We start from the raw sequence: 57,671 nt of genomic DNA on the forward strand, positions 1-57,671 counted from the left end.
CCGCCAACCCACATTTCCTAAACGGGATTGCAGCGATACCCTTTTTTGTTTTTCGCTTTTACAAAAAAATAGCACTGAAGCAAGAAATTTGTCAAAGCTTTAAAAACAAAAAAGATTTAGCGCAAAGCCCGACTGGAACAACCAAAAGAACTAAAGGTTTTGCTTTACAAAAAATCGCCAATTAGATTGCCACATCGCTGCGCTCTTCGCAATGGCGACAATTTTACATCAAAAATTTTCTCTTCAACTATTTGATAATAAAAGTATTCTACCTATCTTTGCAGTCCCAAATTTAATGGGAATAATAAATTGTTTAATAAATTAAATACAAGCAAGTGAATACGTTAAGTTACAAAACTGTCTCGGCCAATGCGAAAACTGTTAACAAACAGTGGATTGTTGTTGATGCGCAAGGCGAGATTTTGGGGCGCTTGTCATCGAAGATCGCTATGATCATCCGTGGTAAAAACAAGCCTGAGTACACCCCACACGTAGATTGCGGCGATAACGTAATTGTTATCAATGCAGACAAGGTTAAATTGACAGGAAACAAATTCAGCGAAAAGCAATATGTTTCTTATACTGGTTATCCAGGTGGTCAACGTTTTATTTCTCCTAAGGAGTTAATGGCGAAACACCCTCAACGTGTAATCGAGAAAGCGGTACGTGGTATGTTACCGAAAACTAAATTGGGTAAAAAACTTTACACCAATCTTTTTGTGTATGCAGGTGAGACTCACCCTCATGCAGCTCAATCTCCAAAAACCATTAAACTTTAAGAAATGTCAGTTACTAACACTTCAGGAAGAAGAAAAACAGCTGTTGCACGTATCTACTTAAAAGATGGTGCTGGCGCAATTACCGTTAACGGTAAAGATCACAAAGTATATTTCCCAACTTTACCTTTGCAATATATCGTAAACCAAAGTTTAGAAGTTTCTGAACTTACAGGCCGTTATGATATCACTGTAAACGTACAAGGCGGTGGAGTAAAAGGACAAGCAGAAGCTGTTCGTTTAGCTATTGCTAAGGCGATTGTTGAACTAGATGCGGAGAAAAAACCTGCTTTACGCGCTAAAGGTTTAATGACACGTGATAACCGTATGGTTGAGCGTAAAAAACCAGGACGTGCTAAAGCCCGTAAGAAATTCCAATTCAGTAAACGTTAATCACAGGAGGCAAACACAATGGCAAGAACAACTTATCAAGACTTATTGGATGCAGGTGTACACTTTGGTCACCTTACCCGTAAATGGAATCCAAAAATGGCTCCTTACATTTTCATGGAGCGTAATGGAATTCATATTATAGATTTAAATAAAACTTTAACTAAAACTGAAGAAGCTGCGGCTGCGATTAAACAAATCGTAAAATCAGGACGTAAAGTATTATTCGTTTCTACAAAGAAACAAGCAAAAGGAATCGTAGCTGAACAAGCTAAAAAAGTAAACATGCCTTTCGTAACTGAACGTTGGTTAGGTGGTATGTTAACTAACTTTGCAACTGTTCGCAAGTCAATTAAAAAGATGTCTAACATCGATAAAATGACTAAAGACGGTACTTATGCGATCTTATCTAAAAAAGAGCGTTTAATGATTCAGCGTGAGCGTATTAAATTAGAATCACTTTTAGGTGGTATTGCTGATTTAAACCGTTTACCTGCAGCTTTATTCTTAATTGATGTTAAAAAAGAGCATATCGCAGTAACTGAAGCATTAAAATTAAACATCCCAACTTTTGCGATGGTTGATACAAACTCTGATCCTTCTAACATCGATTTCCCTATCCCGGCGAATGATGATGCTACAAAATCTATCTCTTTAATTACTGATGTAATTATCAAAGCGATTGAAGAAGGTTTAGATGAGCGTAAACGCGAAAAAGATGATGAGGCTGAAAAAGAAGCAGTAGCTGCTAAAGCTGCGGCTGATGCTCCGGAAGCAAAAGAGCCAAGACGTAAAAAAGCTGCTGAGGCAGAAGTTGAAGCGTCAGCATCAGAAGAAACTAAAACAGAAGAATAGTAATATTTTTTAATTGCAGGTTACTGGTTTCAGGTTTTAAGTTGGCTTAACATGAGTTTAACTTGGCGCTTGTAACTTGTAACCTGTAATTGTTATAACAAGATTGTAAACTTTAAAAAAGGAAATAAAATGTCTACAGTACAAATTACTGCCGCAGATGTAAATAAACTACGCCAACAAACTGGTGCTGGTATGATGGATTGCAAAAAAGCTTTAGTTGAAGCTAACGGCGATTTCGAAGCTGCTGTTGATTTATTGCGCAAAAAAGGTCAAAAAGTATCTGCCGCTCGTTCTGGTAATGCTACTTCTGAAGGTCTGGTATCAATCGCTGTTTCAGCTGATGGAACAAACGGTAAATTAGTTGCTTTAGCTTGCGAAACTGAGCCAGTTTCTAAAGTTGAAGATTTCCGTAACCTGGCTCAAGCCGTTTTGGCTGCAGCAGTTGCCAACAATCCTGCTTCTGCAGAAGAATTATCAGCAATTACTTTGGAAGATGGACGTACAGTTGCTGAAACCATAACTGAACTAACTGGTAAAATCGGAGAGAAGATCGTTATTCAAGAGTATGCAAATATATCTGGTGAAAAAATCGTTTCTTATATCCATTCTAATGGAAAAATGGGCGTTTTAGTAGTATTTGAAGGTGCTAATGGCGTAGATATTACTGAAGCTGGTAAAGATGTTGCAATGCAAATTGCTGCAATGAGTCCAATTGCTGTTGATAAAGACGGTGTTGATCCTGCTACTATCGAACGTGAAATCGAGATTGCTAAAGACGTTATCCGTCAAGAAGGCAAACCAGAAGAAATGGTTGAAAAAATTGCTGCTGGTAAATTGAATAAATTCTACAAAGACAGTACTTTATTAAACCAGGAGTTTGTTAAAGATAGCTCAGTAGATGTTCGTAAATTTTTAGATAACACTTCTAAAGGTTTAACAGTATCTGCTTTCAAACGTGTACAATTAGGTGCATAAGCACTAGAAAAACATATTTGAAAAGCTCCAAGAAATTGGGGCTTTTTTTATGCGTTATGTCTCCAGTCGTCACCCTGAATTCATTTCAGGGTCTATATGTATATGCGAGAAAGATGCTGAAATAAATTCAGCATGACGATAGTATTCCCTACTTTCTAAGCGCGGTATACGCCCCTACTTCCTTACCCGAATCATCGAGCATACTCACCACTACTTTATTTTTATCTGCTTTTATTTTTGTAATCGTTCTTGTACCGGTTTTAGGTCCGCCACCAATGATTAAAGGATAATGATTTAAGTTTTTATCTGGCTGGTGCACCATATATTTGTGCGTATGGCCGCTTAATACCAGGTCTACCTTTCCCTGATTCAATAGCGGTTCGAACAATTCGGTACAATGCTTTGGTCCGTGCGCATCGCCTGAGAAACGTGGCGGAATATGCATTAGTACAACCCTGAACGGTGCTTTTTTAAATTCCTTCGAATTCATTTCTGATTTAAACCATTCTGCCTGCTGCAGCCGATAATCATCAAAATTTACAATGCCAGCATACACCGGATGTGCATCTTCCTTATCCTCTCCGGTATCTAAAATCACAAAGCGCACAGGCCCTAAAGTAAAAGCGGCATGACCAACATGCATATAATACTGCGGAAATTCGCGGGAGAATTTACCACGGGTTTCGTGATTGCCCCTTACGTAAATAAATGGCGTGTTCTTTGCAAAATTATCTACACAGGGCTGAAGCATGTGATCGATAATTTGTTTTTCATCAGTCTGGTAATCGAATATATCGCCATTAAAGAAGATAAAATCCTGTTTTTTTTCAGGAACAAGCCCCAACAAATGCGGAATGGATTCAGGACGATCGTGCGTATCATTCAACATTAAAAATGAAACTTCTGCTTTATTCAGATCAGTATTAACAAATTCCTCAACCGAACTACTCACTGTTTCACCATAGGTTAACTTATAAGGCTGAAAATCTTTAATCTCTTTCGAAACAATTTTATAATAATATTTAGTACCAGGTTTTAAGTTAAAAAGCGTTACAGCATTGAGCTTACTATTGGCCTGCATTAAACCTAATTCTGCTTTGCCATAAGCTTTTTGATTCAATTGATCGGCCTGTTCGCCATATTCTACCCAGCCCGCAGCATTTTTATTGGTTAACCAAAGAATAGTCATTTTGTTATTAAAATTGGTTTGGAGGTAAGGGCCTACTGCAATTTTAAACCCTTCTTCATTAGCGGGTAAATCTGCAATTGCCATTGATGGCGCCACCAATGTAGCCGCACTTAAAGTGAGGCCGGCCTTTAAAAAACTTCTTCTATTGGGCTGATTTTCATTCATTTGGTTATTTTATCTTATTAACCAAATATATAGCGACAATATTTAACTTTGACCGTGTAAGATTAAATTTACTCAAACGTTTGATATGCCTAAAGTAATTACCAATACCTCCTATTTTCAGGGCAACGATTTAAAAAGCAATCAAGATATTATTATTGACGGCGCTTTAATTTCAAATATTAAGGAAGGTGACAATAAAGAAAATAATCATTCTTTTGTTGTTCCGGGTTTTATAGACCTGCAGATTTATGGCGCGGGCGACAGGTTATTTTCTGCCGACCCAAGTATTGAATCGTTAACGATAATGGAAGATGACCTGCTAAAAAAGGGAACTACAGGCTTTTTGGCCTGTATGGCAACAAATTCTCCAGAGGTTTTTAATGAGTGTATCAAAGTAGCTAAAGTGCATCGCTCATCGGCCAGGAACTGCCTGGGATTACATTTAGAAGGGCCATTTTTAAACCCCAAACGTTTAGGTGCACATGTACCTGCATTTGTACGCAAAGCCTCATTAGATGAAATTAAAAAACTAATCGATTTTGGGGATGGTGTAATTAAAATGATGACCATTGCACCGGAGCTTCAGGATGAAGAGGTAATTGAATACCTGCTGGATAGTGGTGTGGTTGTTTCACTAGGCCATAGTAATGCCACTTTTGAGGAAGCTACTACTGCTTACAACAAAGGCATCCAAACCACTACACACCTATTTAATGCCATGAGTCCGATCCATCACCGCGAACCCGGAATACCCACAGCCGTTTTCAGCCATGATAAGGCAATGGCCAGTATTATTGCCGATGGTCAGCATGTAGATTTCGAAGTGGTTAAATTTGCGCAGAAACTATTAAAAGATCGTTTATTCCTGATTACCGATGCCGTTACAGCCTGTTCAACTGGTCCTTATCAGCATATCCAAAAAGGAAACAAATTTGTAATGCCCGATGGCACACTTTCGGGTTCGTCGCTAACAATGTTAGAAGCTGTTAAAAACTGTGTATCTCATTGTGGCATCAGTTTAAATGATGCAGTTAAAATGGCAACGAGTTATCCGGCCAAATTAATCGGAATTGAAAACTTAACGGCAAATATCGCAGCTGGTGAGCAGGCTAATTTAGTAGTGCTTGATGATGCACTAAATTTAAAAGAGGTCATTTTTAAAGGCGAAACGGCATAATCAAACCAATATGTTCAAAAGAATTCTTCCGGTTATTATCTTTCTTTCTATTTATGCCAATCATTCCTGGTCGCAGGAAATGAATACTGCTTTTACCGTTATACCGCTTGGTGTTAAGGGCGGTGATGATGAGAGTAATTTATCATCTTATCTGATCGCCCCAAAAGGAAGCGAAAATTACGTTTGCCTTGATGCAGGCACCATAAATGCGGGTATCCAAAAAGCAATAGACTTTAAGTCACTAAAAGGAATCAGTGAAGAAATTCAACGCAAACAGATTAAGGGGTATCTGATTTCGCATGCCCATTTAGATCATGTAGCTGGCTTAATTATCAATTCCCCTGCAGATACAGTTAAAAACATTTATGGTTTACCTTCGGTCCTCAATATTTTAAGGGATAAATATTTTACCTGGGATGCATGGGCCAATTTTGCTAACGAAGGCGAAAAACCGCAATTGAAAAAATACACTTATTTTCCATTGGTTCAAGGTAATACTTATCCGCTTGAAGGTACCGAAATGAAAGTAAAGGCTTTTGAACTCAGCCATGGCAATCCTTATAAAAGTACCGCCTTTTTGATCAGCCATCAGGATAGTTATGCATTATATCTGGGCGATACCGGAGCAGATGAAATTGAAAAATCGGATAAACTGGCCAACCTATGGCAAAGTATAGCGCCTCTGATTAATGCAGGCCAGTTAAAGGCTATTTTTCTAGAGGTTTCTTTCCCTAATGAACAACCCGATAAACAATTGTTCGGGCACCTTACACCAAAACTTTTCTTCAGCGAACTGTCGAAACTGGAGGCTTTAACGAACGAAAAAGCATTTAAAAAAGTTTCGTTCATTATAACTCACACTAAGCCTCCACAAAAAACCGCCGAAAGGGTAAAAAAGCAATTGATTTCAGGAAAACCGAAAGATTTAAAGCTAATTTTCCCTGAACAAGGCAAGTACTTAACAATTAATTAATTTAAATAGAACATTAGCAGCATTAAGTCAGCGTATTTTTGTTGAAAATTGAGTGAAATATCATAATTTTATTACGATAAGGGTAACAACAAATTATAATTGCTTCATCACCAATAAAAAACATGAACTAATGAAAAAATTGTTACTATTATTCTCATTTATGCTTGTGATAACCGTTTATGGTTTCGCACAAGGGGTTACCACTGCATCATTTATTGGTACAGTTAAAGATCAGAAAGGGGTTATCCCTGGCGCAACGGTTACCGCCATACACATTCCCTCAGGTACAAAATACTCCACCCTAACCAGGGCCGATGGTAGGTACAACCTGCCCAACGTACGTGTTGGCGGACCATATACCATTAAAATTAGTTATGTTGGTTACAACGAACTGGTTAAAGAAAACCTGAATACCACTATTGGAGAAGACTTAAGGGTTGATGCCTCGCTTACCGAAACCTCGCAAAACCTTGCCGATGTGGTGGTAAAAGGAACGCAGGACAAGGTGATCAACTCCTCACGTACCGGCGCAAGAGAAACCATTACCAGGCAGCAGATCGATAATTTACCAACCATCAGCCGTTCGTTATCCGATTTTACCAAATTAACGCCATCAGCAAACTCAACAACCGTTGGGGGTTTGAGTTTCGGTGGCAGAAGTGGTTCTTACAACAACTTAACAGTTGATGGTGCTCTGTTTAACAACTCCTTTGGATTATCGGGCAGTTTGGGTGGACAGGCGAATTCTCAACCGATCTCATTAGATGCGATTGAGCAGATCCAGGTAGATATTGCCCCTTACGATGTCCGTCAGGGATCTTTCACCGGAGCAGGTATCAATACCATTGTAAAATCAGGAACAAACGATTTTAAGGGATCGGCTTATTATTATACCAGGGGAACTGATTTGACCGGATACTCTGCCGGGGTAACCAAAATACCTGTTGTTGATTTTAGCTATAATCAGCGTGGTTTAAATATCGGCGGACCGATTATTAAAGACAAATTATTTTTCTTTGTTTCGGGTGAACAGGAAAGAATCAGTACACCTGCAACATCTTTCGTAGCATCAAGGCCAGGCTTATCAGGAGCAAACGTTTCGACAGCAGATGCTGCAACATTGGATAAGTTATCGAACTATTTAATGAGCAAGTACAACTATGCAACCGGTCCTTACGAAAATTATCCTTACAAAACACAGAGTGATAAAATCACGGCTAAAATAGATTGGAACATCAATGCCAATAATACCTTAAGTGCAAAATATTTCTATCTGAAATCGAACAGACAGGTTGTTGCCAGTGGCTCGGGCATTCCGGCAGGCCTAAACGGTAGCCGCTCACCTTCATCAACCTCTATGCCTTATTTCGGCTCGAGTTATACCATCAATAATAACTTTAACATCGGTATTGTGGAGTTAAACACCAGGATCGGCAACAACATGTCGAACAAATTAACAATGGGTTATTCAGCATTGAGAGATTTCCGTGATTCAAACGGTTCCGAATTACCAATGGTTGATATCGGTAATGGAAACGGCGGCATCTTAACCAGTTTTGGTTACGAGGTTTTTACTGCTAACAACCTGTTAAACTCCGACATTTATCAATTCTCGGATGATTTCTCGATTTATGCCGGTAAACATGAAATTACTATCGGTACGAGCAATCAGTTGAACAAATTCCTGAATGGTTTTGCTCCAAACTATAACGGCCTGTATTATTTTAAAACAGCTGATGATTTTATTAATAACCAGCCCGCGGTAAGTTATTCATATCGTAACTCGGCATTGGCCGATGGATCATTTCCATTCGCAAAAATGTCGTCGTATAACCTAAGTCTATATGCACAGGATAAATACCAGGTGAGTGATAATTTCAAATTAACCTATGGTATCCGTGCCGATTATACTTATTTCCCTACCAAACTAGATCCAAATCCAAATTTGGCAGCATTAACCTTCCAAAATGGTTTGCAGGTAGACATTTCTAAATTCCCGAACAAAAAATTATTGTTCTCGCCCCGCGTAGGCTTCAATTATGATATTTTTGGCGATAAAACTACGCAGTTACGAGGTGGAACCGGAATTTTTACCGGTCAGGTGCCTTATGTTTGGATCTCTAACCAGGCCTCTAACACCGGAACATTATTCAGCTCCAGCACTGTTTCAACTGTTGGTGATCCACGTTTGATTTTTAATCCAAATGTAAATGCCAACCGCCCTGCTCCTGGTACCGCTGCTGCCAATACTTCTTATGAGGTAGATGCGGCTTCAAAAGATTTTAAATACCCTCAGATCTGGAGAACGAATGTTGCGGTTGACCAAAAATTACCAATGGGCATCATTGCCACTTTAGAAGCATCGTATACTAAAGATATCAATGCGGTAAACTTCTCTAACGCGGCATTACCGAACAATTCAACAGGCTTAATTACCCTTCCTGGAATTGAAGGACAACAGCGTTATACCGTAAAATCTACACAGACAGGTACTACGGCAGCAAATCCATCGATTTCGCCATTCATTTATATGCAGAATACCAAAAAAGGCTATTCATACTTCATTACCGGTCAGTTGCAAAAATCTTTTTTCAATGGTTTTAATGCCAGTGTAGCCTATACCTACAGTCAATCTAAATCTGTAAACGACGGCGGTTCTACTGCAAGTTCAATCTGGTCGCAAAGGGCAATTGCAGGCGATGCAAATTCGGACGTTTTGGCCAATACCAATTTTATTCAGCCAAACAGGGTTATTGCTTCATTAAGCTATAAAAAAGAGTATTTTAAACATGCCGCTACCACAATTGGTTTAATCTTCGAATCGGCCAATAATGGTGCATTCAGTTATGTTTCATCTGGGGATATCAATAACGATGGCGGCGCGAACGATTTAGTTTATATCCCACAAAGCAAAGGCGATATTATTTTGGTTCCTGATTTTGTTGGCGATACCCGCACCCAGGATCAGATCTGGAACCAGTTGAATGCCTATATTACACAAGATAGCTACCTAAGCAAACACAGGGGTGAATTTGCAAAAAGAAACGGTGCCATCATGTCGTACTTTAAAAGAGCAGATTTACACATTGCACAGGATTTCTTTGTTGGTCCGAAAGGAAAAAGAAATACGCTTCAGTTTACACTGGATATCATCAACCTTGGTAACCTTTTAAACAGCGATTGGGGCTTATATCAAACACCAAATATCCCATTATCAACTTACAATACCGCTGTATTGCTGGCCTACAAAGGTTTAGATGCTACTACAGGGAAGCCTACTTATTCATTCCCATATCAGGATAAGGCCAATTTAACGCCATATACCACAACGTATAAAAATATTACCGATCAGATTTCGCGTTGGCAGGCACAATTTGGTGTGCGTTACATTTTTAATTAATTCACAATCCATATCTTTCCATTATAAAAGCTCCGTAACAGGGGCTTTTATTGTTTGGGGATAAAATCCAATAAACAATTTACATCAATTATTAAAAAGCATAGCTCGGTATTAAAAAATTGTTGATATTTTTGAGGTCATGAAATACAAGCGCATCCTACTAAAGCTTAGCGGAGAATCGCTAATGGGCGACAAACAATACGGTATTGATAATGATCGTGTTAAGCAATATGCAGAAGATATCAAAGCAGTACACGATAAAGGTTTAGAAATTGCTATCGTAATTGGAGGAGGAAATATTTTTAGAGGCCTAAGCGCCGAAAAAAGTGGGATGGATAGGGCTCAGGCTGATTACATGGGCATGCTGGCAACAGTAATTAACTCTATGGCCTTACAGGATGCCTTAGAGAAAGTTGGCATCAAAACACGTTTGCTTACCGCCATTAAAATGGAGCAGATCTGCGAACCATTTATTCGCAGAAGGGCCGTTCGCCACTTAGAAAAAGGCCGTGTGGTTATTTTTGGTGCAGGTACCGGAAACCCATATTTCACTACCGATTCTGCAGCAGCTTTACGTGCAATCGAAATTAAAGCCGATGTGGTTTTAAAAGGAACACGTGTTGATGGAATTTATACCGCAGATCCTGAAAAAGATCCTTTAGCTACAAAATACGGAGAAATTTCGTTCAGAGAAGTGTACGATAAAGGCCTTAATGTAATGGATATGACAGCTTTTACCCTTTGTGAAGAAAACCAAGTGCCAATTATTGTGTTTGATATGAACAAACATGGTAATTTTATGAAAATTGCCAATGGCGAACCAATTGGAACCCTGGTAAAGTAAGCATTTAAAAAAAATATTATTTTTGTAGAAATACACACGATTATGAACGACCTCATACAATTACAATTAATGGATGCTCAATCTGCAATGGATAAAGCAATCGATCATTGTGAAGCTGAATTAACTAAAATAAGGGCTGGCAAAGCATCAGCTGGAATGTTGGATGGTATCTTTGTTGATTATTATGGTGCCTCTACTGCATTAGCGCAAGTGGCCAGTATCAATACACCTGATGCAAGGACAATTGTAATCCAACCTTGGGAAAAATCACTTTTAACAGTGATCGAAAAGGCCATACAGGTAGCCAATATTGGTATCAATCCTCAAAATGATGGTATTGTGATCCGTTTGGTGGTACCTCCTTTAACCGAAGAACGTAGAAAAGACCTGGTTAAAAAAGTAAAAGAAGAAGCCGAAAGAGGCCGTGTTACGGTTCGTAATATCCGTAAAGATGCCAATACCAAAATTCAAAAATTAAAAGGCGAAGGCGTATCTGATGATGAAATTAAAACTGGTGAAGGCGAAGTACAGAAATTAACTGATGCCTACATCATTAAGGTTGATAAACACGCAGAAGCGAAAGAAAAAGATGTAATGACAGTTTAATCTGCGTCAAAAATCATGATAAAGGGAATAGGATCTAAATCTATTCCCTTTTTTAATACTATTTTTTTGAGCTCGAGGCCCTCACATTTAATACAGTGGGAAGCGATACCTGGGCATTTTCAATATTTCTACCTGCCTTTTTAAGCTTATTCAATAAAATTTTCATAATATTCTCTGCAATGGCTTCAAGCGGTTGTGCAATCGCCGTAACGGGCGGCTCGCAGAACTCCAGGATCTCGAAATCATCAAAAGATACCACTGCAAGGTCTTTATGAATCTGGATACCTTCTTTTCTAAAAGTCCTTAAACCATCTAAACAGATATAGTTGGCCGCAAAAATTACCGCATCCAGCTGTTTTTCTTTTTTGAAGAATTTCACCATTTCCTTAATCGACTCAGCAGAATTAACATAGCTGATCTTTTTTACAATGGCTGGCAGTTTATGTTTTTCTACCGCAGTTTCATAACCCGATAAACGATCGACCATTTGCTGCTGAACAGTATCTATCGTAACAAAACCTATATTTTTATATCCATTATTAATCAGGTGCTCGGTGGCTTCGAAAGTACTGTTTTTGTTATCGATAATTACATAATCGGTTTTTACATCCTGTACGTAGCGGTCGAATAAAACTACGGGCGCATCTGTTTGGATCAGTTTTTTAACCTCCTCTTCCAAACCTTCGGGCAGTGCCATAATATAGCCATCTACATGCCTGTCTTTAAAAATCTGCAACAGTTCTATGGCTTTTTCAGTATCGTTACGGGTACTGCTAAAAAGAATTTTATATCCAAGGCTCGAAGCAATTTCATCAATACGGCGTGCTATGCCCGCAAAAAAAGGTTCAGAGATGTCATCAACCAAAAAACCTATAATTTTTGTTTTCCCAGTCCGTAAACTCGTGGCAAGGGCATTAGGCTGATAGTTTAATTCGGCAACCAGATCCAAAACCTTTTTGGTAAGCGACTCGCTGATGTTCTTCTCTCTCGCTTTTCCATTAATTACGAACGATACGGTTGTAATGGAAATATTTAATTGTTTGGCGATATCTTTTATGGATACTCGTTTTTTCATTACAGGCATTACACAGTTAGAATAAATTGAACTGGTAATATAGGAATATATCTACAAAAATATAATCGATATTGAAAAACTAAAGGTTAATCATTAAGGTATTATGAATCTAAAAACTTTTTAAACCCCATTTTTTGGCTCATTTTGTTTTTTTAGCTCTTCTAAAATTGCCTTAGAATATTTTGCATTTTTTCCAGATGATCATATATTGCCTGTATTCCTTTGGTTTGTTCTTGTTCATTCTGAATTATGATTTCAACTTTCCAATACCATACTACTAACTGTCTCAATGCAATAAACACCAAAATTGCTATTCAGATCTCAAAAACTATAATTTTAATTTATATGTCAACTACTTTGGAATTTAACAAGAGTATATTGAACAAGGATGCAACAATATGTTAACGAAAAAATAACAACTTGAGTCTGCATTTACACATATCTTAGTGCAATCAATTCATACAAATCTTATATTAAAAAATGAAAAAAATTATCGCTTTAATGCTCAAAACATCAATGCTTATGTGTTTGATTCTCTCCCTATACTCTTGCAAAAAGGGCGCAGACGGTAGTAACAATGCCCTAAACGAAAAGGAAGTGCTTCAACTGGTCGGGTCAGCAAAAAAGTTATACGAAATGAAAGTAACAGATGCTCCAACAAGCCGCTTTACCGTGGACTGGAGTAATTATGTATTTGAAGGAGATAGTATCTTGGTTGTCAAAACAAAAGGTGTAAGTATTGCCAGCGCTGGTCGCAATAAGGACAGTGATGTGGCTATGGTGTCCGGCGTAATTTTTAAATTAAGGGATAAACAGATAATACGTGTACAAAAAGTAGATTTTTTTGGTAAACAATCTGTAGTTAAAGATAAGGGGCTAAAGATCTTGGCATCATTTAACAAATTGAAGTCCGGAAAATCCGACATCGCTGATGGAATTTTTCTTCAATATAGCGCCAAGCACAATATGAATGTTGCGGGCTTTTCTATTAAAAACGGAAAAATTGAAAGCAATAGATATATAGCAGTGCGAAGAATATTAAGCCTAAACAATTCAATTGGATCTAAAACAAATGCCCGTGTTTCAAATTTTTCCAATAAATTAATGAACGGATATGGTACTTCTAACTGCGAACCAGTATATCTTTATATCTATGACAAACAAACAGGGAGGATTATTTCTCAGACGTGGCTATATGATGCCTGTGAAGATCAAACTGATCCAGAGGCTACGAACCCAAACCCTCCATCTGAGCCGGATGTAGATCCCTGTGAGAATGATAAGGCTGTAGATGCTTTAAGTTATGAACTTGCTGGTGATAATAACCTGATCGTGCTTGATAATGAAGCAGCTGGAGGTACAACAAGAAGCATGATATACCGATGGGTATTTTTAAGAAATTCATTGCATCTTTGGTCATATGAGAGCACTGAACGTGGCTTTCATAAAAAGGTAGGAGAAGAATGGCAATGGGATAGATTGGAACATTTAGGAGAAGGCTTAAGCGGGATTACCCCTGCAACAGAAATAACAGTCTCTAATTTTGTTCTTCAGCCTACAATCGGAAAATATTATGCAACAGCGAAAGCTTATTTTAACTTTAAGGCTAAATTGCTCTGCGAGTCAAAATTGAACCCAATTCCTGGTACAAACCAGAATCTTAGTGCAACGTGTGAAGTTTGGTACGTAAACGATATTTTTGAATGAGATTTTTGCTTACCATAATATTTGCAGCAGCATTGCTGACTTCATCATGCAGTATCAATACCAGTCCTGAAATACTAGCTATGACTAGCTACGCAGAAATTGTTGACCGCCATACTGGGGCTATTACACCTACAAATAATGATACTAGTTTAGTTTCCAGACTGGAGAACATGATCTTATACCGTAAAACTATCCGCGGAACTGTGTACAACGAGAAGGCTATTAAGAACGGTGTAATGGAGGCTGGAGATGATCCTGCTACAATATCCTCAAGATCCTTTGAACACCGTTTTTTTATCCATTACATAAATCAAAAGACGGGTATAAGATATGATTCGGTAGGAACAAATGGAAGTAGAAAACGCTTTAATCTTGATTCTCTATTAATGGAAGATCCGATTCTAAAAGGCGGAACGGCTGATTTTGATGATAAAAGCATTTTATTGTCAAAAACCAATACAAAAGAAAGCTATGTTCAGGAAACTTATAAATATACGGCCAATCCAGGAGACAATTATCCCGATTCGACTTATCTGATTTTTGACAAACACTGGAAAAACAAGATTAACTATACATTATCAAAAAATATTGATAGTGTGCGAAAAATGAAGCTTGTTCGTATCAATTTAATTTTTAACCCTATAACCAAAGAGAAAAGTGGCAGTGGGGTAGCAATTCCCAGAAAAGTGATTGACGTGAAAATATTTGAGCCCAATTTAAACAAGCATGATTTATTAGAAATAAAACAGGCTTTTGAAAAATTTAAAAAAGATCAATAAAAGGTTTTTATCAGGATCAGAAAAAATGTCCTTTTCATTCTCTTGATCATTAAACCTATTGACAACTCTTGTTTAAAATTAAATATTTCTTTTACCAAATTAAGCCCGAACATTGTTATGTTTCGGGCTTAATTGGTCGATCTTCTAATTTTGGCAGCTTACATATGTATTTCAGCGAAAGTGTCTCCTTTGATTCGGACCAAACTGACACCAATTTGATTACCGGATGAAGCACTTCTAAATTCTTTCCATCTGAACAATATACACCGTGGATGCAAAATTATTTTTCCTCTGTACTTTTAGGTTTGATCCTACTGCTAGATTTATCCTCAATCCAAACATTTCTAAAGATCAAAATCTTTTCACTTGCACTGGAATGCTTAAAAAAAACGTCTTACCCCTACAAAATAGCTAAACGACTATATTCCATCCCGAATTGTAGATATGCCAACAGGAGTCTTTATATTATGTAGAATTTGAAAGATTGTTCCCAAATATCAGTATCAAAAAAAAATGCCCACTAATCAATGTTAAAGCAGAAAAGTTATAAAAGAAAAAGAGCAACCTATCCAGGATTGCTCAATTAACTAACTTATTATTCATAAAAAATGCTGTTGGGGAAGGAGTCGAACCTTCAAGGGGTAGTTAGCTACAGTTCAAAAAATTAATTTGTGGTCAACCCAATAAACTGCGTTTGTCCCATTATTCCCCACCACCGAGACAAGGAGGCGTGTCTGCCAATTTCACCACCCAACATTTCAAAAGTTAACAGTCTTCAATTTCCAATTTTCAGTTTTAAACTGCTAACTGTAAATTGCCAACTGAACTGGCTGTAGGGGAAGGAATCGAACCTTCAAGGAGTGGTTAGTACTGTTGCCAGTATATTCCCATTATTCTCCGCCACCGAGACAAGGAGGTGTGTCTGCCTGTTTCACCACCCTACATTTTATTAAACAATTTTGAAAGAACGTTTCCTTTTTGTTAATTGCTTGATACAAATGTAAAGGAACATCCAATACCTTGCAAATATTTTAAACATTTAATTTTATTTTTATAATATTGATAAATATTTGTAAATTCGCTTATCATAATTCAAAAATATGCTTAAAAAAGACAATTCCAATTTAGAAATTGACAACCTCGACATCGATATATTGAAACAATTGATGCAGGACGCGACTAAACCCTATACGGAAATCGCTAAAGATCTGATTGTTTCGGGCGGAACGATACATGTTAGGATGAAGAAATTACAGGAAATGGGCATTATAAAAGGCTCTCACTTAATTATCGATCCACAGAAGGCTGGTTATGACATATGCGCCTTTTTGGGTATCTATCTCGAAAAAGGAATCCAATATAAAGATGCAGTGGCCCAGTTGAGCAAAATTAAAGAAGTGGTAGAGCTCCATTATACTACGGGTGCTTACAGCATGTTTGCCAAAATTATTTGCAGAGATACAAACCATTTGCGTCACGTTTTAAACGAAGAAATCCAGGCCGTTAACGGTATCCAACGTACGGAAACTTTAATCTCATTGGAAGAAAGTATTAAGCGACAGATTGAGTTGGGATAAGCGGAAAGGTTAAAGCTGAAAGATCAAAGACTAAAGCAGAAAAGAAGTTATAAAACTAAGATCGGTGCAATCCAAAAATCTGTGTAATCATACTAAAGGAAAAAAGACTAAAGCCTAATCTTATTTAGAATACCTGAGCTTGGATGGCCTTATATGTCTTATATGGTAAAAATTTAAATAAATTATTAAGGATTATTTGGAAATGAGCATTCAGTAGGGTTTCGGGAACAGCAGTCCCGTTATCCGCTATAGTCCTGATGAAAAATCAGGAGCTGCCGCTACTACCGGGTTTATAAACAAAGACTTGTGCAGATAAGCACCCAATCTATAATAGCTACACTTACCGGGCCACCTAGACCCGATTGGAGTGAGCATCCCGACATTTCAGTCGGGATAAAACGGAAAGCGGGAGGAAACTTAAATAATTGCACCTGACCTGCTCTTCTAATCATGATAATATTTTAACAAGGCTTTCGACTACGCTCAAGGTTACAAACGCTTTAAATGAATCATTTTTGAGGGTCAGCAATTAACATGCATCTACGATACAAAACTTTTTATTGCATTAAGATTTCAAACCAAGGAGGGAATGACGATAACTTAGAAAATAATCTCCGAAAAAATACTGTCTTATTTCAACAACTGATAAGCAACCAATGCGGCGATATAGGCCATGGCTGTCATGTAAGCCAATTGAATTACCGGCCATTTCCAACCTTTGGTTTCACGGTAAACAATGGCTACCGTACTCATGCACTGCATAGCAAAGGCATAAAAAAGCATCAGCGAAATGCCCGTAGCAAAAGTATAAACAGGCAAACCCGTAAGGCTGTTTTTAGAAGCCGACATACGCTCCCTGATGGTGCTGGTATCTTCATCGCCACCATCAACACTGTAAATGGTAGCCATGGTACCTACAAAGGCTTCACGGGCCGCAAAAGAGGTAATTAAACCAATACCGATTTTCCAATCGTAACCCAACGGACGGATGGCAGGCTCAATGGCATGACCGAGGATGCCCACATAAGAGTTTTCCAATTTCTCTGTAGCCACCAAAGTTTTAATATGATCTGTATTTTTGGTGGTATCGGCTAATGCCTTTTCGTATTTTTTATCGATGTTTTCGAAACGGTTTCCCGGTCCGAATGAGGCCATTACCCATAGAATAATGGAAATGGCAATAATTACCTTACCGGCTTCGAAAACAAAGGTTTTCGATTTTTCGTACATGGTATAAAAAACGTTTTTCCATCTTGGCATACGGTAAACCGGCAATTCCATAATGAAATACGATCTTTCTTTGGTTTTAATGATAAATTTCATTACCCAGGCCACCAATACCGCAGCAATAATCCCAACCAGGTACATCACCATTAACGCTAAACCCTGCATGTTAAAAATACCCAACACCGTTTTAGACGGGATAATTAAGGATATAATCAAAATATAAACCGGGAGCCTTGCCGAGCAGCTTACCAATGGGGTAACCATGATGGTAATCATCCTGTCTTTCCAGTTTTCGATATTTCTGGCGGCCATAATAGAGGGGACAGCGCAGGCCAAACCACCAATCATCGGCACTACCGACTTTCCGTTAAGACCTACCTTGCTCATCACTTTATCCATCATAAAGGTAACACGGGCCATATAGCCGGTATCTTCCAAAATGGATATAAAAGCAAAAAGAATGGCAATTTGCGGAATAAATACAAAAATACCGCCCAAACCAGCAATTACACCATCTAATAACAAATCGGTGAGCATACCAGCCGGCAGGTATTCGTGACCTATGCTGGTAATAAAACCAAATCCGCTTTCAATCAGATCCATAGGATAAGATGACCAGGCAAAAATGGCGTTGAAAATAACAAATAAGATTAACAGAAAAATGGCGAATCCCCATATTTTATGGGTAAGGATACCATCTAATTTATCGCTGAAAGAAAATTTCTTTTCGGTGCCATTATCCACCACCACATCAGACAAAATAGTGCTGAGGTGTTTATAACGTGCAATAGTTTCGGCAGCCTGAATTTTAGAAGACTCGAAATGGTGTGATTGCTCTATCTCCTCAATTTCTTCCTGTTCTTTTTCAGTAAAAAAAGTAAGGTATTCGTGCTGGTGCAATACCTGTAATGCATAATAATCATTATCAGAATTGAGTTTCGATTTGATGGCATTAATGGCTTCTGGTGCCAGAAAATTTACATCAACATCCTGAAACTGGGTGGCAATTTTATTGGTATTGGCAATGGCCTGTTTTAACTTATCGATACCGATGTTATTTCTCGCTGAAATGGAAACCACCTGGATGCCCAGCTTTTCTGCAAGTTTATCAAGATCAATTTCAATTCCCTGCTTTGCAGAAAGATCGATCATATTCAAAGCCAAAATCATAGGGATACCCAAATCGGCCACCTGCGAATACAAAAGCATGTTACGCTTTAGGTTGGAAGCATCAGCAATAAGTACAATTACATCAGGATGGCTGTTGTTATTTTTATCGGCAAGCACCTGAAAAACGATACTTTCGTCAGAACTTTTGGGATATAAGCTATAGGTTCCGGGTAAATCGATAATTTCGGCTTCCCTACCGCCAGCAAGTTTTGTAAAACCAGTTTTCTTATCAACAGTGATACCTGGAAAGTTTCCTATTTTTTGATTTAACCCTGTTAAACGGTTAAATAAAGTAGATTTACCTGTATTGGGATTACCAACTAACGCAACTTTAATATCCAAACCCAGCTTATTTATTGTATAATGATCACATCGGCCTCACTTTTACGCAAGCAAAGCTGATAACCTGCAACACGGATCGCCATTGGGTCGCCCAGTGGAGCAAAACGCTCAACTTCTACCACCTCGCCCGGCAAGCAGCCCATCTCCATTAACTTTACAGACATATCTAAATCCGTAAATGCTACAATTGTTCCTTTTTCTCCAATTTTTAGGTGCGACAGCTTCATGTGCTAAATTTGGCGCAAGTTACCCTTTCTTTAGATTTATTCCAAATAAGATAGCCAATATGAATGTATAAATTACACAGCTTGACGCTTAAATGATCTAGTTTCTTTGCCTGCCTCGGCCAAAGCCTCCACCGCCGTTACCACCACGATTTCTACCACCTTCTTCTCCACCCCTAATCCTGTTTTTACCACCCATACGGTTTAAGGAATAGGTAAATGAAAACATAAAATAACGCTGCAATACGTTATAACTTACATCCTGAATAGTATTGTTATTGGCTGTTCGGCTCACACCCTGGTTTTCGTTCAGCAAATCGTTTACAGCCGCTTTAAAGGTTCCCCTGTTTTTGAAAAACTGTTTGCTGATGTAAGAATTAACGAGTGTAAAATGGGTATCAAAAGCTTCACCCCTGCCGGTATTCTGGTTGTAATCAGCATCAACAGCCCAGCGGATATCGCCAGGAAATAAATAGCTTACACTGATATTGGGACTGAAAGTATAAAAACGGGTATTGGAATTTGGCTGCACAGAATAAGTTGCGCGGTTTATGGAACCATTTACGCCTGCGGTTAAATCGAGTTTATCTAAATTGGAAACCAGACGGTAGCCATTGGTAACGGACCAGCTGTTGGTGATATTTTTTAAGGAATTGGTAAAGTTTACATCGCGGTCGTAATTACCGCTCACATTGATATGGAAATTTAACTTGTTCTCTGCCATAATCGGTAAACTTAATGAAGATGAAACAGATCCTGAATATACGCCGCTTACGTTAACTGGTGTAACCGCCAATTTACCCTGATCGGGACCGGTTTGGATTAAACTGGTGCTGTTTGCAATGCGGTCAGAGGTTTGAGTAAGGTTTAAATTCACAAATAACGACCTGTTTTTCCCCACAGTAAAAGTATTATAAGCAACGCGGAGGGTATTGTTGAATTCGGGTTTCAGGTCGGGATTACCAACCGGAATACTTTGCGTATTTGTATTGTTCCGGATGGGCTGCAATTGCTGAATGGTTGGCTGATTGGTACTTCCCCTGTAGTTAAACACCAGGCGTTTACTGTTGTTAAAATTATACCTGAACATGGCTGAAGGGGTGTAATTGAAGACATTCTGTTTGAGCACGTATCCAGCACTGATGTTGTTATTGGTCCTATCGGTATTTTGAACGGCCATCCCAACGTTCCAGTTGTATTTTTTGGCCATTTTATTAAAGCTAAAACCTGTAGAATTGGTTAAAATGGTATTTTCGTAAGCGTTGCTAAAGGTTTGATCCAATAAATCGTATTTTAAAGTTGCAGGATTAAAATTGTACGTAAACCGATCGGATGTATTGTGGTTATAGCCATTTTGATAATTAAACTCGATACTTAAGGTTTTATCCAATGGCTCAGTATATACCAGGCGGCTATTTTGGTTGATTGATTCACTTTCCTGGTCGTTAAACTGATTAGTAGTTTTTTGGGTAGTAATGCCGTTTTCTACCCTTGTTTCAGGGTTTGTATTGTAGTTATCCGCATCATTATTATTGATACTCGTGCTAAAATTTAATGATAGCGTTCTGCCTCTGCGCATAAATTTTTTCCGCAGCAAAATGTTATTGCTGATGGATGGCGCCGTATTATGATTCCTGAGCGATTGCGTACCATTGATCATATACGTTTTATAATCGCGGGTATATATACTATTGTTTAAACTCTCGTTATCAGTATAACTTAAATTGGGTTGTACTTTAAGTGAGGTTAAGGAATCGAGTTTGGTATCAATCATAAAGTTTAAACGGTGGTTTAAACGGTCTGAATTATTAGTCTGGTTATTATTAAAAACCGTGGTTACATCACCTAACAGGTTTTGGGTTACGCTGTTCCTGAGGATGAGGTTATCAGATTTATTCACAAAATAACTCAAACTCACTTCTGTCTGATCGGCATATACATCCGAGAAATTAAATCCACCGGCCTTGGTATCGGTAATTCCACCACGACCGCCATTGCTCCCACCGTTTCCGCCACCTAAACCGCCGCCAAAATTCTGTTTGTTTACATTATTGAACTGTGCAATTACACTCAGACGCTCATCCTGGTTAAAATGGTTGATGTTCGCGTTCACATCGTAACGATCATCAGAACCATAACCTCCGGTACTGTTTCCAAAATAACCGTTCTTTTTGTCTTTTCTGGTGGTAATGTTAATGATTTTGGTCCGCGAGCCATCATCAATACCTGTAAACTGTGCCTGATCGGAAAGTTCATCAATAATCTGGATTTTATCAATCATATCAGCCGGAAGGTTTTTAGTGGCCAATAAAGGGTCGTTGCCAAAAAACTCTTTACCATCAACCTTTACTTTAGTAATGGTTTCGCCCTGCGCTTTTACCGTACCAGCTTTATCAACCTCTACTCCAGGCAATTTCTTCAATAAATCTTCTACCACGGCATTTTCTACCACCTTAAAAGAGCTTGCATTAAACTCGAGGGTATCTTTTTTTACCACAATCGGTGGAACTTCGGCTTTAATATCAACCGTTTGAAGATCGATAGCGCCACCTTCCAAAACAATATCACCCAAAGTTATATCAGTTTTATCAGCATCGATGGTAAAATCTCTCGTAGTGTTTTTTAAGCCCAAAAATGCAGCATATAACCTGTAGTTGCCAGGTTTTAGGTTTTTGAAAACAAATTTCCCGTCTTCTGCTGTACTTACAGCACCAACCATGCTCGAATCGCTCAGGTTTTTTACAGCAAGTGAGGCATAATCGATCGGTTTTTTATCTTTTGACTGGATTACCCTGCCGCTAACCGAACCGGTTTTCTGGGCGTAAACATAAAATGATGATAAAATAAGAAAAAGCGTAAAAATTTGTTTCATTCGGTTAGTTTGATTGTCGAAATAAAGACTACCGGCAGTTATAAAGGTTTATTTTTACTTTGGTAACATTTGAAATACATAATTGTCGATTGTACATTTAATACAAAAGATTGAGTGTTGCTCTATAAGACAACAAACAATAGGAAAAAGTTGTAAAACAGAAAAGTCCCGGTTAAACCGGGACTTTTTATATCATATCGATGCTTGGTGGGCCACTGACCATAGGAAATTACATCCTCTGACGACCGCCGCCACCGCGCTGGCCTGGCATCTGCATATCGCCACTCATATTTCTACCACCAATGCGGGTTAAAGAATAAGTGAATGACAACATGTAATAACGTTTTAATACATTGTAGTTTAAATCGGTAATAGAAGTACCGGTTGCCGTTCTGCTTACGCCTGTGTTCTGGTTTAGGGCATCGTTTACAGAAAACTTAAATGTTCCTCTGTTTTTGAAGAACTGACGGCTGATGTAAGGATTAAGGATAGTGTATTCCTGATTATATAAATCGCCACCACCAAAGTTTCTGAAATAATCGATATCCATAGCTAACCTGACATTGCCTGGCAACACATAACTTACATCAAAACTTGGGTTAATGGTATAAAACTGCGTATTTGCCGATTGCTGAGCTGAAAATGTTGAATTGGTATAGCTACCGGTAATACCTCCTGTTAAATCGAATTTATCAACGTTGGTAACCAGTTTATAACCGTTTGAAATGGTATAACTGTTGGTAACGTTTTTAACGGATGTGGTACCTCCCTGAGGAATAATGTAATTCACATTTCTATTGTAAGCACCGTTTCCTGAAATATTTAAGGTTAACTTACGTTCTGCCATTAAAGGCAATGACCATGTTGCATTGGCGTTACCTGCATAAACACCATCAACATTTACATAACTCACCTGTTGAATACCGTTAGGCAACTGGGCAACACTGTTACCAATGCTGTTAAATGTCTGGGTTAAGTTTAAACCTGCAAAGAAAAACCTGCCGTTTTCAATATTGAAGTTATTAAAATTAATCCTCAATTGGTTATTGAATGAAGGTTTTAACGCCGGGTTACCTACATAAATGGTCTGCGAATTGGTATTATCCGGAATCGGCTGGATCTGATCGATACTTGGCTGAGTAGTAGAACCACGGTAGTTAATAAACAAACGTTTACGGTTACTAAAGTTATACCTGAATTGCGCCGAAGGTGTGATATTAATAAAGTTTTGTGTGCGCTTTAAGCCAGTGGTTAAATTGGTATTTACCCTGTTGGTTTGCTGTGCAGCTACTCCAATATTCCAATTGTATTTTTTCTCCGTTGTAGTTAAGCTTACACCTGCTGCATTGGTTAAGGTACGGTTGTTATAGATATTTGAAAAGGTGTTATCAACGATATCAAACTGCAGCGTTGATGGATTGTAATTAAAAACATCCCTTTGCGAATCGCTATTTGAATAACCGTTTTGATAGTTAAACTCTACACTTAAGGTTTTGTTTAAAGGCTCTGTATAAACTACCCTCGTGGTGTTACTTATGGCATGACTGTTGGTATTATTTAATTGATTGGTAATGGTGTCCCTTTTAGCTATTCCTGCAGTAATTGTCTCTTTTCTATAGTTAAGATTTGTTCCATCGTTATCGTTTATATTTGTGTTTACATTTAGTGATAACGTACGGCCTCTGCGTTTAAAGCTTTTACGGATTAATAAATTATTGCTAATGGTAGGTGTTGCAGCAGTTGTATTGTTACGCTGTGTACCAACGGTTGAACCATCAGTAAGTGTTCTTGTATATTCATTCAAATTGTTTCCATCTGTTTCGGTATAGGACAGGTTTGGTTGTATTTTAATAGATAACGATGGGTTTATCTTAGTATCAACCATAAAGTTAAAACGGTGGTTAATTCGGTCGGTAGTATTATCTATAGCTTCAGCAATGTTATTTGTTCCTCCGGTAAGGTTCTGGATATTTGAATTCTGGATACTTTCTGAAGTTGCTTTGTTAAAGAAATAACTGGCCTGAAACTGCGTACCATCTTTATAGGTATCGGCAAAATTTAAACCCGCAGCGTTGGTATTGGTAATACCGCCGTTACCGCCAGAGCTACTTCCTCCACCGCCGCCGCCAAAACCACCACGGCCACCGCCGCCGCCACCACCAAAGCCGTTACCTACACCACCGCCCTGGCCAAAGTTCTGTTTATTTACGTTATTAAACTGCCCGATAAAACTGATCTGCCTGTCATCATCAAACTTGTTTACGTTTAAGCTGGCATCATAACGGTCGTTAGAACCATAACCTGCGGTACTGTTTCCGAAATAACCATGTTTCATGCCGTTTTTAGTAGTGATATTTAAGATTTTGTTCCTTGTTCCATCATCAATACCGGTAAACTGAGCCTGCTCAGAAAGTTCATCAATTACCTGGATCTTATCGACCATATCAGCAGGAAGGTTTTTAGTCGCCAATAAAGGGTCGTTACCAAAAAACTCCTTACCATCTACTTTTACTTTGGTAATGGTTTCACCCTGAGCTTTAACACTACCATCTTTCGCTACTTCTACACCCGGTATCTTTTTCAAAAGATCTTCTACCACCGCATTTTCGCGCACCTTAATCGATTTGGCATCAAATTCTAAAGTATCTTTCTTTACCACAATCGGAATCGTTGCGGTAACATTAACGGTATTTAAATCCACACCATCGTCACTCATGGCAATATCGCCTGCATTTACTGCAGCTTTAGCTACTTCAACATCTTTAGTTGCAGTTTTTAAACCTAAAAAGGCCGAATAAATACGGTATTTACCTGGTGCTATGGCCTTAAAGCTAAAACTTCCATCAGGATTAGTTTGACCTGAAGCCACAACGCTTGAATCTTTTAAACTCTTAACTGCTACAGTAGCAAAATCAACCGGTTTTTTATCTTTAGCATTAATTACTTTACCGCTAATAGAACCAGTATGTTGGGCCTGAGCGATATAACCACAAAATAGGAGCACCACAAATACTGCCCTCTGAACGTTTCTTTTCATCAAAAAATTAGATATTATTATATAAAACTAAGCTATCAGACTATAGAAAAGCACAAAGGTTTGTTAAGGTGTGTTAAAAGCTTGGTAACATTTTAAATACAGCCTCTTGGCAGGCCTCCAAACTTTGAAAGAAATAAGAAAAAAGAAAGTTATTTCCGTGGTGAAGGATAACTTTTGTAGTATACTTTTGGGCAATGACAGTCCTTTTTAAAGATACTGCATCCACTTAAACTAATGGCCATAACTACACAGATGATGCTAATTCTCTTTTTCATTGATATAATTTTATTTTCAATTGCAATGAAGCTATTCCGAATACATTAATTGTTTTTGGTAAGCGGCGTATTTGTCATGGTTTCATTGAAATTTAATTTATGAAGCAGAACATAGCTAAAGACAGCCATGCACGCACCTAACATGTCGCAACCAAAATCCCACCATTCTGCCGAGCGGTAGGTAAAAACTTTCCATTGTAGTAATTCTATACCGCCACCAATTATTGCGTTGATGAGTAAAATTTTAAAAATGGTTAGCGTTCTGAAAGCGTAGGTATGTTGATATTTTATCTTGCCAAAAAAGAGCAGGACGGATAAGACAAAGAAGAAACCCATATGGGTCATTTTATCAAAGCCTTCGAAAAAAAAGCTACTTCCTCCAACGGAATTGGAGATGTGCATATTACAAAGCACTAAAACAATGATGGTCCAGAGAATGGCCCATTTTTGATGTTTTAGTGCTTTGTACAAAATATAATGATTAAGCTCCTACCAATTCCTGGTAAGCTTCTGCTGTTAATAAACCTTCTACTTCAGCTAAATCAGCTAAAGATACTTTTACCATCCAGCCTTGTCCATAAGGATCAGAGTTAACCAATTCTGGATTATCGTTTAATTCAGCGTTAACTTCTAATACGGTTCCGGTAACTGGCATGTATAAATCAGAAACGGTTTTAACGGCTTCTACAGTACCAAAAACTTCTTCTTTTGCCACTTCGCTACCTACAGTATTGATATCAACATAAACAATATCACCTAATTCGCGCTGAGCGAAATCGGTAACACCGATAAAAGCTTCGTTACCTTCAACTCTAACCCACTCGTGGTCTTTAGTGTATTTTAATTCTGATGGAAAATTCATTTGTTCTAAATTAGTTTTTCAAAGTTAATCAGGATTTTTGAGATTTGCAGATGTTAATTCATTTTGCAGATTCAAAAAACATTCATCACGCTAATAATTTCTTCGTTTACTTATTAATTAAGTGTAAACCTTAAACTAAAACCAAAATTACTGAACGAAGTATTAAAAGTTTGCGAAGTATAAGGCTTTGTAATGTTCGAATCGTAAAATAACTTGATATTAAACTTCTGGTTTAACACATAATCAACACTCGGTCTTAAACTAATGTTTTTTGCACCTGAGGAAACTTCAGCTTCAGTAATATCTGCGCGGTAAATAACTGTTTTGTTATCACGGATGGCCACATCCAATTTAAAGTCCATGTTATTATCCATTTTCAGGCTTTTAAACCATCCAAAAGGAAAACGGAATTTATTGGTGCGATAGCCCAAACCTAAAACCATATTATTTTCTGATAACTGTGCCAATTGACTGTTTGATAAACTCAAACCCAATAACCTCGAACGGTTTAATTCGAAAGAAGCGGTAAGGTTATTTTTAAACCTGGTATCTACCCCAACCAATGGTGCAAAATACTCTGAAACGGTTACCTGCGCAAACTGATACTCTGGCAGGAAGTTATTGTTTACATCCCTGCTGCTAGAAGCACCGTTAGTTTCCTGATAGCGTAATAATGAGTTAAAGCCATTAATATTGTAAGCAGAACGGTAACCATGCCTGATATCAACAGATGAGAATTTATCGGCAATAAAAGGGATACTTGTTAAGCCGCTATAAGTTAAATTCCAGTTTGGAAGCGGTATTTTAGGGAAGGCATTCATTTTTGATTTGCTTGCATCTTTCCCTGAATAGGCCGCCATAAAAGCAGAAATAATTACATCCTGACTTTCTTTGCTGTAACCATCTGCATATCCTCCGTTAAGGCCTGATGAGTTGGGATTTTGAGCGCCCAATCTTCTCGAAATAATAATCCTATTGGCCATAAACTGGTTAAACAGGCTCGAAACAGTACTCGAGTTTTTCTCTTTAAAAGCAGTACCGATGGCAATGTATGAAATGCTATAATCACCTGTAGTGATAGCACTTAAATTCTCGAAAGATGATACACTTGCCACATACCTAAAATTGGTAGAGAAATTTCTTGTCTGCGCTTTATTGGCCTTTAAGGTAATTCGTAGATCTTTAAACGGCTCTATTTGCCCTGTAAGCTGGAAATCTTCTCTTAGCGTATTTACATACAATTGGTTCTGCAGGGTATCAGTGGTTAACCAGCCATTGTTTAGTGCCATTTCGCGGATATCGCGCTGACTACCGAAAGCAAAGCCCAAACCCGGGGCACCTGTCGCATTATCAATACCAAAATATTTGGTGGTTGGCAGGTAACCCGGCAAGAAAATACCTTTTGTTTGCACATAGCTGGCATTAACGTTTTTCAAACTCGTTAATATATTAATGAAGAATTTCTTCGCCTTACTGCCATCCTGATCGTTGCCCGTATTCCGGATAAAACCAAACTTATTGTATAAAGTGGTTAGATTTAATGTTGGGTTTACCTGGATTGTTCTGCTGTTCTGCACGGTGTTACCTAAGTTAATATTAGGATCGCGCAGTGTAGAAAGCGGCTCTGTTTGCCAGTTAAAATTGGTACCGTAACGTGTTTTAACCGTAACCCAATTTAAACCCGGAATTTTATCGATAGGCAGGTTATAGGTTACATTTAAATTGTGGTTATAATCGGTAGTACGGCCCAAACGTTTTAAATTCTGCCAAACGGTATCGCGTTTTAATCCTTCAATTCTTCCATCCGGTTCATCAATAATCGAATAGTTGGTGGCATTAAAATCTAACTGTAATGAGCGGGTAAGGTTCCAGGCAATACCATAAACGCGGCTCATGGTAAAGTTTTTGTTAAAGGTAGTACCATAACCGTTCCGATAAAGGCTAATGGTATTATTCGGGTCGTTGTTTCTTAACGTGTTTTCTGAATACAAACGGTCTACATCGATCCTGAAGTTAATGGCACTTGGAAAAATACTAAAGTTAAAATCCCTTAATAAAGCAAGCATATTCGATTTGATGATCTTCTCGAATGGTGCTATGGTTTTGGCTTCTTTAGAATAACTGTACTGTAAAGATGCCCGATAAGTATTCTGGATACTGCTTTGATTGATAAAATCGCGGTGATTATACTGGGTGTAAGCATAACTTGCTGCAAAGTTTTCAATATCCCAAAGGTGAACCGGTTTACTTGTATTCACACGGTCTTTCCTTACATTGGTAAAGTTGATCCCTCTTCTAACCGTATAATCCTGTGCAAAATTTAAGATTGAATCTTTTTGCGCTTTGGTTGATTGGTCTAAAGCATTTTTCAGCTCGATATCTGGTGTTCTTGGGTTGTATTGTGGCGTAGAAACCTGTTTTGAATAACTCACAAACATCGGGATTTTTACACCTGATTTTTGTGGCAGGAATTTACCTAATTCCATCGCCGAAGAAATATCCAGCAACACATTATCGGCACGGTTTCTTTCGCTCACTTTCGAATCGATAGAACCAAAACCAACGGTAGATTTACTGCCTGAAATATTTACATCGGCAAAATCTGCCAGCTTTAAATTTAATCTTCCTGTTGCGGCCCAGCCACCTTTTTCATCAAATTCGGTTAACCTTAATTCGTTAAACCAAACCAAAGCGCTTTTATCCTGACCGTCATCACGGATACCATCATCAGTGGCGGCACGTAATGGGTTTTTAATACCCACCATATAAACCCTCACCTTACTCATATCGGGCTGTCCTTTTACCACAATTGTTCTTGCACCATCTGTATAGGTAAAAGGAACATTGGTAGGCCAAGGCTGGCCATTAGCCAATTTGGCCACATTACGGGCAAGCTTGGCGTTTTGGAAAAGCGTTAAATCGATATCCATTCTATTCGCTTCCGGCCAAATGGCATCAGGATCACTGGTTCCCGGATTGGTAACCTTTAAAGGCATTACATATTCGTAATAGTTATCCTGGTTATCTGTTCCAATCCTTAAGAAAGCAGAAACATCGTTATCATTTAAAAGCTGGTTATTAACCGCCTCTGCGTGCACAAACATTTCTAAATGCTTGTAAGATCTAAAATCGCTATAGGCAGTTTTAAATGCGGCCCTGCCGTAACCATCTCTTAAAGATTTAACGGTAACGGATAAAGATTGCTCGTTTAACCTGGTATCTCCGCGGTAGTTACTGTAATCACGCTCACGCAAAATACCCGGAGGGGTAACATAAGGAATTGGTGAACGTTTTCCGTTTTCTTCGATATTTACGGTTGATACTTCAATGGTAGAATTATCAGGCGTTAAAGCCGGTAAAGATGGATCAACAATTACCTGAGCGGCAACGTTAGACGCGTTATATTCTCTCCATTCGCCACGGATCAATTGAAGTTTTGCAAAACGCAACACTGCAGTATCGGCGAAATTGGTCATAAACATCCTGAAAAAACGGATCGATTTGAAATCCTGAATACCACCTACCTTATCCTGATATTGGCCAATTGGAATCCTGAACTGATACCAGGTAACAGCCTGTGTATTTCCGTTGGCCAGTTTTACCTGCGAAGTTACTTTATCGGTAATAAAATTTTGTCCAACATTTAAATCGCCAGGGCGGATAGAAACTTTATATTGAAAGTATTCATCGCTTTGGGTCATGTTGTTATCGCGGTTGATATCTTCCCCATCAGGCAATGAAGTAGAAGCCGAATTTTCAAGTCCTAATTCTGCCTGTGATTGTTGCGAAGTTTTAGAGTTTCCTTCCGTTCCGTTATATTTTTCGTAACGTTTAAGGATACCGGCATTGATCTGATCTAAAGCCGGGCCTCTGAAATAAGCATAGTTATCTGATGATGGATCGGCATCAAGTGCTGTAGCAGCAGTAGCATTTAATTGCGATTTGATCTGAGTGATTGCCGTAGCAAATTTTATTTTTTCATCTGCATCCGATAGTCCATCTAAACCCACATCCTGTGCACGGCGCGAATCAGGATTGTTATCAAAAGCCTGGACAACGGGTTGCAATTTTGGTACACGGCCCCAAACCGTTTCATCATATTTACCTGGATCGTTTGTAGCAGGCAAACCATTTTCCAATGATTTTCTGCCATCCTTAAGGATATCTTCGGAGATATTTCCTAAGTTGAAATACATATCACCACCGGCAGAATTCGGTTTATAGATAAAAGGATCCATTACCCAAAGTTCGATAAAGCCAACGTTTAGGGCTTCGAAATCGTTGGTTTCTATTTTCCGCTGAAAACCACCCCAGTTATTTCTAGGTTGTAGTAACGATCCATCAGGTCTAAAATCGGTAGTACGGAAGTTATATGGCCCCCTAACCGTTGGGTAATAGGCCACATCAAGGGTGGTAATATTTAAAGCCTGTCCGGTTGCCGTTTCTTTAAAAGGGAAAACCTCCTGCTCAATTACTTCCCTTACATAGTGGTTAGAAAGTTCGTTCCTGTTGTTTCTGATATTGGCAGGAGTGGTTGATGCAGCTGAATTATAAAAAGTAGGGTCGATATTATAAAAGGCAATCCTTGCACGGTTGTAGCCGTAAGATAAATCGTTGGATTTGTTCGATTCGCTGAAAAGTTGCGGCGTGCCCGACAGCTGCCAGGCGATAGCACTTTTTAGATCGATCACCGATCTTGATGCCTCGAAATCATCTAAATAACTTACCCCGTTTTTACTTCCGGCAAAATTGAGCGCCCTTGGGTGACCCGGGATCAATTGTGCAAACTCTCCATAAAACGTTACGCTTGATGGCGCTTTGGTTGAAATGAACGGAAGTTTATCCACCAGTTTTGTTAAAAATCTTGATGGTGAGCTATAATTAATATCTGCTCCCCAAATGGTATTCGAAATGGGTTCTTCACCGATGTTTACCTTTTGGGTGAGTGGTTTTTCGGTGAGGTTCATGATGGTACCACCCAGGTTTAACTTATTGTTTACGCGATAATCTAAACGGGTACCGAAAAGTGAGCGTTGCTGCAGGCCAAAAAGTTCGTTATTCTCGGTGGTAATCCTAATCGGCTGACCAGAAATTAAAAGTGCCTGATTGATAATACTTACACGGCCACCCTGATAATCGACCGTAAAATCTACACCTTCGGTTAAAGGCATCGTTCCGGCAAAAACCTTTACCGATCCTTCGGGAACGTTGATGGCGTTTAAGCTAAATTCAGAAGAAATATCAGATTGGTAATTTACCTTAATTACATACCTGTTCTGGTTCTGGAACAATTGCTTGGCAATAGTCTGCGTTGAATCGTAAAGTGCAGTAAAAGTATATTTATTAATCAGGTTCTGTTCGCTGGGTAAAAACCTTGCCGCTAAATCTTTACCAAAAGGTTCAATCACCGGAAAAATGATCCTTCCATTTGCAGGATCAATGGTAATATAGCCCGAATTTGTATTGGTAATTAATGAAGTCTGTCCGTTACTGCCCGTACCAAATAAACTGGCCTGGTTGGAGTTGCTTGCTGTAGAATAAGAACCAAAAGCATTGTTTGCTGCCACGAAATCGAAAACTCCATCTGGTCTACGTTCATTTTGCTGGTTTAAACGGTCAAACTCGGTCAGGGCAATCCATTGTTTGTTTGCAGTATTTTGTCCTTCCGTCATTACCGGGTTATCTACACCTGTTTCGTTATCGATGCGATAAATATCGAGTTTAAAATTCTGACTACTGATCTGATACCCACCGATAGAGTAGATATTTTTCATCATCAAATCCCAGGTAGGCAGTTGAATTTTGGTGGTTTCGTTCTTTAATAATTTGGCATAAAGTACTTTCGGATTTGCAGCATCAAAAGAGATATCAGTAGAAAACTCACCCACCTGATATTCTACACCGTTATAAGTATAGCGGTAAGCCACGGCCAAAACTTCATCGGCATTTAAGGGGTTATTTAATGATAAATACCCCAGTTGTGGCTGAAAGGTAAACTCACGCTCAGTTAATTTTCTGGCGTAGATCAGTTTGGCAAAGTTATCGGTATTGCTGGTGTTAACAGGGGTTGTTTGGAAGAAAGAAAGAACAGCATTAGAATTGGTCTGTCTTACGGCCCCTCCCTGATAAGCATTTAACTGTGCGATTAAGTTATTCGATTGCTGTGCAAAGCCAGTTGCAGTAGTTCCGGCAGGCAGGCCCGAAGTTCCTCCTGTAAGCAAAAGATTGTTAAAAGGCACATTTTCTCCCAAATCCATTAAGCCTAATACGTCTCTTGAATCGGTAGTGTTGCCTGCTTTGTTGGTAATCCATACCTCTATTTTGGTAATCTGGATCGGAGAAGTAATAATTGGTGCATTAGCCAGGTTTTTATTGTAGTTGTTCCTGAAATATTGTGATAAGAAATAGTGTTTATTTGCCTCGTAACTATCAATATTTACCGTGGTGGTATTTTGCTGTGCCCCATTGGTAATCTTAATTTCTCTTGATTGTGATTTTTGCTGGGTATAAACACTCGTTACATTTAATCGGCCAAATTTTAACTGCGTTTTTATACCAAATAACGCCTGTGTTCCGGTAATTAGCGAGGTATTTAAAGGTAAACTTACGTTACCTGCTTCAATTTTTTGAATAATATCATCTGCTCCACCGGTATAATCGAGTTTGATCTGATTTTCAAAATCGAACTGTGCCTCAGTGTTGTAATTACTTTTAATCTTTAATTTTGTTCCGATATTTCCAACAAGGTCCATCTGGATCCTTTGGTTAAAGTCGAAATTGGTTTGCACCCTTTGTCTTTCGTTAAAAAGCGGGTTTTCATTTTTATTTATCCGGCCTAAAAAAGTAAGTTCAGCTTCTCCACGCGGCTGGATATCAATGGTGGTTCCACCAAATAATTTTTCGAAAGCCTTACTGTTTACCTGGATCTGAGGGATAATACCTGAGCTGCGGTAATCACTTACCTCAGCATTTGAAATGCTGCGCCAATTGCCACGTTTGATCTCGCTGTTTATCAGCCGTTGGTATTCATCAATGGTTAAATATTGGGTATTTAAAACGAACCGGTCGCCAATAATTTCTTTAACCACATAACGTTTGTTTTTGGCATCGTATTCTACAACGCGCCTTAAGTTATTTGGGGCCGGATAAAATGGATTAACGGCAGGACTAAGCCCCAGGCGCTCTTTTTCTTTGAGACCGAAGTTATTTTTTGGCGTAATGGTATCCGCTTTGCTTGGAACAACTTGGGAAAAAGTGTTTTGAGAAGCAATTAAGAAAAGTGGGATGAGAAACAGAAATGTAGATATTCTCTTCAAAGGCAGTTTTGTCTATAAGGTTTTTAAAGCTTGTTTAATTAGTTGCTCTACCGAAAGTGTTCCCTCTGTCACTTTTAATATCTGGTCTATAGTTTTTTCGGCGGTTTGTTTGGCGAATCCGAGCATTACCAATGCAGATAACGCTTCATCTTTAACAGTATTGTGTTGAGGCATAGAAATTAACGAATCTACCCCTTCTTTTTTCAGTTTATCCTGTAATTCTAAAACCAGGCGTTGTGCAGTTTTCGCACCGAGCCCCTTAATTCTTTGAATAAGAGGCAAATCTGCTTTAACAATTGCAGTCTGGATTTCTACAGGGGTGATAGACGATAAAATCATTCTGCCTGTATTTGGTCCGATTCCCGATACCGATATTAAATGTAAAAATAAACGGCGTTCGCCCTCATCAGCGAAGCCGTATAATGTATGTGCATCCTCTTTTACATGCAGCCAGGTGTAGAGTTTACACCTTTCTGCATCGCCCAAAGCGCTGTATGTATTTAAAGAAATGTTAATATGATAGCCTATACCTCCGGCTTCAACCACAACGTAAGCTGGGTTTTTGAATGTCAATTTACCATCAATATAGGCGTACATGCAATTCTACTTTTTGTTTGTTTTCCCAAATATACCTTTTCGTTTCGAAGTTTCAATTTCTTCTTTTGCCTGAACATCTACAACAGCAATGGTAACCATATTTACAATTTCGCGCACCGAACTGCCTAATTGAACAATATGAACAGGTTTATTCAGTCCTAAAAGGATCGGGCCAACTGCTTCTGCACCACCAAGCTCTTGTAACAATTTGTATGCAATGTTCCCTGACTCAAGATTTGGGAACACCAAAGTATTGGCCGGAGCATCAGCTAATGTACTAAAAGGAAAGTTATCTTTTAACAACTCGTTATTAATGGCAAAATTTCCCTGCATTTCGCCATCTACCACAATTTCCGGGTGGTTTTTATGAAGCAGGTTAACGGTTTCCCTTACTTTATTTGGGGTTACGCCATCGTTCGAGCCAAAGTTTGAATAGGATAACAGCGCAATACGTGGTTTGATATTAAACTGTTTTACCGATTTATCGATCAATAAAGTAATATCAACCAGTTCTTCTGCAGTTGGATCAACGTTTACTGTGGTATCGCCAAAGAAAACCGGACCCTTTTTGGTCATCATCATGTACATACCGGCTACACGTTTTACGCCCGGTTTTACACCAATTACCTGTAAGGCTGGTTTAATGGTAGCACCATAGTTTTTCGTTAAGCCCGAAATCATCGCATCAGCCTCGCCAAACTCGACCATTGATGCACCGTAATAGTTACGGTCTCTCAACAATTTAGTTGCATCACGCATAGAAGAAACTCCTTTACGCTGGCGTTTTTTGAAAAGTGCTTCGGCATATTGTTTGGTTTTATCCGGATTCTGCATCTGATCAATTATCTCTACGCCTTCCAGTTCTAAAGCATGTTCGTCAATAATGGCCTGGATTTTTTCTCTATTCCCTAAAAGGATCGGAATAGCAATATTCTCATCTTTTACAATCTGGGCTGCTTTTAAGATTTTATAATTATCAGCCTCGGCAAATACCACACGCTTAGGATCCATTTTAGCTTTGGTGGTTACCGCCCTCATGATGGCATCATCCAAACCTAAACGTTTTCTCAATTCTTCGTTGTAGGCATCCCAATCGGTAATGATTTTTCTGGCCACGCCACTTTCTATGGCTGCTTTTGCCACAGCAGTAGAAACTTCGGTAATTAGCCTAAAATCAACAGGTTTTGGAATGATGTAATCTTTGCCAAATTTAAGGTTACGGGCATTGTAAGCTAAGTTTACAGCCTCTGGAACCGATTTCTTGGCCAGTTCTGCAATGGCTTTAACCGCAGCAATTTTCATCGCTTCATTAATGCTGGTTGCCCTAACATCTAATGCTCCACGGAAAATATAAGGGAAACCCAATACATTGTTCACCTGGTTGGGATAATCAGAACGGCCGGTAGCCATGATGAGATCTTTACGGGTTTTAATGGCCAGCTCGTAGGCTATTTCGGGATTTGGATTGGCCATGGCAAAAACAATCGGGTTTTTGGCCATACCAACCAGCATTTCCGGCGAAATTACGTTCGCAGCAGAAAGTCCGATGAAAACATCGGCACCTTTCATCGCTTCTCCAATATTGGCAATATCTTTTCTGGTGGTTGCAAAGCTCATCCGGATATCATCCAGATCGGTACGGTGGATATCAATTAAGCCGTTGATATCGAACATCACCAAATTCTCTTTTTTAACCCCCAAGCTGAGGTACATTTTAGAACAGGAAACAGCCGCAGCACCAGCACCACTAACTACCACCTGAATTTTATCTATTTTCTTTTTCTGGATTTCGCAGGCATTTAATAGTGCAGCGCCAGAGATAATGGCTGTTCCGTGCTGATCATCGTGCATTACAGGGATATTCATTTCCTGTTTTAAACGACGCTCAATCTCGAAACACTCCGGCGCTTTGATATCTTCGAGGTTAATCCCCCCAAAAGTTGGCTCCAATGCTTTAACAATCTTTACAAAATCGTCTACATTTTCGGTATCCAGTTCTAAATCGAATACATCGATATCAGAAAATATTTTAAATAAAAGGCCTTTGCCTTCCATTACGGGCTTACCAGCCTCGGGACCTATGTTACCCAAGCCTAAAACAGCCGTTCCATTACTAATTACAGCAACTAAATTACCTTTTGCGGTATATTTATAAACATCTTCTTTATTGTTTGCTATTTTTAAACAAGGCTCTGCAACTCCCGGAGAGTATGCGAGGGTTAAATCCCTTTGCGATGTTGTGGGTTTGGTGGGTACTACTTGTATCTTTCCCGGACGGCCTTGCGAGTGGTAATCCAACGCATCTTGCTTTCTATTCGTATTACTCATTAAGTAACTTATTAGTGACCGTGCAAAGGTACAATTCTTTTTATGAGGCTTAAAATAAAATACCTTTCAAAAAAAGTTAAATGAGATGTAAGGGACTGAAGCGTAGCTCGGATGTTAAATTGGGAGAGAAATTTCCTTAACGTTATTCACAGATCTCGCCGCTACTGTCAAGATGACGACAGCACTAAAGAAATCCATCATGGATAGCTTGTCGAAGGACAAATGTTATTTTCTATGGATAAAAAGGTCTTCGACAAGCTCAGACTGACAATAATACAATAGAAAGTTTTACCCCTTACTAATTTTAAGAATCATTCCTACCTGTAAACCTGCTTTTGATAAACGGTTATCCCTTCTAATGCTCTGAACAGTTGCACCGTCGAATTTCTCAGCAATATCTGATAAGGTATCGCCGGTTTTAACTTTATAACTTAAGAATGATGATGGTGCTTTTAAAGCTGTACGGTTTTTGGCATAGATTTTCAGCTTTTGCCCCGGAACAATGGTTTTGCTTTTCAGTCCATTCCAAACCCGCAGATCCTGAACCTCTACACCGTATTTATCGGCAACTGCAGTTAAATTCTGCCCGGCGGTAACTTTATGGTAAACTACAGAAGATGTAGCTATGGCTTTTACTTTTTTCTTTCTTAAATCCCTTACATCATCGGTGCTGGCCTCTACTACTTTCATGCTTACATCAACTTCCTGATTGTTCAGCACATCATAAATACCTGCATAATCGATATCCCTCAGTTTTGGCATTACGATACGCTTGGGTTCATCATCAGTACCATTTACAATCTTTTTCTTATACGAAGGGTTTAAGGCCATCATGGCTTCTTCTTCAACATTAAGCACTTTGGCCAGAGTTGCCAACGACACAAAACGAGTGGTTTGAACGGTATCGGTTTTCAGGAACATGTTTGAAGCCTGTGCAGTAATCTGGTGTTTGCCTGAGTAGTTCATCACATAAACAGCCGCAATAAATGCCGGTACATAATTTCTGGTTTCTTTAGGTAAAAACTGTCTGATTACCCAAAAGTCTCTCGATCCTGCTTTATCTATTGCCCGTTTTACATTGCCTTTTCCACAATTATAAGCTGCAATAGCCAGCAGCCAATCGCCTAGTTCTTCAAAAGCATCTCTAAAATAAGCCGCAGCAGCATAACTGGCCTGGATCGGATCTTTACGCTCATCAACAAAATTGTCCATTTTCAGACCGTAGGCTTTTCCTGTGCCGAACATAAACTGCCAGATACCCGTTGCGCCTACACGCGAAATGGCATGGGGGTTCATCTGTGACTCTACAATGGTTAAATATTTTATTTCCTGCGGAATGTTATAGTCTTTTAACGCTTTATCAAAAATCGGGAAGTAGTAACTTGATAAGCCTATCATTTTCCCGAACATATCCTTACGCTTGGCATAGATATCGATATACTGCTGCACATACTCATTATAAGGAAGCGGAACGGCTTTAGCGATAGAATCGAGCCTGAGTTTATAGATAAAGTTCTGCCCCATAGTTAAAGGGTTTTCAGAAACTACGGGTACGGCTACGGTATCAGTATTGATAAAAATGTTGTTGTGTACCTTCGGAAGACTATCGAGTTTAAGGGTTTGTTGCGCGGAAGCGGAAGAAATGTATCCTAAGCAAGCACAAATTGAAGCAAAAAGTAATTTTTTAATCATGGGCTATTGGTTAAACTTTCATTCGCCGTGGTATGTAAAAATCAACAAACCTTAGATTACCCCTTCCGTAAATAAACGAACCAGAGATAAATAATTCCCAGATTATATCCGGGAAACGACTCATGAAATGCCACTGCCATACTTCAATTTAATGCGATGATGCGTTAAGATTGTTCTGTATTTTGCAATGACGATAAAACTATGATAAAAATGCCTGAGAAAAAGCTAAAAGCTTATCTTCCTCAAAATGTTTGGCTGTAAATTGAATACTTAACGGTAAACCAACTTCATTATTGCCCAAAGGCAAAGCAATAGCCGGATTTCCGCTCAACGACGGCAGCACGGTAAAAATATCGGCCATGTACATCACCAGTGCATCCTGTACGTTATCGCCGATTTTAAATGCTGCTGTTGGTGCCACAGGAGAAAGAATTAAATCATAATCCTGAAATAAAGCATCCATTTTCTCCCTGATCAGGCGACGCACCTGCTGTGCTTTTTGATAATAAGCATCGTAATATCCGGCACTTAAAACAAAGGTACCTAAAAGGATACGGCGTTTTACTTCTTCACCAAAACCTTCAGCACGGGATAATTTATATAATTCGTTTAACGATTTTGCTTCGGTATTGCGGTGCCCGTAATGCACACCATCATAACGCGAAAGGTTTGAAGAGGCTTCGGCCGTTGTTAAGATATAATAAGCCGGAACCAGGTAATCCAACAGGTCGAAAGAAACATATTCGACCGTGTGTCCATCCGACTTTAACTTTTCAATTGAAGCTAAAATAGCCGATTTAATCTCCGGATCCAGGGCATCGTTTTCGATGGTTTCTTTTAAAACCGCTATTTTTTGTTTTTTGTGTTCGCCTAAACGCGCAGGGTAATCGGGAACTGCCAAAGGAGAAACAGTTGAATCATGTTCGTCGGCACCAGCCAGAACCTGCAAAAGCAGAGCCGCATCTTCTACTGATGAAGTAATCGGTCCAACCTGATCAAATGATGAGGCAAAAGCAATTACACCATACCTCGAAATTCGGCCATATGTAGGTTTTAAACCAATCTGTCCACAAAAAGCCGCTGGCTGCCTCACCGAGCCACCTGTATCGGTACCAAGGGCAGCTAAACACATATCGGCCTGAACGGCTACAGCCGAACCACCAGAAGATCCACCTGGAACCAGATCGGGATTTGCTGCATTTTTAACAGCCCCATAGTAAGACGTTTCGTTAGAGCCGCCCATAGCAAACTCATCACAGTTTAAACGGCCGATAATGATGGCATCTTCCTGTAACAAACGTTCAACAACAGTTGATGAATATGGAGATACAAAGCCTTCGAGCATTTTTGAAGATGCGGTAACAATATGGCCTTCGTAACAGATATTATCTTTAATGCCAATTACCATACCTGCAAGTTTACCTGCAGTACCTTCTTCTATTTTTTGCTGTATCGCTTTTGCCTGAACTTCGGCCGAATAAAAAAACACCTCGTTAAATGCATTGAGGTGTTCTTTATCTTTAATTTGCTTAATATAATAAGCCAATAAATCGGGTAAAGTTAATTGCTTTTGCGAAATGAGTGCCTGAATCTCTTTTAGAGCGCTGTATTTCTTCAAAACTAAAATTATTGCAATTAAACGGTTTTATCACGGTTAGATGGATCTACCTGATCTCCATCAACACCATCTTTTCCATCTTTAAATTCTTTAACGCCTTTACCTAAACCTCTCATTAGTTCAGGAATTTTTTTACCACCAAATAATAACAAAACCACTACCGCGATAATGATAATTTCTGGTGTTCCAAGCATTGCTGCTATTGTTGTATTTAACATAACTTTTTTGTTTAAACTTTATGATTGTCTGCTACAATTTTTTCGTCAATTGGGGTGCTTGTATTAGTGTGAGGTACACTAGCCGCAACCTTTTCGTCAACAGGGGTTTCTTCTGTTGGATGGTGACGTTCACTATGGTTTACCGCTGCTTCTTCCGCTTCTTCTTTATCTAAATCCATGGCATTAATATTCCTGTGGATTTCACGCTTCACTCCCTCAGATGCATCTTTAAACTCTCTGATCCCTTTTCCAAGTCCTCTTGCAAGCTCAGGCAGTTTTTTACCACCGAACAATAATAAGACTACCACTAAAATGAGTACGATCTCCGATCCACCCATGTTTAAAAACTCTAATAACGTGCCTTGATACATCACTAATATAATTTATACAAATATAAACAATTTAAAAACTAATCTATTTACTAATCCAGGCTTCAGGATTTAAAGCCGCCTGGCCCCTTCTGATCTGGAATTTCAGGATGGCATCATCCCCAGTGTTGGCCACCACACCTATGGCCTGTTTGGTATCTACATCATTACCCACGCTTACACTCACCGATCTTAAGTTCTGGTAAACCGTAAAGTATTCACCATGGTTAATCAATACTACCGTTCTTCCCATAAATACCTGAACAGCGGCAACTTTACCAGCAAATACAGCCCTAACCGTTGCGCCATCGCTGGTGGTAATGTCTACCCCATCATTAGTATAGCTCGCCTGATCTACCTTATGCAGACCAAATCTTTCGGTAATGGTACCTGTTGCTACCGGCCAAGGTAACCTTCCCCTGTTATTTTCAAAGCCTGCAGATAATCTTGCGGCTTCCGGTGTGGCTGTTAACAACTCTCCGGTTGATTTTGCCTTCGCAGTTGGTGCGGCTGGGGTAGCAGGAGCAGGTTTATTTTCTGCTTTAGCTTTAGCCGCAGCAATACGTGCTTCTTCTGCCGCTTTTCTTCTGGCCTCTTCTGCTGCTTTTCTTCTTGCTTCTTCAATTGCACGCTGAATGGCCGCACTAATGGCCCTATCTATCTGCGCCTGTTGTTTTTTACGGGTATTGATATCCTGCTTAAATTGCTTTTCATCTTTACTCAACTTATTTAACACTACAGACTGTTCACTTTTGTCTTTACCTAAACGCTCACGTTCCCTTTCCTGCTCTTTTAACAGGTCGCTTTTTTCGCGGAGTGTTTTATCCAACACTTTGATTTTACCGTTTAGGTCTTGCTGTGTATTTTCGATATAACCAGCCTGTTTTTTTCTGTACTGGCTAAACTGTTGTAAATATTTTATCCTTTTATAGGCCTGGTTAAAATCTTTTGAGGCGAAAATAAACATCATTTTATCGTACGAGTTCCTGTTCCGCTGTGCAAAACGGATCATGCCTGCGTACTCTTTTTTAAGATCGCCCAACTGACCTTGCAACGTATGTACGGTATTTGTGTTCTGAGAGATTTGGTTATCCAGATTTTTAATTTCAGAGTTGATTGTTCCAATTTTATCCTGGCGCAACCTGATCTGGGCGTTTATGGTATTAATCTGCTGTAAGGTAAGCTTTTTACCACTGGCAGTTTTATTCAAATTCTTTTGAAGCTGTTCGATTTCACGTTGTATAGCTTCTTTTTTCCTTCTGAGCTGACTTTCAGTTTGTGCAACCGCCGAAAGGGTTAACACGCTTAAAAAAAGGATAAATAGGAGTTTTTGTAGCTTCATTAAGCCAAAAGTATAAAAATTTTATAGTAAAAAGTATTAAAATCGAGATACTAAAGTCATAATCACTTATTACAGAACTGTCTTCACCTAATCTTCATATAATACAAAGATTGCCAAAGTGACCATACTGAAGCAGTAGATACCTTTGGCAAGCCAATTATAGATATTAAGTTATTAAGTGCTAAGCTTATTTCACAACCGCAAACCTCTTTGGTACAGTAAACGGAAAATCGACCGGAACATTGCCATCAATTTTTACAAATTGCAAGTCGATGTTTATCTTTTTGGCTTTAGACAGTGTATTGATCTGTAAAGCACTTGGAAATAAAGATTCATTTAGTTTTTGGTAATCAGTATAGGTCACTTTCAACGCCTGACCATTTTTAACATCATTCAAATTGGTTTCAGCGACCTTGAACAAAGTATTAAAAAGCAATTTATAATCCAGTTCTGCTTTACTGCCCGAAACTACCCAAACACCATTTTCTTGTTTAACATCTGATTTTTCTGTTAAAAATTCGCCCATGGCATTACCGGTTAAAATGGCCTGCAAAGTATTAAAGTTAACCTGTTTATTGGTGAAATTGTAAACATAGCTGAAAGGCTTTTTTAGGTATTCACTTTTCATTCTGTTCATGATTTTAATGCTATCAGGTGTAATCAAAGCCCTGGCAACCTCAGCCATTCCACCCAAAGCAGTAATGCTTACCCAAATGGTTTCCTTGTCTTTCATTTTGAAATTCATGGTTACATCGTTGGCATCGCCACCAATATCTAAAGTTGCTTTGGCTTTTAAAGAAAGGGTATTAAATTTAAGTTGTTTACTATTTAACAGCGTTAGGGTTTCAGCTTTAGAATTGTCGGTTTTAGTTTCCATTTTAGTAGGAGGAGCCACCACAATTTCTTTTTTAGGCTTACATGCCGAAACAAAAACTACCGCTCCCAAAAGGAACACGCTATTTAAAATACTTCTTTTCATTTATCTTTTTAATTAAAACTTCTGATCCGTTTCCGGCTTCTTTTGCTTTTTGCCATTGGATAACCGCCTCTTCCTTTTCACCTTTCATAAAAAGTATATCTCCATAGCGCTCCAAGTAAACACCATTTTTATTGCTATTGTTTTGCAATGCCTTTTCTATCCATGTTTTTGCCAGATCGTATTTTTGCTGTTTAAATAGTATAAAAGCATAAGTATCGATAACAGAAGGGTTGTTTGGCATTCCATTGGCCGCTGTTTCTGCATATTTTGCGGCTTTTGCTAAATCATCATTCTTTAACGCTAAATAATAGGCATAATTATTCATGATGAGGTAATTATCGGGCTCTAATGAAATGGCTTTTTCGAAAGCCGTTTTTGCTGCTGAAAAATTATTCTGATTGATGTATATATCACCCTGAAGGGCATAAATCTGTGCCTGTAAGCTCTTATTCTCTACGTCTAATTGTAGCGAAGTTTTTAAATTGCCGAGTGCAGGCTCGTATTTACCCGTTTTATACTGGGCGTAAGCCACATAATAGTATAAACTGGCTTGATTCGGATAAATGGTTAGCGCTTCATCACCCACTTTTACAGCTTCACCATAATGGCCCAGTAACGTTTGGATATTGATAACCTGCTCCCAAACCACATAAACCTGTTCGTTGAGTTTTAATGCTGCCTGGTATTCCGCTAAGGCTTCTTTTAGGTTATTCTGCTGATAAAGTACATCGCCGTAAAGCGCTAAAGCTTTGGCATCGCCCGGATTTTTTTCAGCAACCAATTTACTCAATTCGGTTACATTTTTGGCCACAATGGGCTGGTTCAGTTTCGGGAATAGGGCTGCTATGATTTTAACTTTTTCACTCAGAGGCATTTCGGCACTCTCAAAAGCAAGCTTTAATGAAGCAAAAGCTGTTTCATCGTTCTTCTGCCTGCGGTAAATATCTGCGAGTGCAAGATTGACCTCAAAGTTATTGGGTTCTAATTGTTGCGCTTTAACCAGCACCTTTAATGCTTCAGGATCATTTCCTTTTTGCAAAAGCAAACCAGCAGCATATAAATAATTTTTTACGTCGGCCTGGTTGCCCTCCAATAATTTAACAATATCACTTTCGGTGGCACTTCCATTTGCCTGAAAGCGTTTTCTGGCATTTGTCAGATCTCTTGAATCGCCAAATTTAACCTGGATTTCATCATAAGTTTTTTTAGCAGCATCTAACTGATTGGCTAAAAACTGGGCATTGGCCTTATCAAAATAATAGGCATCATTTTCGGGATCAATGCGGATGAGCTGATTAAATACATCAATCAGTTCGGGCATTTTATTGGTGCGTTTATACACTTCGCCAAGCAAACGCCAATACCATAAATTGTCGGCATTTAACTTAATAGCCTGTTTTATATTCTGTTCAGCCTCGCTAAGTTTATCTAAACGGAGATTAGCATTTGCCAGTTCGAAATAGGCGGCATGGTTATTCGGATCTAAACCGACGATTTTATTAAAATTGGTCGAGGCAACAACATAATTTTCGGACATTTTCTCTCGAAGACCAGCAAAAAACAACTGCTTTACCATATTGCTGTCGCGGTTGGTAGCTGGCGTAACCGCTCCTTGCCCAAAAGCCTGGAAGCTCAAAAAAGCAGCCCCGATAAGAAAATATATTTTGTACTTCATATCATCCAAAAATTAACTCCAAATTGAAAACTGCCAACTCCTAATTATTTTCCCGTATGTCCGTAACCACCTTCGCCACGTGCAGTTTCGCCAAGTTCGGTAACCGGTTGCCAGTTTACGGTTTCATGTTTGGCCACTACCATTTGGGCAATCCTGTCGCCATTAACGATCTTAAAATCTGTATCTGATAAATTTACCAATAAAACTTTTATTTCACCACGGTAATCGGCATCAATTGTTCCAGGTGAGTTTACAATGCTGATACCATGCTTATAAGCCAGGCCACTTCTTGGTCTGATTTGCGCTTCATATCCAGTTGGCAGTTCGATAAACAGACCTGTTGGCACCAATAATCTTTGCAAAGGTTTTAATATTATTTCTTCGGTTATTGCAGCCCGCAAATCCATACCAGCCGCATGTGCAGTTTCATATTGTGGAAGCGGGTGTTCGGATGTATTGATAATTTTTATTTCCATTTTTTATAAGATGTGAGATTGGAGATACTAGATTTGAGATAATTAATCCTCCTGATTTACTTCTTTAACATTTTCGCCACATTATTCTTTTCAAAATAGAAAATACCAAGGAGAAATAGCACTAAAATGCCATTGCCGATGTAAATATTGCGTTTAAAAACCCAAAAAGATAAGTACACCATCACAATAGAAACCAATATATACGCACTCATTGCTTTAAGTTTATAGGGGATGGGGTAATGCTTTTGTCCCAGTAAATAAGAAATAACCATGATTATGAAATAGGCAAACATCGACACCCATGCCGAACCCATATAACTAAATTTAGGAATAAGGATAATGTTCATGATGATGGTAAAAACGGCCCCCACCAAAGAAATATACAAGCCGTACCTGGTTTGATCGGACAAGCGGTACCATACCGATAAATTCATATAAATACCTAAACAAACATAACCGAACAATAAAAATGGAACTGCGTTGAGCCCCACCCAATACCTCGAATTGATAAAATATTTAATGATTTCGATATTGGCTGTTAAGCCTACAAAAAGGATGGATAAAGCAAGCACAAAGTAATACAGAATATTGGCGTAGGTTTGCTTTGCATTTGCATTTTTAGCATGACTAAAGAAAAACGGTTCTGCACCTAATCTAAAAGCTGTATTAAAAATACTAATGAAGATGGCCAATTTGCACACGGCTCCATAAATACCTACATCATGGTTGGCAATGCTTTCAGGCAGGTATTTCCCCAATAAAATTTTGTCTAAATTTTCATTAATAATGAACGATAAATTAGCCACTAAAACCGGCCAGCTATAGCCCAGCATATTGTTGAATAAGCTCTTGTTAAACTTAAACTGGATTTCTAAAAACTGCGGAATAAGCATGAGCAAAGTAACCACGCTTGCTATTAAGTTGGCTACAAATACATAACCTACCCAACGGCCTTTGTACCATGAAGTGAACCAGCCGCTCAATATATCATGTTTGATGAGGAATGGGATCACGTAAATGAAAACCAGGTTTAAGCCTACAAAAGTGCCTATGTTAAGAAACTTGATTAAGCTATATTTAAATGGTTTTCCATCGGCCCTTAATTTGGCGAATGGAATTACACTGATGGCATCCACAAATAAAATCCACGCGAAATAATGGACATAAGATTTTTGATCGGCCAATTCGGCGATGTTTCCATCTAAAGTATATCTGGCTAAATAATCGGAAAAAATTAATGCGGTGATTAAAAACAGGGTTGATATAAAAGCGATTACCAAAAAGCTATTGTTATAAACTTCCTGCTTTTTATCTTCATGTTTATTTAAATACCTGAAAAAGGTGGTTTCCATCCCAAATGCCAATATTGGATTGATGATGGATACATAACTGAACATTTTGGTAAAAACACCATAAACGCCAGGGGCGAAAACACCCGTGTAAACAGGCGTTAAAATAAAATTGAACAACCGCGAAAAAATGGTACTGATACCATAAATCATGGTCTGCCCAAGAAACTTTTTATATACAGACATTTAATATTGAGATTTGAATATTGCGTATTGAGATAAGCCCCATTACCGGAACAATATAGCAATCCAACAATTCAGCAATTTATTTCCTTAAGACTTCAAAATTACGATAGTTTTTTACTTCGCCATCGCTTACTGTTACATTTTCTACACGCGAGCGGTCGGGACCTTCGTGACACCAGTTTACGAATTCTTCGAGGAAAATTTCTTCGCCTTCTGCTTCGATGTAAACCGACCCGTCTTTTTCGTTCCTTACAAAACCATTCACCATCATTTGGTTGGCAATAATTTTTGTGGTTTCCCTAAACCCAACGCCCTGCACTTTACCAGTTATAATTATATTAAGATGCTTTACCCCTTCAGAAGATTTTATATTTTTTTCGCTCATACTAAATTTTAACGTTGCAAAGTTAGTAAACCAATTGTGTATCCTTATGTTCGGATGTTGTAAAGTTGAAATGTTGTAAAGTTAATGACCTGGTAATATAAAATGTTGTTTATAAATCTAATTCCCCAGATATGTACTTAAATCTTTGTAATTCGGATTTAAATTCAGACCAAATTTCGTCAAGAATGGTTCTTGCAGGTTTAATTTTTTTGAGCATCGCAGAAACCTGACCAATTTCGAGTTCACCATTTTCCATATCGCCTTCAAACATCCCCAATTTTGCCCTGGCCCTGCCTAAAAGTTCCATTAAACGGCTTCTATCTGCTCCTTCTGCCTCAGCTATTGAAACGGCATCAGCAAATTCATTTTTCAATAACCTTACCGGAACCAGCTTTTTCATAGTCAGTTTGGTATCACCTTCAGTGGCCGAAATAATTTTATTTTTAAAAGCAGGGTGAGCAGATGATTCTTCGGCAACCGCAAAAGCAGAACCTACCTGAACGGCATCTGCACCTAAAGCAAAGGCAGCCAACATGGCTTTTCCACTCCCAATACCACCAGCTGCAATAACCGGAATTTTTACAGCCTCTTTTATCATAGGGATTAAACACATTGTAGTGGTTTCTTCCCTACCATTATGACCGCCAGCTTCAAAACCTTCGGCAACAATGGCATCTACCCCAGCTTCCTGTGCTTTTAAGGCAAATTTTGTATTTGCAATCACATGAACTACAATGATGCCTTTTTCCTTTAAAATGCTTGTCCATGTTGCAGGATTGCCAGCCGAAGAAAAAACAATCTTTACTCCTTCTTCTATTACTACATCAATAATTTCCTGAATGTTAGGATAGAGCAATGGAATATTAACTCCAAAAGATTTATCGGTAGCTAATTTACATTTTTGGATGTGCGTTCTTAAAACCTCCGGGTACATAGAGCCTGCGCCAATAATACCCAAACCGCCTGCGTTGGAAACTGCCGAAGCCAATTCCCAACCACTGCACCAAACCATTCCGGCCTGAATGATGGGATATTCTATATTAAATAATTTGCAGATTGGGTTCATTCTTAAAGTATTTCGGGGTTAGCAATATTTGTTGGCTTTCCGTTAATATAATTGATGATATTTTCGAACGCTTTACTAAAATACAGTTCATAACTATTTTTCTCTACATAGCCAAGGTGTGGTGTACAAACCACATTTGGCATATTTAGGAGCTCAAAACCGGTATCGTAAACGGGTTCGCTTTCATAAACATCTAAACCGGCAAACCCTGGCCTACCTGCTTTTAAAGCTTTAATAAGGCTTCCCTTTTCTATAAGTTCTGCACGGGAAGTATTGATCAGCACCGACGAAGTTTTCATTAAACTTAAATCTTCCTCTTTTACAATACCAGTGGTATCTTTGTTTAAGCGTAGATGAAGCGAAACAACATCGGCAGTTTTAAAAAAATCAGTTTTACTTTCGGCTGCTTCATATCCATCATTTATAGCGTTCAATCTGGATTGCTCACTTCCCCATACCAAAACCTTTGCACCAAAAGCTTTTGCATAACCTGCAATCATTTTACCGATTTTTCCATAACCCCAAATCCCTATGATTTTTCCATTCACACTTTCGCCGATATTCACCTGCCAATTGCCTTTTTTCATTCCTTCAATAGCATTGGGAATCTGCCTTAAAACATTCATTAGTAAAATCCATGTTAATTCGGCAGGAGCTACAGGTGAACCAACCCCCTCGGCAACAGCTACTTTGTATTGAGAACATGCATTTAAATCTAAATGATTGGATATTTTCCCGGTCTGGCTAATCAATTTTAAATTGGGCAATCGGGAAAGTAAGTCACCTGTAATGACAGTCCTTTCTCTGATCAGAACCAACGCTTCCACATCTTTTATTTTTTCGGCCAAAGCATTAGCGTCTTTCTCGGTTTTGTTAAGAATAACAACTTCCTGCTGCTGTAATAAATCAAAACATGCAAGTTTTCTAACTGCATCCTGATAATCATCCAATATGGCTATTTTCATCTTTTTTTAGCATTAGATCAGTTTTCTAACCTGATCACTTTCAATTATAAAACCAGCTGACAGCTGGATCAGATTCAATCCCGGTTTTTTGCCAGCTTCTATTGTTCCGAATTGTTGATCAAGCGCTAAAAATTCAGCTCCATTGATTGTTGCCCAACGCAATAGTGCTTCAAAGCCTGCTTTTTTGTGATTCTGCAAGGTGATCATTTCCGACAGGATATTAAGCTGATGGTTACTTGCCAAACTATCGGTACCCAAGGTGATTTTCACTTTTTCATTTATCAGGAGATTAACATCTGGCAAAGTGTTTTCGATATACAAATTAGCTTGCGGGCAGAGGCACCAATATAAATGACTATTGTGTTCCTTTGCAAACAGAACATCAGCTCTATCTGAAACCGTGTTATGCACCAGCAAAGTTTTTTGCTCCTTAATATAAGGTAGCCAGGTTTGTAATGAAGTTTTGTTTGTAGGCTCAAAGAAAGAGATATCCATACCTAAAAATTTGTACAGATCTAAAAACCCACCTGTTTTATTTTCGAAAAAAGCATTTTCATTATCCGTTTCCTGATTATGCACACTGATAAAAGTATTGGTTTTTTCGGCTTCTTCCCTGATTAATTCAAATAATTCGGGAGATACAGTATAGGGTGCATGTGGAACGATAGATGCTGACAGTGGTTCAAAATCTTGTTTGATACCTTTAACATGATCCATGATGGCATCAGCACGTTCAGGGTTAAAGCCTAATGCTTCTATAAAGGTGTGGTAATGAATCTGGCTTTTTTCTTTTACTGCTTTGGAAGAAACCTGGTTAGAAATATCGCCAACAGCCACAATACCATTTTCGAACATCTTCTGGTCGGCATTATGCATGGCTTCCATAATCTGCTCTGCGTTAGCCTGTCTGTTTGCAATAATGCTCCGCACAAATTCGACCAATCCGGTACGCTCAGGGATTTGCCCCAGCATGTGCGAAAGTTCTAAATGGCAATGTGTATTGATAAAACCCGGAACAATTGCTCCTCTATATTTTGTGATCTCCAGACCAAGCCTTATGATCTCTTCTTCAGTTAAGATTTCTATAATTTCGCCATCGGGATTTGCGGCAACAGCCCCGTTTTTAACCGGAGCAGAAGCAACAGGAAAAATCCAATCGGCTGAAAAGTATTTTAGCATGATGCAAATTAGCGCAATATGGGCAGCAAAAAAAATATTTTTCGGTACTTAGCTTATTTTGATGATGAAATGATTTTATGATTTTTCCTAAAGAAATTAGAAAACCGGGAAAGAAAAAAGAGCCTCCTATCGGAATCGAACCAATGACCTACTGATTACAAGTCAGTTGCTCTACCAGCTGAGCTAAGGAGGCTTTTAATCGGGCTGCAATGATAGAAAAAAATCTTCTTTTTTCAAAAATTGAGATTTATTTTTTTGTGCTGTCTCATATTTCTATCTGATAATCAGAAGTTCTCAAACATCACTATTTCAAAATTACACTTAAATCTGATCCCCCTGATGTTACGGTTACCTCTAAAGGCATGATCATATGCTGAAATCTTTGCTTTTTGCATTACAATTCCCGGTTAAGTTGGGCATGACGATGTTTCTCTTCTATAAGTATGCAACAAATAACTGCAAAACTTGTAGTCATTCGCCACAAAGTGTAGAGAAACTCCACAACATTAAAACCTTGGCACAATAACAATTAACTGTAAATCAATTATTTAAATAAAAAAATTGGTTTGGCATCATTATGAAACATTAGCAAGTATTGTTACACAAATTAAATTTTAAAATATATACCATGAAAAAATTCGTTTTAGCAGCTACAGTATTAGCATTCGCAGGATTCTCAGCAGTACAAGCAAGTGAAGTAAAAGATTTTAAAACTACTGCAATTGTTGCAGTTCAAGATAGCGCAGTGAAAACTCCAGTTAAATTGGAAGAACTTCCTGCTCCAGTAACAACCGCATTAAAATCTGATGCATATAAAGGTTGGACCGCCACTGAAGCCTGGTCGGTTAAAGAAGGAACTAAAGAGTATTATTTAATTAACGTTAAAAAAGAAGCTGAAACCGGTTCTCTTAAAATTGATAAAGACGGTAAGCCAGTTCAATAATCAATATAAAATTAGCGCTCCATAATTAATAAGTATTTAAACAGTAACGAGAGTTACCAATCATATTTAAAACAGAATATCATGAAAAAGATCATTTTAGCCGCTACTTTAGCATTCGCAGGATTCACAGCAGTACAAGCAAGTGAAGTAAATACAATCAAAAACGCTGCAATTGTTGCAGTTCAAGATAGTGCAGTAAAAACTCCGGTTAAATTGGAAGAGCTTCCTGCTCCGGTAACCACCGCATTAAAATCAGACGCTTACAAAGGATGGACTGCTACTGAAGCATGGTCGGTTAAAGAAGGTACTAAAGAGTATTATTTAATCAACGTGAAAAAAGAAGCTGAAACCGGTTCGGTAAAAATCGATAAAGACGGTAAACCAGTTCAATAACCTCAAAGAATACGCCACAAGGCATAATTAACATATTAGCGTGGCCCCTCGGGCCGCGCATAACTAAAAAAGAAACAAGATGAAAAAATTAATTTTATCAGCTGCGTTCTTAGCTTTTGCAGGATTCTCAGCAGTACAGGCAAGTGAAGTAAAAGATTTTAAAACTACTGCAATTGTTGCAGTTCAAGATAGTGCAGTAAAAACTCCGGTTAAATTGGAAGAATTACCTGAACCGGTAACAACAGCATTAAAATCTGACGCTTATAAAGGATGGACCGCAACTGAAGCTTGGTCTGTTAAAGAAGGAACAAAGGAATACTACTTGATCAATGTTAAAAAAGAAGCAGAAACTGGTTCGGTTAAAATTGATAAAGACGGTAAACCCGTACAATAAAAACCCAAATATTACATCTACCTATTACAAAAGAAAGCCGGATTATGTCCGGCTTTTCTTATTTTTGTTAAATGGCGAGAATCCTGATTCTAGAAGACGATACAACATTTGCTCAATTACTTGAAGGTTTTTTAACAAAAAACGGTCATGAAGTTACCCTTGTAACCCATGTAAAGCAATCTTTTAAACAAGTTGAGAACAGCGAATTCGACTTATTGTTAATTGATTACCGCCTTCCGGACGGTACAGGCTTCGAAGTGCTTACCCACCTCCGCGATTTGGGCCTTTCTATTCCGGTAATCATCATGACAAGTTTTAATGATGTTCGTACCGCGGTAAAATCAATTCAGTTAGGCGCTTTTGATTACATCACCAAACCGGTTAATCCTGATGAATTATTAATGGTGATCAAAAATTCTTTAGCCAAAAAAGATTTAAAAAGCGTTACCCCAAAAGAAACAAACGGCGATTTTATTAAGGGCAAAAGTGCCATTGCCGATAAATTATATGGTCACATTAACCTGGTTGCACCTACTGATATGTCGGTAATTATACAGGGTGAAAGCGGAACCGGGAAGGAATTTGCTGCCAGAACTCTGCACCAACAGAGTAAGCGGGCAGATAAACCTTTTGTGGCAATAGATTGTGGTGCTTTATCGAAAGATTTAGCAGCCAGCGAATTATTCGGACATGTTAAGGGTGCTTTTACTGGTGCCTTAAATGATAAAAAAGGCCAGTTTGAAGCAGCCAACGGTGGAACGTTGTTTCTGGATGAAGTGGGTAACCTGAGTTACGAAGTACAGATTAAACTACTCAGGGCTTTGCAGGAAAGAGTAATACAGCCTTTGGGCAGTACCAAACAAATCCCTGTAAACGTTCGCATTATTACAGCTACAAATGATGACCTGGCCAATAGCATGCAGCAAGGAGAATTTAGAGAAGATTTATATCATCGCTTAAATGAATTTAAAATCCAGCTACCACCACTGCGCGATAGAGGTGGAGATTTGGAACTGTTTATCAATCACTTTATACAGTTATCAAATCGCGATTTAGAGCGGAACGTTAAAAGCGTATCTGCTGAAGCAAAAGCATTATTATTGAGTTACGATTGGCCTGGCAATTTGCGCGAACTTAGTAATGTAATTAAACGTATGGTTTTATTGAGCCCAGGTGATATTGCCCAGATTGAAGCCTTACCGGATGAAATGATGATTTCCGTTCAGCAACAATCGGCACCTGGAAATTCATCCGACCTGAAAGCGGTAAACGAACAGAACGAAAAAACATTGATTACCGAAACGTTGATCAAAGTGAGACACAATAAATCAAAAGCAGCAAAAATTTTAAATATCGACCGTAAAACGCTTTATGCTAAAATGGAGCGCTACGGGATTGAATAGTGGTATTTTACCACAAAGCATACAAAGGTTTCACAAATCAATTTTTTTTGGAAGAAAGACGGTTGTCTTGGCCAGACAGGTTAGCAAAAAGACTGAGCAATGTATTTCGACACAACACTATTTCTGTTCTGCTTACCCACCTTGTAAGGCCAAAGCACTGTTTCTTCGTTGAGCTTTTAAACCGGCATGGTCAATTTTTTGGCAGGTAGAGTTCAAGCCTATCCACCGACTTTAATAAAAAAATTGCGAGCCGGTAGCTTTGTTTTTTTTGCTATCAAAAGAAAGAAGCCCCCGTGGCTAGCGGATAAAGAAAATCTTTTAAAATTATCCATTTCTATCAAATCGCAGGCGAATAATCCATTTGCTCAATAAAAGCAATCAGACTATCCAATTTTTTAATCTGTATCAAAACTTCAGTTTTGGTTTTGTCTGTTAAGCCATTTTCAGCAATTTCTATTTCTAAAGTGCGGAATGCATTAGCTAAGGTTTTAGAGCCCATCTGTGCTGTCCGCCCTGCCAAACGATGAACCAGTAACCTGCTTTTTTCCTGATCTTCCTCTGCGATATATTTTTTCAATTCGGCTGCATCGTCAATAGAATCCTGTTTAAAACGGTTGAGGATTTTTTCTAATAATTGTTGATCGCCAAAAGTCATTTTCTCAATTGAAGAAAAATCAAATTCGGGCTGTTCGGCTAATATTTCCGTTTTATCAAAAATAGAAAGAATATCAACCGCCCTGAACGGTTTCATAATCAGCCCATCAAAGCCCTCACTTAAGACCATTTCACGCTCTTCTGGCAAAACCTGTGCGGTAATGGCATAGAACTTAATATTAGGAGGCAGTTTCTTTTTCAATAAATGACAAAGTTCGAAACCAGTCATTTCTGGCATGCGCATATCAATCAAAACATATTTTAAATCGGGTTCCGGTTCGGTATGAAGAATGTCGGCTACCTGGGTAAAACTTCTAAAAGGGATTTTGTTTTTCTGGAAAATCATGCCGCATAAGTCAAGAATCAGCTTATCATCATCAATTATCCAAACAGAACCGGGATTAATAATGGCGTAATGTTCTAAATCCAAAGCATCGTTTACCCTTTCGGATGTATTTTCATATTTCATGTAAATATTAAATGTGGTTCCTATACCAGGCTTACTTTTAACATAAATCCGGCCTCCCTGCGTTTCAATTAATGATTTAACAATGGGTAATCCCAAACCGGTACCGGCCTGATTGATGATGTATTTTTCCGGAGATTCTATTTGCTCAAATTCATTAAATATTTTAGGGATATCTTTCTCTTCGAAGCCAATTCCGGTATCTTTTATCGTGAAATGAAAATGCAGATCATCACCTTGTCTTTTATAAGAAACAGACAAACGGATTTCGCCTTTCAGCGTAAATTTAACGGCATTACCTAACAAATTAAATAAGATCTGCTTTAACCTAAAAGCATCACCTTTTACAAATTCGAGGTTAGCCAGATCGAGTGCTGCATTTAATTGAAGGGATTTCTGTTCTGCCAGTGGTCGCATTACAGATACGACCTCATCCAAAGCTTTTCTGATATTAAACACCTGGTTATTGAAACTAAATTCGCCCGAAATAATCCGGTTATAATCCAATACTTCATTCACAATCTGAAGTAAATGGATGGAAGACTGGTAAATGGCATCAACATCTTTTTTATTGGGTACATCCTGTTGAGTGATCAATTCGGCATAGCCTAAAATAGATTGCAATGGCGTCCTGATTTCGTGGCTCATATTAGAAAGAAACCGCTGCTTTGCCTTTCCATGATATTCAGCTTCATCTTTCGCCAGCTCCAAAGCCTTTCTGTATCTATTGCTTTTGGTAATATCTGCCAGGATCAGGTAAAGCAGGATTACGGTCAACAAAAAGAAAATGATAATAATGGTAGTAATCTGGGTAATACCATCATTAACCACTTCTTTAGCCTGGATGCCATTTAAATCAACCTGCGCTACCGCTTCGCCCTCAACTTCACGCAAAATCTGTAGCATTTTAGCCGTTAAGGCATTACTGGCACTTGATAAATCGGCTTCGCGTTTTAAAAACTTCTGGCTTTTCTGACGTTGTTCCTGTTCGATATTTTTTAACGAACCCGTCATGCTTTTCATGATGCTGTCTTCAGCCTTAGCATTTAAGGTATCGCGTTTAACTTTAAATTCTTCATTAATGATTTTGTAAACGTCAGATTTCTTCTTTCCAAAAAGTTTGCTCAGGAAACCACGCGATTTTTGTTCTTCCTCTGGTGCAACCGTAGTGGTTGAGGTAGTGGTTTCGGTAGTCAAAACCGCGCTATCCGTTTGCCTTGTCCTGGTAGCCACCAGTTCGTTTAGTTTCTGCACCTCATCAGAGAACGATTTGGTATTTACCAGCGTTTCCCTTACCTTCAGGTAGTTTATGAACTGTTTATCGCGGTCGGACAGTAAATTTTTGATTGATTTTATCCTTGCCAGCTGGGCAGAATCACCACGGTATAATTTCCGTAACGTATCCAGGCTGGATCTTAATTTACGTGATTCTTTCAAAAAACTATAGGTGCCTTGTTTATTAAAGGCTTCATCGCGCTGCAGCTGATCTAACCTGGCAATTTTATGCGAAAGATCATTAACAATCCTTAAACGGTCGTTCGGCGCCGAAATTTCTTCCACCGTATTAAGCATCCGGGTAAAGGCAAACTTGCTGATCCCCCATGCCAATAGCAGCGCAAAACAGGCGAACAGAAAACCTATAATTACCTTACTTTTTATTGCCCGGAAGAAACGCTTTTGAATAACAGCCGCCATTTAATTCAGATTATTACCTTAAACCATTATAATAACGGTTTATCGTTTAGAATTGGTATATATTTATCTTTTACAAATAACGTACCATAAGAAAATTGGTTAAAAAGCTTTAATTTTATCATCGCCTAAAAAACCAAACATGAACCGTATCGACCGACTTTTTGGAATCCTGACTTTACTCCAATCCAAAAAATACATTACTGCAGAGAAAATTGCAGAAAGGTTTAACATGAGTATACGTACGGTTTACCGTGATGTTAAAGCGCTTTGCGAGCAGGGAATACCCGTAAGTTTTGAGCAGCATAAAGGTTATTACCTTGTTCAAGGTTATTTTTTGCCCCCTGTTTCGTTTAATATGGACGAGGCAAATGCATTGTTATTGGTAGAAAGTTTGGTAAATGGTTTTGCCGATAACTCCATCCGTACGCATTACTCTTCTGCACTAACCAAGGTAAAAGCAGTATTAAAAACAAGTCAAAAAGAAAAGCTGGAAACTTTAAATCAGCATATCAAACTTCAGATTCCTGAAAGATTGAGTTTCAACTTTGAATACCTGTCCCTTATTCAGCACGCTATTGCCGAAAAACACCTTATCGAACTTGATTATAAAAACAATAAGGAAGAGGTTAGCAAAAGAGAGGTAGAACCGATCGGATTAATCTTTTATGCATTTAGCTGGCACCTTATTGCCTGGTGCCATTACCGCAACCAATACCGCGATTTTAACCTCACACGGATTATCTGCCTCAAAAACTCTGGCATTCCTTTCAGGAAAATGCAACACATGCCATTAAGCGATTACATGCCTTTGCTACCGGTAAATTATTAAGAGTTAATAATTCCTGCATCATTCAAACGTTGTATCACGTCTTCAATATTTACAGTCGAATGGTCGCTTTTGAGGTATATTTCAGCAAGATAAACTATTTTATCAATGACAACGACATAAGTAATAATTCTTGCTCCGCCAGATTTACCCTTATTCGTACCAGAGATAGATAAACGAATTTTATAAATGTTTTGACCTAAGTAGGCTCCTAATTCAGGATTTCTCTCTAAATCGTTAATAAGCTTTAATAAATCAGATTTTATGCCGCGATGTTTCTTAAAGATTTTTTTAACTTCCCTTTCAAAATTAGGAGCCGTTTTAACCTTAAAGTTCATCTAAAAAATCTTTGGCATCACGAAGTTTTATTTTCCCTTCCTGATGAAGTTTGATTTGCTCAAAAGAATCTTTTAGGTGGTTATAGATTGCGTTTTCAGCCTTAATTGATGCTTTTTCCTTGACTTTAATGTTAGATGCGACCTCATAATTCAAGCCCAAGGCATCAAGTACAGCCTTTACAGCTTTTTCAGATTTCTCGTTTTCAATATTTACGGTTAATGTCGTCATTACCACAAAAATACGTTTTTTGAATAAAACATTTCTCAATTAAATTATTTTTTTACACTGCCATAGGGTTGTCAGTGGTCCGTATTTTCTTTGT

General features: G+C 38.5%; 44 protein-coding genes and 3 tRNA genes. 17 read left to right on the top strand and 30 right to left on the bottom strand.

Features of this window, described 5'->3' with window-relative positions:
- The first annotated feature begins 335 nt into the window (after positions 1-335).
- The 4 genes from rplM (at position 336) to tsf (ending at position 2,996) form a co-directional block, all read left to right on the top strand.
- Entirely contained in the window at positions 336-779 is a 444-nt protein-coding gene (rplM, locus tag U859_RS0121645; protein WP_010602007.1) for a 50S ribosomal protein L13, read from the top strand.
- Between the two features lie 3 nt (positions 780-782).
- On the top strand, positions 783-1,169 hold the full coding sequence (gene rpsI, locus U859_RS0121650) for a 30S ribosomal protein S9 (protein ID WP_025145383.1): 387 nt from the start codon (positions 783-785) through the stop codon (positions 1,167-1,169).
- A gap of 18 nt (positions 1,170-1,187) precedes the next feature.
- Positions 1,188-2,021, top strand: a complete 834-nt coding sequence (gene rpsB, locus U859_RS0121655; RefSeq protein ID WP_025145384.1) for a 30S ribosomal protein S2 — start codon at positions 1,188-1,190, stop codon at positions 2,019-2,021.
- A gap of 129 nt (positions 2,022-2,150) precedes the next feature.
- On the top strand, positions 2,151-2,996 hold the full coding sequence (gene tsf / locus U859_RS0121660; protein ID WP_025145385.1) for a translation elongation factor Ts: 846 nt from the start codon (positions 2,151-2,153) through the stop codon (positions 2,994-2,996).
- A gap of 148 nt (positions 2,997-3,144) precedes the next feature.
- Here tsf and U859_RS0121665 read toward each other — a convergent pair whose 3' ends face one another.
- On the bottom strand, positions 3,145-4,350 hold the full coding sequence (locus tag U859_RS0121665; protein WP_025145386.1) for a metallophosphoesterase: 1,206 nt from the start codon (positions 4,348-4,350) through the stop codon (positions 3,145-3,147).
- An 85-nt stretch (positions 4,351-4,435) separates the two neighbouring features.
- On the opposite strand from U859_RS0121665, the gene nagA reads away from it, so the two are divergent.
- The 5 genes from nagA to frr all read left to right on the top strand — a co-directional run bounded on the left by nagA (position 4,436) and on the right by frr (position 11,350).
- Positions 4,436-5,527 carry an N-acetylglucosamine-6-phosphate deacetylase gene (gene nagA / locus U859_RS0121670; protein WP_025145387.1) on the top strand — a complete coding sequence of 364 codons (1,092 nt, stop codon included), beginning with the start codon at positions 4,436-4,438 and terminating at the stop codon, positions 5,525-5,527.
- 10 nt (positions 5,528-5,537) lie between these two features.
- A complete protein-coding gene (locus U859_RS0121675) occupies positions 5,538-6,500 on the top strand; it encodes an MBL fold metallo-hydrolase (RefSeq protein ID WP_025145388.1) in 963 nt (320 codons plus the stop codon).
- Between the two features lie 130 nt (positions 6,501-6,630).
- Positions 6,631-9,900: a carboxypeptidase regulatory-like domain-containing protein gene (locus U859_RS0121680; protein ID WP_025145389.1), complete on the top strand. Its 3,270-nt coding sequence runs from the start codon at positions 6,631-6,633 to the stop codon at positions 9,898-9,900.
- Between the two features lie 139 nt (positions 9,901-10,039).
- Complete coding sequence (gene pyrH, locus U859_RS0121685; protein WP_025145390.1) at positions 10,040-10,744, top strand: UMP kinase; 705 nt, start codon at positions 10,040-10,042, stop codon at positions 10,742-10,744.
- 42 nt (positions 10,745-10,786) lie between these two features.
- A complete protein-coding gene (gene frr / locus U859_RS0121690; RefSeq protein ID WP_025145391.1) occupies positions 10,787-11,350 on the top strand; it encodes a ribosome recycling factor in 564 nt (187 codons plus the stop codon).
- 58 nt (positions 11,351-11,408) lie between these two features.
- Here the strand turns inward: frr and U859_RS0121695 are convergent, their stop codons facing one another.
- A complete protein-coding gene (locus U859_RS0121695; protein ID WP_025145392.1) occupies positions 11,409-12,425 on the bottom strand; it encodes a LacI family DNA-binding transcriptional regulator in 1,017 nt (338 codons plus the stop codon).
- Between the two features lie 480 nt (positions 12,426-12,905).
- Here U859_RS0121695 and U859_RS0121705 point away from each other — a divergent pair, with 480 nt between their 5' ends.
- Both U859_RS0121705 and U859_RS0121710 read left to right on the top strand, forming a co-directional pair.
- Positions 12,906-14,132 carry a hypothetical protein gene (locus tag U859_RS0121705; RefSeq protein WP_025145393.1) on the top strand — a complete coding sequence of 409 codons (1,227 nt, stop codon included), beginning with the start codon at positions 12,906-12,908 and terminating at the stop codon, positions 14,130-14,132.
- Positions 14,129-14,911, top strand: a complete 783-nt coding sequence (locus tag U859_RS0121710; RefSeq protein WP_025145394.1) for a hypothetical protein — start codon at positions 14,129-14,131, stop codon at positions 14,909-14,911. Before U859_RS0121705 ends, U859_RS0121710 begins: the two co-directional genes overlap by 4 nt.
- A 611-nt stretch (positions 14,912-15,522) precedes the next feature.
- On the opposite strand, the gene U859_RS32070 is transcribed toward U859_RS0121710, so the two are convergent.
- Positions 15,523-15,667 (bottom strand) — tRNA-Asp (locus U859_RS32070).
- A 71-nt stretch (positions 15,668-15,738) separates the two neighbouring features.
- Positions 15,739-15,855, bottom strand: a tRNA-Asp gene (locus U859_RS32075).
- 156 nt (positions 15,856-16,011) lie between these two features.
- Between U859_RS32075 and U859_RS0121715 the strand changes: the two genes are divergently transcribed.
- Positions 16,012-16,488, top strand: a complete 477-nt coding sequence (locus U859_RS0121715; RefSeq protein WP_025145395.1) for an Lrp/AsnC ligand binding domain-containing protein — start codon at positions 16,012-16,014, stop codon at positions 16,486-16,488.
- 630 nt (positions 16,489-17,118) lie between these two features.
- Here U859_RS0121715 and feoB read toward each other — a convergent pair.
- The 23 genes from feoB to U859_RS0121830 form a co-directional block, all read right to left on the bottom strand.
- On the bottom strand, positions 17,119-19,233 hold the full coding sequence (feoB, locus tag U859_RS0121720) for a ferrous iron transport protein B (protein ID WP_205314428.1): 2,115 nt from the start codon (positions 19,231-19,233) through the stop codon (positions 17,119-17,121).
- Between the two features lie 5 nt (positions 19,234-19,238).
- A complete protein-coding gene (locus tag U859_RS0121725; protein ID WP_025145397.1) occupies positions 19,239-19,454 on the bottom strand; it encodes a ferrous iron transport protein A in 216 nt (71 codons plus the stop codon).
- A gap of 97 nt (positions 19,455-19,551) precedes the next feature.
- Positions 19,552-22,323: an outer membrane beta-barrel family protein gene (locus tag U859_RS0121730; RefSeq protein ID WP_025145398.1), complete on the bottom strand. Its 2,772-nt coding sequence runs from the start codon at positions 22,321-22,323 to the stop codon at positions 19,552-19,554.
- A 229-nt stretch (positions 22,324-22,552) separates the two neighbouring features.
- Entirely contained in the window at positions 22,553-25,360 is a 2,808-nt protein-coding gene (locus U859_RS30580) for an outer membrane beta-barrel family protein (protein WP_025145399.1), read from the bottom strand.
- Positions 25,361-25,680: 320 nt separating this feature from the next.
- Positions 25,681-26,106, bottom strand: coding sequence for a VanZ family protein (locus U859_RS0121740; RefSeq protein ID WP_025145400.1), 426 nt, complete (start codon positions 26,104-26,106; stop codon positions 25,681-25,683).
- A gap of 10 nt (positions 26,107-26,116) precedes the next feature.
- Positions 26,117-26,497, bottom strand: coding sequence for a glycine cleavage system protein GcvH (gcvH, locus tag U859_RS0121745; protein WP_025145401.1), 381 nt, complete (start codon positions 26,495-26,497; stop codon positions 26,117-26,119).
- Positions 26,498-26,610: 113 nt separating this feature from the next.
- Positions 26,611-33,813, bottom strand: coding sequence for a cell surface protein SprA (gene sprA / locus U859_RS0121750; protein ID WP_025145402.1), 7,203 nt, complete (start codon positions 33,811-33,813; stop codon positions 26,611-26,613).
- A 12-nt stretch (positions 33,814-33,825) separates the two neighbouring features.
- Positions 33,826-34,410 (bottom strand): Holliday junction branch migration protein RuvA, encoded by a 585-nt coding sequence (gene ruvA, locus U859_RS0121755; protein ID WP_025145403.1) that lies wholly within the window; start codon positions 34,408-34,410, stop codon positions 33,826-33,828.
- A gap of 6 nt (positions 34,411-34,416) precedes the next feature.
- Positions 34,417-36,738: an NADP-dependent malic enzyme gene (locus U859_RS0121760; protein WP_025145404.1), complete on the bottom strand. Its 2,322-nt coding sequence runs from the start codon at positions 36,736-36,738 to the stop codon at positions 34,417-34,419.
- A 288-nt stretch (positions 36,739-37,026) separates the two neighbouring features.
- Positions 37,027-38,430, bottom strand: coding sequence for a lytic transglycosylase domain-containing protein (locus tag U859_RS0121765; RefSeq protein ID WP_025145405.1), 1,404 nt, complete (start codon positions 38,428-38,430; stop codon positions 37,027-37,029).
- 199 nt (positions 38,431-38,629) lie between these two features.
- Complete coding sequence (gene gatA / locus U859_RS0121770) at positions 38,630-40,048, bottom strand: Asp-tRNA(Asn)/Glu-tRNA(Gln) amidotransferase subunit GatA (protein ID WP_025145406.1); 1,419 nt, start codon at positions 40,046-40,048, stop codon at positions 38,630-38,632.
- 17 nt (positions 40,049-40,065) lie between these two features.
- On the bottom strand, positions 40,066-40,266 hold the full coding sequence (locus U859_RS0121775) for a twin-arginine translocase TatA/TatE family subunit (protein WP_029986031.1): 201 nt from the start codon (positions 40,264-40,266) through the stop codon (positions 40,066-40,068).
- 11 nt (positions 40,267-40,277) lie between these two features.
- Positions 40,278-40,637, bottom strand: coding sequence for a twin-arginine translocase TatA/TatE family subunit (locus U859_RS0121780; RefSeq protein WP_025145408.1), 360 nt, complete (start codon positions 40,635-40,637; stop codon positions 40,278-40,280).
- A gap of 43 nt (positions 40,638-40,680) precedes the next feature.
- Positions 40,681-41,976 carry a murein hydrolase activator EnvC family protein gene (locus tag U859_RS0121785; RefSeq protein ID WP_025145409.1) on the bottom strand — a complete coding sequence of 432 codons (1,296 nt, stop codon included), beginning with the start codon at positions 41,974-41,976 and terminating at the stop codon, positions 40,681-40,683.
- Positions 41,977-42,163: 187 nt separating this feature from the next.
- Entirely contained in the window at positions 42,164-42,955 is a 792-nt protein-coding gene (locus tag U859_RS0121790; protein WP_025145410.1) for a DUF4292 domain-containing protein, read from the bottom strand.
- Complete coding sequence (locus tag U859_RS0121795) at positions 42,933-44,630, bottom strand: tetratricopeptide repeat protein (RefSeq protein WP_025145411.1); 1,698 nt, start codon at positions 44,628-44,630, stop codon at positions 42,933-42,935. The genes U859_RS0121790 and U859_RS0121795 overlap by 23 nt, the downstream gene beginning before the upstream one ends.
- Positions 44,631-44,674: 44 nt before the next feature.
- On the bottom strand, positions 44,675-45,106 hold the full coding sequence (gene dut, locus U859_RS0121800) for a dUTP diphosphatase (protein WP_025145412.1): 432 nt from the start codon (positions 45,104-45,106) through the stop codon (positions 44,675-44,677).
- Positions 45,107-45,162: 56 nt separating this feature from the next.
- Positions 45,163-46,641 carry a lipopolysaccharide biosynthesis protein gene (locus tag U859_RS0121805; protein WP_025145413.1) on the bottom strand — a complete coding sequence of 493 codons (1,479 nt, stop codon included), beginning with the start codon at positions 46,639-46,641 and terminating at the stop codon, positions 45,163-45,165.
- Between the two features lie 79 nt (positions 46,642-46,720).
- Positions 46,721-47,026 carry an acylphosphatase gene (locus U859_RS0121810; RefSeq protein ID WP_025145414.1) on the bottom strand — a complete coding sequence of 102 codons (306 nt, stop codon included), beginning with the start codon at positions 47,024-47,026 and terminating at the stop codon, positions 46,721-46,723.
- 109 nt (positions 47,027-47,135) lie between these two features.
- Positions 47,136-48,092: an NAD(P)H-dependent flavin oxidoreductase gene (locus tag U859_RS0121815; protein ID WP_025145415.1), complete on the bottom strand. Its 957-nt coding sequence runs from the start codon at positions 48,090-48,092 to the stop codon at positions 47,136-47,138.
- 2 nt (positions 48,093-48,094) lie between these two features.
- Positions 48,095-49,057, bottom strand: a complete 963-nt coding sequence (locus U859_RS0121820) for a D-2-hydroxyacid dehydrogenase family protein (RefSeq protein WP_025145416.1) — start codon at positions 49,055-49,057, stop codon at positions 48,095-48,097.
- Positions 49,058-49,069: 12 nt separating this feature from the next.
- Complete coding sequence (locus U859_RS0121825) at positions 49,070-50,236, bottom strand: amidohydrolase family protein (RefSeq protein WP_025145417.1); 1,167 nt, start codon at positions 50,234-50,236, stop codon at positions 49,070-49,072.
- 120 nt (positions 50,237-50,356) lie between these two features.
- Positions 50,357-50,429 (bottom strand) — tRNA-Thr (locus U859_RS0121830).
- Positions 50,430-50,864: 435 nt separating this feature from the next.
- On the opposite strand from U859_RS0121830, the gene U859_RS0121835 reads away from it, so the two are divergent.
- From U859_RS0121835 to U859_RS0121850, 4 genes are all read left to right on the top strand, one after another.
- Positions 50,865-51,179, top strand: a complete 315-nt coding sequence (locus tag U859_RS0121835) for a hypothetical protein (protein ID WP_025145418.1) — start codon at positions 50,865-50,867, stop codon at positions 51,177-51,179.
- 81 nt (positions 51,180-51,260) lie between these two features.
- Positions 51,261-51,572, top strand: coding sequence for a hypothetical protein (locus U859_RS0121840; protein WP_025145419.1), 312 nt, complete (start codon positions 51,261-51,263; stop codon positions 51,570-51,572).
- Between the two features lie 79 nt (positions 51,573-51,651).
- Positions 51,652-51,966: a hypothetical protein gene (locus U859_RS0121845; protein WP_025145420.1), complete on the top strand. Its 315-nt coding sequence runs from the start codon at positions 51,652-51,654 to the stop codon at positions 51,964-51,966.
- 71 nt (positions 51,967-52,037) lie between these two features.
- Positions 52,038-53,369: a sigma-54-dependent transcriptional regulator gene (locus U859_RS0121850; RefSeq protein ID WP_025145421.1), complete on the top strand. Its 1,332-nt coding sequence runs from the start codon at positions 52,038-52,040 to the stop codon at positions 53,367-53,369.
- Between the two features lie 337 nt (positions 53,370-53,706).
- On the opposite strand, the gene U859_RS0121855 is transcribed toward U859_RS0121850, so the two are convergent.
- Positions 53,707-56,184, bottom strand: coding sequence for an ATP-binding protein (locus tag U859_RS0121855; RefSeq protein WP_025145422.1), 2,478 nt, complete (start codon positions 56,182-56,184; stop codon positions 53,707-53,709).
- Between the two features lie 139 nt (positions 56,185-56,323).
- Between U859_RS0121855 and U859_RS0121860 the strand changes: the two genes are divergently transcribed.
- Positions 56,324-57,013, top strand: coding sequence for a helix-turn-helix transcriptional regulator (locus tag U859_RS0121860; RefSeq protein WP_025145423.1), 690 nt, complete (start codon positions 56,324-56,326; stop codon positions 57,011-57,013).
- Here U859_RS0121860 and U859_RS0121865 read toward each other — a convergent pair.
- Positions 57,010-57,348: a type II toxin-antitoxin system RelE/ParE family toxin gene (locus tag U859_RS0121865; RefSeq protein ID WP_025145424.1), complete on the bottom strand. Its 339-nt coding sequence runs from the start codon at positions 57,346-57,348 to the stop codon at positions 57,010-57,012. The genes U859_RS0121860 and U859_RS0121865 overlap by 4 nt on opposite strands.
- A complete protein-coding gene (locus U859_RS0121870; protein WP_162800010.1) occupies positions 57,338-57,616 on the bottom strand; it encodes a hypothetical protein in 279 nt (92 codons plus the stop codon). Before U859_RS0121870 ends, U859_RS0121865 begins: the two co-directional genes overlap by 11 nt.
- Between the last annotated feature and the right edge of the window lie 55 nt (positions 57,617-57,671).

Source organism: Pedobacter jeongneungensis (assembly GCF_000633455.1).
GTDB lineage: Bacteria > Bacteroidota > Bacteroidia > Sphingobacteriales > Sphingobacteriaceae > Pedobacter > Pedobacter jeongneungensis_A.

What these genes read in the sequence shown, in the direction of transcription:
- rpsI (WP_025145383.1), top strand. Translation starts at nt 783, where the DNA reads ATGTCAGTTACTAACACTTCAGGAAGAAGAAAAACAGCTGTTGCACGT.
- rpsB (WP_025145384.1), top strand. Translation starts at nt 1,188, where the DNA reads ATGGCAAGAACAACTTATCAAGACTTATTGGATGCAGGTGTACACTTT.
- tsf (WP_025145385.1), top strand. Translation starts at nt 2,151, where the DNA reads ATGTCTACAGTACAAATTACTGCCGCAGATGTAAATAAACTACGCCAA.
- U859_RS0121665 (WP_025145386.1), bottom strand. Translation starts at nt 4,350, where the DNA reads ATGAATGAAAATCAGCCCAATAGAAGAAGTTTTTTAAAGGCCGGCCTC.
- nagA (WP_025145387.1), top strand. Translation starts at nt 4,436, where the DNA reads ATGCCTAAAGTAATTACCAATACCTCCTATTTTCAGGGCAACGATTTA.
- U859_RS0121675 (WP_025145388.1), top strand. Translation starts at nt 5,538, where the DNA reads ATGTTCAAAAGAATTCTTCCGGTTATTATCTTTCTTTCTATTTATGCC.
- U859_RS0121680 (WP_025145389.1), top strand. Translation starts at nt 6,631, where the DNA reads ATGAAAAAATTGTTACTATTATTCTCATTTATGCTTGTGATAACCGTT.
- pyrH (WP_025145390.1), top strand. Translation starts at nt 10,040, where the DNA reads ATGAAATACAAGCGCATCCTACTAAAGCTTAGCGGAGAATCGCTAATG.
- frr (WP_025145391.1), top strand. Translation starts at nt 10,787, where the DNA reads ATGAACGACCTCATACAATTACAATTAATGGATGCTCAATCTGCAATG.
- U859_RS0121695 (WP_025145392.1), bottom strand. Translation starts at nt 12,425, where the DNA reads ATGAAAAAACGAGTATCCATAAAAGATATCGCCAAACAATTAAATATT.
- U859_RS0121705 (WP_025145393.1), top strand. Translation starts at nt 12,906, where the DNA reads ATGAAAAAAATTATCGCTTTAATGCTCAAAACATCAATGCTTATGTGT.
- U859_RS0121710 (WP_025145394.1), top strand. Translation starts at nt 14,129, where the DNA reads ATGAGATTTTTGCTTACCATAATATTTGCAGCAGCATTGCTGACTTCA.
- U859_RS0121715 (WP_025145395.1), top strand. Translation starts at nt 16,012, where the DNA reads ATGCTTAAAAAAGACAATTCCAATTTAGAAATTGACAACCTCGACATC.
- U859_RS0121725 (WP_025145397.1), bottom strand. Translation starts at nt 19,454, where the DNA reads ATGAAGCTGTCGCACCTAAAAATTGGAGAAAAAGGAACAATTGTAGCA.
- U859_RS0121730 (WP_025145398.1), bottom strand. Translation starts at nt 22,323, where the DNA reads ATGAAACAAATTTTTACGCTTTTTCTTATTTTATCATCATTTTATGTT.
- U859_RS30580 (WP_025145399.1), bottom strand. Translation starts at nt 25,360, where the DNA reads ATGAAAAGAAACGTTCAGAGGGCAGTATTTGTGGTGCTCCTATTTTGT.
- gcvH (WP_025145401.1), bottom strand. Translation starts at nt 26,497, where the DNA reads ATGAATTTTCCATCAGAATTAAAATACACTAAAGACCACGAGTGGGTT.
- ruvA (WP_025145403.1), bottom strand. Translation starts at nt 34,410, where the DNA reads ATGTACGCCTATATTGATGGTAAATTGACATTCAAAAACCCAGCTTAC.
- U859_RS0121760 (WP_025145404.1), bottom strand. Translation starts at nt 36,738, where the DNA reads ATGAGTAATACGAATAGAAAGCAAGATGCGTTGGATTACCACTCGCAA.
- U859_RS0121765 (WP_025145405.1), bottom strand. Translation starts at nt 38,430, where the DNA reads ATGATTAAAAAATTACTTTTTGCTTCAATTTGTGCTTGCTTAGGATAC.
- U859_RS0121775 (WP_029986031.1), bottom strand. Translation starts at nt 40,266, where the DNA reads ATGTTAAATACAACAATAGCAGCAATGCTTGGAACACCAGAAATTATC.
- U859_RS0121780 (WP_025145408.1), bottom strand. Translation starts at nt 40,637, where the DNA reads ATGTATCAAGGCACGTTATTAGAGTTTTTAAACATGGGTGGATCGGAG.
- U859_RS0121785 (WP_025145409.1), bottom strand. Translation starts at nt 41,976, where the DNA reads ATGAAGCTACAAAAACTCCTATTTATCCTTTTTTTAAGCGTGTTAACC.
- U859_RS0121790 (WP_025145410.1), bottom strand. Translation starts at nt 42,955, where the DNA reads ATGAAAAGAAGTATTTTAAATAGCGTGTTCCTTTTGGGAGCGGTAGTT.
- U859_RS0121795 (WP_025145411.1), bottom strand. Translation starts at nt 44,630, where the DNA reads ATGAAGTACAAAATATATTTTCTTATCGGGGCTGCTTTTTTGAGCTTC.
- dut (WP_025145412.1), bottom strand. Translation starts at nt 45,106, where the DNA reads ATGGAAATAAAAATTATCAATACATCCGAACACCCGCTTCCACAATAT.
- U859_RS0121805 (WP_025145413.1), bottom strand. Translation starts at nt 46,641, where the DNA reads ATGTCTGTATATAAAAAGTTTCTTGGGCAGACCATGATTTATGGTATC.
- U859_RS0121810 (WP_025145414.1), bottom strand. Translation starts at nt 47,026, where the DNA reads ATGAGCGAAAAAAATATAAAATCTTCTGAAGGGGTAAAGCATCTTAAT.
- U859_RS0121815 (WP_025145415.1), bottom strand. Translation starts at nt 48,092, where the DNA reads ATGAACCCAATCTGCAAATTATTTAATATAGAATATCCCATCATTCAG.
- U859_RS0121820 (WP_025145416.1), bottom strand. Translation starts at nt 49,057, where the DNA reads ATGAAAATAGCCATATTGGATGATTATCAGGATGCAGTTAGAAAACTT.
- U859_RS0121825 (WP_025145417.1), bottom strand. Translation starts at nt 50,236, where the DNA reads ATGCTAAAATACTTTTCAGCCGATTGGATTTTTCCTGTTGCTTCTGCT.
- U859_RS0121835 (WP_025145418.1), top strand. Translation starts at nt 50,865, where the DNA reads ATGAAAAAATTCGTTTTAGCAGCTACAGTATTAGCATTCGCAGGATTC.
- U859_RS0121840 (WP_025145419.1), top strand. Translation starts at nt 51,261, where the DNA reads ATGAAAAAGATCATTTTAGCCGCTACTTTAGCATTCGCAGGATTCACA.
- U859_RS0121845 (WP_025145420.1), top strand. Translation starts at nt 51,652, where the DNA reads ATGAAAAAATTAATTTTATCAGCTGCGTTCTTAGCTTTTGCAGGATTC.
- U859_RS0121850 (WP_025145421.1), top strand. Translation starts at nt 52,038, where the DNA reads ATGGCGAGAATCCTGATTCTAGAAGACGATACAACATTTGCTCAATTA.
- U859_RS0121855 (WP_025145422.1), bottom strand. Translation starts at nt 56,184, where the DNA reads ATGGCGGCTGTTATTCAAAAGCGTTTCTTCCGGGCAATAAAAAGTAAG.
- U859_RS0121860 (WP_025145423.1), top strand. Translation starts at nt 56,324, where the DNA reads ATGAACCGTATCGACCGACTTTTTGGAATCCTGACTTTACTCCAATCC.
- U859_RS0121865 (WP_025145424.1), bottom strand. Translation starts at nt 57,348, where the DNA reads ATGAACTTTAAGGTTAAAACGGCTCCTAATTTTGAAAGGGAAGTTAAA.